This is a genomic window from Seonamhaeicola sp. NFXS20, assembly GCF_049132085.1.
Classification (GTDB): domain Bacteria; phylum Bacteroidota; class Bacteroidia; order Flavobacteriales; family Flavobacteriaceae; genus Seonamhaeicola.
This window is the reverse complement of the sequence record NZ_JAFMPU010000006.1, coordinates 115,344-171,540: the sequence shown is the minus strand read 5'-3', so window position 1 is coordinate 171,540 and position 56,197 is coordinate 115,344. Positions and strand designations below refer to the sequence as shown.

Sequence of the window (56,197 nt, the reverse complement as noted above, 5' to 3'; positions counted from 1 at the left end):
CGAGTAAAAAAGTGGTTTTACCCATAATTGTATTATCTCAATTTTGTTGCACGTCATTATGGTTTGTAGGGAACGCCATTATTGGTGATTTGGTAATTAATTTTAATTTAAATCCATCGGCATTAGGCGATTTAACAGCAGCCATACAATTAGGTTTTATTATAGGTACTTTTATATTTGCTATGTTTACTATTGCAGATTGGTTTTCGCCATCAAAAGTATTTTTTGTTAGTGCAATTGTGGCTTCACTTTTTAATGTTTTAATTGTATATGGGTCTCAAACTTTATTGAGCTTAATAATACTTCGTTTTTTAACAGGTTTTTTTTTGGCGGGTATTTATCCTGTAGGTATGAAAATAGCATCTGATTATTTTGAGAAGGGTTTAGGTAAATCACTTAGTTTTTTGGTAGGAGCCTTAGTTTTAGGAACAGCTTTCCCACATATTTTAAAAGGAGCACCTGGTTTATTTTTTTGGAAGCATCTGCTGTATTTTACGTCTGTACTAGCTGTTTTGGGCGGTATATTAGTTGTTTTTTTTGTGCCAGATGGTCCGTTTAAAAAGACATTACAAAAATTTGATGTTGCTATTTGTTATAATGTTTTCAAAATCAAAAAATTTAGAAACGCGGCTTTTGGCTATTTTGGGCACATGTGGGAGTTATATGCATTTTGGGTATTTGTACCTGTGTTATTAAAGGCATATTCTAATTTTCATGATGCTACAAATATTAATGTATCATTGTATAGTTTTTATGTAATTGCTATTGGTAGTTTAGGTTGTGTAGTTTCGGGGTATTTATCTCAGCGTTATTCTAATAAAAAAGTTGCAGGTATGGCGCTTGCTTTATCTTGTATGTGTTGTGTGGTGTCTCCCTTATTTTTTATATTAAATTCAGAAATTACCTTTGTTATATTTTTAATGTTTTGGGGTATGGTTGTTATTGCAGACTCTCCATTGTTTTCAACCTTAATAGCTCAAAGTGTTGTATCCGAATCTAAAGGTACAGCGTTAACCATTGTAAATTCTATAGGTTTTGCTATTACCATTGTAAGTATTCAACTTTTAAATTATATGCAAACAGTGGTAGAGGTAAAGTACTTGTTTTTAGCATTGGCCATTGGACCTCTAATAGGATTGTATTCGCTTTACAAAAAAAACTAGTCTATTATATTTCCATCAACCATAGTTAGTTTTCTATCTGCCATATTAGCTAGTTCTTCGTTATGTGTAACAATAACAAAGGTTTGCCCAAATTCATCACGTAGTTTAAAAAATAAATTATGAAGGTTTTCGGCAGATTCACTATCTAAATTACCAGAAGGTTCATCTGCAAAAATTAAATCGGGTTTATTTATTAAAGCTCTTGCTACCGCAACACGTTGTTGTTCACCACCAGATAACTCACTAGGCTTATGGTTATAACGGTGAGATAAGCCTAAAAAATCTAATAATTCTTTGGCTCTAGTTTCGGCAACAGTTTTTTTAGTTCCTTTAATAAATGCTGGTAAACAAACATTTTCAAGTGCAGTAAATTCAGGTAACAATTGGTGAAACTGAAAAATGAAACCTATATGATTATTTCTAAATTTAGCTAATTCCCTATCAGAAAGTACAGATAAATTTATGTTGTTAATATTTAACTCAAAAGGATCATCTTTTGAAGCGTTATCTAAAGTGCCTAAAATTTGTAAAAGTGTGGTTTTACCAGCTCCAGAGGCTCCAACAATAGATACTACTTCACCCTTTTCAACCTTAATATCTACACCTTTTAATACGTGTAAATTATTGTAGTATTTATGAATGTTTTTTGCTTGAATCATTACTTGTGTTTCAAGTTATGAAAATACTACATTACGTGTTAATCAGCAAAATTAAACCCACTGGTTTTTTATAAGATTTTGTTATAATTGAGTCTGGTATTTTTTAACTATTTTTATTTAATAATAAAGAAATTATGCCGTACAAAAATTTAGAAGAATACCATGTTGAAATAACAGACCATATAAAAGAGCGTTATAAAAGCATTATTGAAGATTTGGGTGAAGATACCCAACGCGATGGTTTACTAAAAACACCCGAACGTGCTGCCAAAGCTATGCAATTTTTAACTCAAGGATATGAACAAGATCCGGTTGAAATTTTGAAAGCTGCCATGTTTGAAGAGTCTTATAATGAGATGGTTATTGTTAAAGATATAGAGTTGTATTCACTTTGTGAACACCATATTTTGCCTTTTTTTGGTAAGGTACATATTGCTTATATACCAAATGGAAAAATTGTTGGCTTAAGTAAATTACCAAGAGTTGTTGATGTTTTTGCAAGACGTTTGCAAGTGCAAGAACGCTTAACAGAACAAATTTTAGATTGTATTAATGATACATTGAAACCACAAGGCGTAGCTGTAGTAATTGAAGCTTCTCATATGTGTATGATGATGCGAGGCGTACAAAAACAGAATTCTACAACCACAACCTCTGGGTTTAGAGGTCAGTTTGAAAAAATTGAAACTAGAAATGAGTTTTTAAAACTTATAGGAAAGTAGAAATTGTACAATATTTTGGTATGTTTCTTGTTATCAATTTATTAAAAGTTAATTAATGAATAAATACAAAAAATTGTTTCTTAGTTTAATTTTAGATGCATTGGGATATGTATCTTTTATTATTCCGGGAATTGGAGAATTTTCAGATATTGTATGGGCACCGGTTTCTGCTTGGGTAATGACTAAAATGTATAAAGGAAAAGATGGAAAAATAGCAGGTGCTGTATCTTTTATAGAAGAGGCAATGCCTGGTCTTGATGTGGTGCCAACATTTACGTTAATGTGGTTATACACTTATGTGCTTAAATCCAAAAAAGGAAAAATTATAGAAGCATAAAAAAGAGGCTTGATTTAATCAAGCCTCTTTTTTGTTCTGTATTACAACAAATAAAAATATTCTAATTACTCTACTTCAATAGAAAAAGTTACTTCAACATCTGTACTACCTCCAGCACCAGTTGATGTACCATCATTTGGTTTTGTAGGCTCATGTTTTAATATAATTGTTAATGAACCTGAACCTGCTTCACCTGTTGTTAAGGTAGTTTCAATACCAATAGGATTTCCATCTTCATCTTCATCTTCTTTAGTAATTGTGATATCTGAAATGGTTGATGAATAGAAAAATTCGTGTTCGTCACCTTCTTCTTCAACTTCTTCAGTAATATCTTCAGCAGGATCTTCAGTTTCGTTTAATAATTTAATAGATCCAGTATAAGTTGTGTTTGCAGATAAGTTACCAGAAACAGTTGTCGTTCCATCTGCGCCACCTTCACCATCTAAATCTTCAAACTCTAAAGTAATCACGTCGTTACCGTTAGTTAAAGTGTAAGTTACTGTAGTGATAAGTTCTTCTTCGTGGTCGTGATCATCATTGTCGTCGTCGCTAGAACAGCTTACAAACACTAAACTTGATACGAAAAATAAGGCTAATAATTTTATAGTTTTCATGGTTTTTAATTTTAAATGTGTTATCATTTTTCTTTTTTTAATAATTTATTTTAATTTTTAAGTTAAAGTTTCTTCCTAACTCATCGGCAAAATATCGAAGCCTATTAAGGTATTCTCTATACGATGTATTGAATATATTTTCAATATTAAATTCTAGTTTTAATGTTCCTTTTTTAAAAGCTTTAAAGCTAGCGGAACTGTTAAAGCCAAACAATGAATAGGCAGATGGGGTAGAGCTAATATCAACATAAACGTAATCGTCAACAATAGCATCATAGGTGTAAAAATTATAATCAGGATATCTTTTTTGTTGTAATACAGTTTTATGATTTAAACTAATTGATAGTTTGTTTAAATTTTTATTGTAGTAAGATATACTATTTGTAAAATTAGTTGAAGGCATATGTATAAGCGGAATATCATCGGTTAAATTATCACCTTGTAATAAACTTATACTGCCTTGGTAATTTAATTTATTATTAATTTTCTTGTCAATATCAATATCTACACCAAAAATTCTGGCGTTAACTTGATTGTATTCCCAAACAGGGAAAGCGCCTCTTACTGTTGTAGTGATACCCACCGGAATAAGTTGAATGTAATCATTAATATAATTGAAATAAGGACTTATTGTAAAACCAAAGTTTTGATTGTTTCTTTCTAATGAAAGCATAAACTTATTAGCAATTTCTTTACCAATGGTTAATTTGCCGGTTTCAATTCTAGCAGCGCTATGGTGAAGACCGTCACTAAACAACTCTGAAGGATTTGGCATTCTAGAGGCTAAGCCGTAGTTAAAAAACAGCTCAAAGTCATTACTAAAATGCCTAGTGTAACCTAAGTTAGCAGAAAAATTATGGAATGTAAACTCTGGATAGGTTAATGTTTCAGAATTATCGGTGGTACCAGATTCAAATTCTGGGAACAGCTCATCGTAATTATAGGTTTCTTTCCAATCGGTTGTATTATACCATTTTGTAGCTTCAATTCTAGAAAAGTCATATCTAACACCTGCGCTTATTTCACTAAATAAATTGAGGTTATAATTGGCAGTGGTATAAATACCAGCATCATATTTTTCAAAATCTGGAATTAGTGGGCTTACACCTGTTCCAGAAACAGCATCGTTTTGTTGAAACCGTAAAAGAAAACCCGTGTTTATTTTTAGATTTTCAAAAGCATCTATTTGTAAATTAGGTTGTAAAGAAGTTGTAAATAGTCTAAGGTCTATTACAGGAGTGTCTGCTAAATCACCTCTTCTTAAATCGTATTCTTTACGTCTGTTAATTTGAAAATCATATTGTAAAGATAATTTTCCTAATTTTTTAAAACGCTTGTAAGCTTCAATTTTACCTAGATGATGTAAAACACTTTGTTTAGGATAACTTATATTGTATAAGAAATCTTCTACCACTCCAGGCTCTTTATTATTTATAGCTGTAACTAAATCGTTCGCATTACCAATATGCGACGCCTTTAATATGGCAAATTCGTTACTTACAATGCTGTAATAGGCATCAAAACCTTTTTCGAAACTATTAAAACCAATAGTTGCAGAGGCGTTTATACTTTCAATACCTGTATTGGTTAAATAATAATCTGGTGCTCTAAAATCTCCAAATCGTTTAAAACTTCCTTGTAATTTTGCGTAATAACCAGATTTGTAGGTTTTAATAATTTCAGAATTTACATTACCACCTAAACCATTAGTGTTAAATGATATTATAGAACTGCCAAATAAGCTGTCTTTAGCGGCATACTTTTTAGGTTTAACAAGTATTAAACCTCCAATAGCATCACTACCATATTTTAATGTATTGGCTCCTTTTATAACTTCTATTTTATTACCAGAATTTATGTCTATGTTTGGAGCATGTTCATCTCCCCATTCTTGGTCAAACAAGCGTACATTGTTATTAACAATTAAAAGTCTGCTGCTGTGTAATCCGTGAATCATGGGTTTAACAATGGTATTTCCAGTGTTTAAAGAAGACACACCACTAATAGTATTTAAGGCATCACCTAAAGATTTATCTGTAAAATTATCTATTGTTTCTTGTTTTACAGATTGCTCTATACTGGTTTTTTCTGTTCTAGAGGAGGTGTTTACTAAAACTTCCTTTAATTCCTCTAAATGATGTTCTAGAAAAATCTCTTTGTGGGTAGTACTATTAGTTATATTAATTTCAACACGTTTTGTTTCGCAACCAACATGAGATATAACCAATGTTAACGCACCACTACATAAGTTTTTAACAGAGAATTTTCCGTTAATATCTGCAGATGTATAAGTGTTAAGTGTTTCTACATGAATAGTTGCACCTGCTAAAGGTGTACCGTCATGAAAATCCTTAATTTCACCTAAAAGAGTATATGTACAGTCTTGAGCATGGGTAATGTTTATAAAACACAACACCACAATCAATAAATAATGTTTCATTGAAATTTTGTTTTAGTTTAAAAGAAGTGAAGCTTTAAACTATAACAGGAGGCCCACGTAATGAAAGGGATAGTGGTTGGTATTTATTTAAAAATTTGTAAGTAGCAATAGGAACTTGATATTGGTGAGAGATATTTAAACACTCATTAAATTCATCAGGAATTATGAAATGAGTATTTAGTTGAAATTTAAAAAACTCACATTCAAAATCTACTTGATGGAAATGAGTAGAGTTACCTCCTTTACAAACAACATGTTTATGGTGCTCAAAAATATGAGCAAATTTTATTATAGAAGGAGCCAGAAATGTTGCTATTATTGAAAGTGCAACTAACTTAAAAGCTATATGTTGTTTAAGTTTATGCATTATTCTATGAAGCGTTTTAACCCAAGTCTAGCTAACATTTTTTTTTCAAAATTCCAAAAGAAGTTGTATTGCCCAAAAAGCCAGCCTATTGCTATCAATAAAATTTGATAGAAAATAAACCCAATAAAAATATATAAAGTCCAATAAGCAAAACTAGGAAGGTTGTCTTTAGTAATGCCTATAAATTTTATAATTGGTTTTCCTATATAAACAGAGGATGATCCGGTAATTGCAAATACAAGAAAAATGCTAATAAACTCCCACCGGTATGAAACGTTCCATTTGCTTTCTAGTGACTTAAAAATGTATAAAACAAGTTTGAGAAGCAAAAAAAATAGGATAGCACTTAGTGCGATAATAAGAGCAAGGTGTTGTTCTTTTAGGAACACTAAAGATAACCTGAAAGAAGAATACGCTAAACCAATTATTCCTAAAAAAGGAAAAATTAGTTGGTAGTTTTTATTTATCTCCCAACGCTCTTTTAATCTTTTCACAAATGCAATTTAGTTGCAAAAGTATTAAAATTAAATTCTAGGAACAAATGGTCCTAGTCTTTGATTGTATTTAATTTGAAAATATATGAAGTAATTGTATAGTTTATAATTTACTTCGTAACCATAATCAATATTGGGGTCGTAATCAATTCTTAATTCATATAGATTAGGGTTAAACTTGTTAGGTTGTAATACTCTTTGGTTCCATTCAATAACGTAAATGTTATTTCTTGTTTCTAAAAACTGTTGCGAGTAGAAACCTTCTGGTTGGGCTCTAGACACCAACCAAGAGGCATAACCGGGGTCTATTATAATTATTTCATATTCTAATTCTTCATTAGCTATTTTAACAGTATCATTAACTGTAATGTTTTCTTTATGTTCATTATTTTTTGAAACTGGTTGTTTTGAAGTATTACAGCCAAAAACAAGGAATAAAGAGGTTATTGTTATGTAAATTAAATTTCTCATGATTCAAAGGTTTCAATAATATAACTCAAATGTAAATTGTAACCCCAATTTATAAAAGTATAAATGAGTTAACACTTATTTATAGTGAGTAATTATAACCAATGCTGTATTTAAATTTACAAAAATCATTCCGTAAAGTGTTGTTTTTTAATGATTTTAACAAAAAAAAGCCAAACTAAAATGTTTGGCTTCTTAATTTATATAGAAATTTTTATTTTCCACCAAAAAGCCCACCTAATAAACCTCCAAGTCCGCTTTTCTTTTTATCTCCTCCTAAAACCATGCCAGCAACATCATCAATAACACTGCCATCACCATCGGCATCTAAAATAGATTCTAAAAAGCTTTGTTCTTGTTGTGGTGAATTTCCTTTTAACAAACCACCAAGCAAACTTTCTATTCCACCTTGATTGCTAATGTTTTGTTGTTTTGATTGTTTACCTAAAACACCCATTAATATTGGAGCAGCTACTTTTAGAATTTGAGCTACAGAACCAGCATCCATTCCAGATTTAGCGCCCAGTGCATTTGTAACATTTTGTTCTTTATTACCTAATACATGCCCAAGAATTTTACTACCATCATTAAGTACATCATTATCAACGCCACCACTAAAAAGACCGCCTAAGTTATCTAATATACTACCGTCATGTTTGTTGCTTAAAGCATTCATTAAGCCTTGAGCTCCTTCAGGAGTTGAAGCATTACGTTTCATAGCTTGCATTAACACAGGTAAAGCCATTGTTAAGACATCTTGTGTTTTATTTTGAGGTTGATTGGTTTGACCCGCAACACCACTAACAATGGTTTTTCCTAGGTCACTGTTTAATAAATCTAAAATTCCAGACATAATATTATTTAATTTAAATTGAAAAAAATGGATTTAGAAGGTACAAAAAAAGTCCCAACTAATATAGTTAGGACTCAAATATAACGTTTAGGTCACATTAAAAAATATTAACCAAGAATATTAATGATTTGTGATGCCAATTCTGTACCAATTCTATCTTGTGCTTCGTTAGTAGCAGCGCCAGTATGAGGTGTTAGTGATAATGCAGGATTCATAAGTAATTGCACTTCTGGTTTTGGTTCTTTTTCAAAAACATCTAACGCAGCTCTGGCAACTTTTCCGCTTTCAATAGCTTTTACAAGTGCTACTTCGTTAACAACACCACCACGTGCAGCATTAACTAAAATAACACCATCTTTCATTATGTTAAATTCTGCTTCGTCAATAACGTAATCTTTTTGTGCAGGTACATGTAATGTAATAAAATCTGCTTGTTTTAAAACGTCTTCTTTAGAAATAGTTTCAATATCAAAATTTACTTTTTGACCATCAAAGAAGTCTAATTCAAGATTAACTTTATCAATAAACGGATCAAAAGCAACTACTTTCATACCTGCTCCTAAGGCAACTTTTGCTGTAGCTTGACCAATACGACCAAAACCTAAAACTCCTAAAGTTTTTCCTTTTAGCTCAGTTCCTTTGGCATATGCTTTCTTTAATCCTTTAAAGTTACTATCACCTTCTAAAGGCATTTCGCGGTTAGCATTATGTAAAAAACGTGCTAAACCATATAGGTGTCCAAATACTAATTCGGCTACAGAGTGAGATGATGCCGCTGGAGTATTTATAACATGTTTACCTTGTTCTCTGGCATATTCTACATCAATATTATCCATACCAACACCACCACGTCCAATAATTTTTAAGTTAGGACAAGCATCAATTAAATCTTTACGCACTGTTGTTGCACTACGTACTAGTAGTACAGTAATGTCGTTCTCATTAATGTAGTTTATTAATTGTTCTTGTGCTACGGTTGTGGTACTTACTTGATAACCTGCTTTTTCTAGGGCATCAATTCCGCTTTGTGAAATACCGTCGTTTGCTAATACTTTCATTTTTTTAAGTTAAAAGTTTTAAGTTAAAAGTTAAAAGTTTATAAACTTTTTATTTTCAACTAAAAGTTAATTTTATTTTTAAGTCTTAATAGGTTAAAATAAAAGAACCTATTAATAAACTGTTTATGCTTTTCTTTCTAGCTCACTCATAACTTCTACTACTACTTTAACGCTATCTAGAGTTAAGGCATTGTACATTGAAGCTCTATAACCTCCTACACTTCTATGACCATTTAAGCCAACAACACCTGCTTCTTTAAGCATAGTGTCAAATGTTTCTTTAAGGTTTTCATTTTCTAAAGTGAAGGTTGCATTCATTAAAGAGCGGTCTTCTTTTGTAGCAAACCCTTTAAATAATGGGTTTAAATCTATTTCAGAATACATTAAACGCGCTTTTTTTTCGTTTTCTTTTTCTATAGCAGCAATTCCTCCTTGGTTTTTTAACCACTCTAAATTTAGCATTGAGGTGTAAACAGCAAATACAGGAGGTGTATTAAACATACTTCCTTTACTAATATGTGTTTTATAATCCATCATTGATGGGATTTTTCGAGACACCTTGCCTAAACAATCTTCTTTAATAACCACTAGAGTTGTGCCTGCTGGCCCCATATTTTTTTGTGCTCCAGCGTATATAATATCAAATTGGGTAAAATCTAAAGTTCTTGAAAAAATATCACTACTCATATCACAAACCATTGGGATTGGAGAGTTAGGAAACTCTTTCATTTGTGTACCAAAAATGGTGTTGTTTGAAGTACAGTGAAAATAATCATAATCTTCAGGGATGTCATATCCTTTTGGTATATAATTGTAGTTAGCATCTTTAGAAGAGGCTACTTTATAAACGTCATCAAAAATTTCTGCTTCTTTTATGGCCTTAGCCGCCCATGAACCAGAATCTAAATAACCAGCTCTTTTTTCTAGCAAGTTAAGAGCTACCATTAAAAATTGAGTGCTTGCACCACCTTGTAAAAATAAAGCTTTATAACCTTTACCTTCTAAACCAAGTAATTCTAACGCTAAAGCTCTAGCGTTTTCCATGATGTCAACAAAAGCTTTGCTTCTGTGAGATATTTCAATTAATGATAAACCGCTGTTATCTAAATCTAAAACAGCTTGTGATGCTTTTTGTAATACTTCTTGTGGTAAAACGCAGGGTCCTGCATTAAAGATATGTTTTCTCATTTTGTGTGGTAAAATTTAAAGATGCAAAGTTGGTAATTAATTCAATAAAACATACTGAAAAATCAATAATTTTTTCATTAAATTGATAATAAAAATTCAACAGAATTGACACTATCTGCATAATCCCAAAGTTGAGGTTTCTGGGTTTGTCCAAAAGATACTTCATTTTCAATAAATCCATTAGAAACAATACATTGAATATGTTGTTCATCAGATTTTAGTTTTTCTTTAAGGTTGTTGGTGTCATCATAAAATTCATAAAACACCGTAGCAATAGGAGAGGCGTAGCTTTTATCTTCTTTTAGCATAAGAAAACCATTCTCTAACATATCAAACTCACTCATTAAATAAACCGCTTTGTTATAATCATAATTATTAGCGTATTTGGTTTCTTCAATAATTGGGTGCCAATGGTATATAGCTTTAAAGAAAGCGTCAAAATTATAATTTTTAGGTACAAATAGTTTAGAAACATTTCTACATCCAAGACCATAGTATTTAAAAATATCTTCTGAAAGGTTTTTTAAATCATCTTCTGTTTCGTTACCTGTTAAAACTGCTACAGAGTTTCTGTTGTTTCTAATAATAGATGGTTTGTCCTTAAAGTAATATTCAAAATAGCGAGCTGTATTATTGCTTCCAGTGGCAATTACGGCATCAAAATTTGCAATCTTTTCTTCTGTAAAAGAAATGTTGCCTTTAAAATTTGGTTCAACATACTCTAAATATTTTGCTAAATAAGGGAGCAATTGTTTGTCATTAGAAGATTGTTTAACCAAAACATGATGTCCGGAAATTAAAACAGAAAGAAAGTCATGAAACCCAACTAACGGAATATTTCCGGCCATTATAATTGCTACTTTTTTAGGAGATATTTCATTAAAATTGTACTTAGAAAGCCACTTAGAAAGATTGGTTTGTGTTAAAGCATTACTCCAGTTCTTTAAGGCAAAAGCAATGTTTTCTTTGGTAAACCACCCGTTGTGTTCTTCGGCTAATTTTAGTTGGTGTTTAAAACCATCAAAAAATAAATCATTTAATTCAACATTATTTTGTTTAGTAATAACTTTGTTAGAAAATTGTCCTAAAAAATCTCCTAATTTTACAAAAGCATTAATTCTTTCTTGTAAATGCATGCTTAATTTGGTTATGAATGGTTTTGGCGTTATTTTTGCGTCTGCAAATTTAAGCAAACTCAAGAGAAAAAACGGTATGGCAATTATAATAACAGACGAATGTATAAATTGTGGGGCTTGTGAACCAGAGTGTCCAAACACTGCAATTTACGAAGGTGCCGATGATTGGCGCTATAAAGATGGTACTAGTTTAGAAGGTACTGTAGTGTTAACCAATGGAGCAGAGGTTGATGCAGACGAAGCTCAAGAGCCAATAAGTGATGAGTTTTATTACATTGTTCCAGATAAATGTACAGAATGTAAAGGATTTCATGATGAGCCACAGTGTGCTGCGGTTTGTCCTGTAGATTGTTGTGTGCCAGACGAAGATCATGAAGAAACAGAGGAGGAATTGTTGGCAAAACAACGTTTTATGCACCCTGAAGATTAGTATATAACTAATAAAGTATATTTTAAATCCCAAGTTAAAGCTTGGGATTTTTTGTTTTCAATCTAAATAATTAAATCATCTAATAATCAAATCCATCTAAATAACTACATTTGCACTCGCAAAAAACCTAAATTATAGGTTATTGTCTCTTTTAATAAAAAAGTCTAAAGAAAATGAAAGCAGGAATTGTAGGATTACCAAACGTAGGTAAATCAACCTTATTTAATTGTTTATCTAATGCCAAAGCACAAAGTGCAAATTTTCCGTTTTGTACCATAGAACCTAATATAGGAGTTGTAAACGTACCAGACCCTAGGTTAGAAAAATTAGAGAGTTTGGTTAATCCAGAACGCGTTTTACCTGCAACTGTAGAAATTGTAGATATTGCAGGATTAGTAAAAGGAGCTAGTAAAGGCGAAGGTTTAGGAAATCAGTTTCTTGCAAATATTAGAGAAACAGACGCTATTTTACATGTGTTACGTTGCTTTAAAAATGATAATATTGTACATGTAGATGGTAGTGTAGATCCTATAAGAGATAAAGAAACCATTGATATGGAGTTACAGCTTAAAGACCTTGAAACTGCCGAAAAAAAGTTAGATAAGGTTAAAAGAGCAGCCAAAACAGGTAATAAAGAAGCACAAGCAGAAGAAGCAGTACTATTAAAAATAAAAGAAGGTTTAGAAAGTGGAACATCTGTTAGAGCCTTAGAGTTTAGTGATGATGATTATGCAGATTACGTAAAACCCTTACAATTTATAACAGACAAACCTGTTATGTATGTATGTAATGTAGATGAAGGAGCCGCTGTTTCTGGTAATGATTTTGTAGAACAAGTAAAAGAAGCTGTTAAAGATGAAAATGCCGAAGTTTTAGTTTTAGCAGTAGGAACCGAAGCAGATATAAATGAATTAGAAGATTATGAAGAGCGTAAAATGTTTTTAGAAGATATAGGATTAGAAGAACCCGGTTCTGCTAAATTAATTAGAGGTGCTTATAAACTATTAAATCAGCAAACCTACTTTACCGCAGGTGTAAAAGAAGTGCGTGCTTGGACCATTGATATTGGAGCAACAGCACCACAAGCAGCAGGTGTTATTCACACCGATTTTGAAAAAGGTTTCATTAGAGCCGAAGTTATTAGTTATGATGATTACGTTTCTTACGGAAGCGAAGCTAAAGTAAAAGAAGCCGGAAAAATGCGTGTAGAAGGAAAGAATTATGTTGTTAAAGATGGCGACATTATGCATTTCTTGTTTAATGTTTAAAAAGATATTTTAACATAATATTTGCTGTAATTTTTTTTCAGAAGTGACTTTAGCATACATTTTGTGTCAAAATCTATGAAGGATTTTTATTAAAATCCTTGTATTAAGAATATATGTAATTAAAAAAACAATGTATGCCAGTTATAGAGGTAGAAACAGAAATTAATGCAGATATAAAAACGTGTTTTGATTTAGCTAGAGATGTTGATTTTTATAAAAAATCTATAAAAAACACCAATGAAATTCCAGTTGATGGAAAAATGGTGGGGTTAGTAGAAAAGGGAGATTACATAACATGGGAAACTACCCATCTTAATTTTACACAACACTTAACCCTAAAAGTTACAGAATTTAAAGAACCGTTTTTGTTTGTAGACGAAATGGTAAAAGGGAAATTTAAATCGTACAAACACGAACATATATTTAAAAACCATCAAAATAAAACATTAATGATAGATAGGTTTTATTTTGAATCTGCTAACGGAATTTTTGGTAAAATAATAGATGTATTATTTTTAAAAAGACATATGAAAAAACTTTTAATTGAGAGAAACATAAAATTAAAAGCAAAAGCAGAAACTTTATAAAAACACTTTAAATTATTGCACTTTGCTTAAAAATAAGAGTAAGGTAAAAATTAATTCACATTAAAATTAACTGTTGTTAATGTGTGTTTTTTTATTTCTAATTGTTTCTTTTTTTTTTTTTTTGAATCTATAAAACTAACTACTTAGTAGGTGTAAAAAGAATGTTTATCTATTTTATACTTTATTAATCTAATGAATTTTTAATTTTGAAGCTAAATAATTTTAGTTTCAACCATAAAATTTCATGAGTTCTAAAAGCAAGAAAACAAAACTAAAAAAGGGTTATAAAATAATTTTTATCGTTTTAGGGGGGCTTTTATTGCTAATATCAATAACCCTTATTGCTGCGCCTAGTATTGTAAAAAATCAATTAGAAAAACATGGAAAAACTTGGGTGGGACGTAGTTTAAAAATAAAAGATTTATCGGTTAATTATTTCACATCTACCATAAAAATAAATGAAGCAGCAATGTTAGAGGCTAATGATAAAGATGTTTTTGTTTCATTTGATAGTTTAAAACTAGATGTAGATTTACTTAAATATTTTTCTTCAGAAGTTGTTGTAGAAGCATTAGATATAAAAAACCTAAAGGTAAATATTACTCAAAATGATACCGTTTTTAATTTTGATGATTTGGTAGCTTTTTACAATACACCTAGTAAAGATACATTAAACATAAAAGATGAAGATACATTATTTTTTAACTTATCTAATTTAAAGCTAGACGGCGGTACCCTTATTTATAACGATAAAAAAATGGGAGTTACACAAAAATTAGATAAGCTTTCATTTTTTTTACCACATATAGAGTGGGGACACGGCTCTAGTAACATGGACGCTTCATTTAAATTAAGTAAAGGTGGTGAGTTTGGAATTAACTCTAATTTTAATTCTAAAAACGGAAATTATAAATTCAATATAAATATTAATGATTTAGATGTTTCTCAATTTAAACCCTATACAGAAGAATATTTAATTGTTAGCCAAATAAAAGGTTTAGCTTCTGGAAATATAAATATTACAGGAAACCTTAATGTTTTAGATAGTTTAGCTATAAATGGAACTACAACTGTTAATGATTTTGAAATGTTAGATTCTTTAGGAAAAACATTTTTAGGTGCTAAAACAATAATTTTTCCGTTAGAAAAACTTTTGCCAATGCAATCAAAGTATTATTTAGGAGATGTTTCTTTGTTGCATCCTAAAGTGTCATTCGATTTATATAAAGATTCTAATAATTTTTATAAATCTTTTGGTTTAGATGAATCTGAAAAATTTGACAATTCAGAAAATGAAGAAAATGAAAATGAAGACCCTATTATTTATTCAGTAAACTCCATTCATTTAGAAAATGGGGAATTTTATTTTACAGATTATACAACACAGAGACGTCCGTTTACTTATGGTTTTTCTGAAATGGAAATGGATATTGCTACTATAAAAAATGATTCTAAATGGGTTAGTGGCACTACATCAATGGTTTTAAATAAAAGAGGCCAGCTTAATTCTAGCTTTGGGTTTAATCCTAATGATGCAGCAATGAATATGAAAGTTGATTATGTGATTTCAAATTTTCAACTAAGTGATTTAAATATCTATTCTATGGAATATACAGGTTACCCAATTCTTTATGGTGATATGTATTATAAAGGAAAAATGGATATTGATGCAGGTAAACTTAATCTAGAAAACAAACTAATTGTACATAATGCCGAAATAGGAAACAAACGCAAAAGTGCATTTTACAAATTGCCTTTAAAAATAGCATTGTATATTTTAAAAGACAAAGATGGCGTTATTAATATGGATATACCTGTACAGGGCGATTTAAACGACCCTAAAATTAATTTTAATAAAATTGTATGGAAAACCTTAGGTAACTTTCTTATAAAAACAACTACATCGCCTTTTAGAGCATTATCTAATTTAGTTAATGTAGATCCTAGTGATATTAAAGAAATAAATTACACATATTTAGATACATCTTTAACCGCAACAAGAGAACGCCAATTAAAATTATTAAGAAAAATAGAAACTAGTAAGCCCGATCTAGATATTGAATTAGTTTATTTTAATGATAAGAGAAAACAAAAAGAAGAAATTTTAAAAAACCTTAAAGATATAGATACTCTTAAATTAGATTCTATATCTAATGCTTTTGATGCTAAACGAGCAAACAGTATCTCTAAATTTTTATTTAATAACTATGGAGATAGTACAAGAATAAAAGTTTCTACTCCAATAAAATTTAATCCTAAAAACAGAGGTTCTCAGCCTGTTTTTGAAATAAAGTATAAAGTGCAAGATTCTACTGCATATAAATGATTTACTTAATAATGATGATTAACATGCTATCTAACAGTTTTCTTGCATTACTATTATCTTAAAAGCTATGTGTTTTAGGTATAAGTTTGTATAAAACATTCCGTTTATCGAATTTTGTAATTATTACAAAAAAAAGTTCATTTTCTAAAATTGTTTTAGCTTCAGTTTACTAAATAAAAACTAGATTCTTACAACTAATTGAAAATTTGAGTGTTATGTTTTATTTATTTGAAAACATAAAAAATAACTAACGGTAGTTCTCAACAATATAATTGTTGTATTGTTAATTACTTTGTGTAAATGCTATTTTATTTTTTGAGGCGTTGTCTTATATTAGCGTTCCATCATTAAATTTCACTCTTTTTTATGGCAGTACAATCTAATTATACCGAAGATAATATACGTTCATTAGACTGGAAAGAACATATTCGTATGCGCCCAGGAATGTATATAGGTAAATTAGGTGATGGGTCATCGCCAGATGATGGAATATATATTCTGCTAAAAGAAGTAATAGACAACTCTATAGATGAGTTTGTAATGGGGGCAGGAAAAACTATTGAAATTTCTGTTCATGGAACTAAAGTTACTGTTAGAGATTATGGTCGTGGAATTCCCTTAGGAAAGGTAGTTGATGTAGTCTCTAAAATGAACACCGGAGGTAAATATGATTCTAAAGCCTTTAAAAAATCGGTAGGGTTAAACGGTGTAGGTACCAAAGCGGTTAATGCACTTTCAAATTATTTTAGAGTAGAATCTACAAGAGATGGTAAATCTGCTTCGGCAGAGTTTGAAAAAGGAGAGTTAACCAACCAAGAACTTCTTGATAATACCACACGCAGAAAAGGAACTAAAGTATCTTTTGTTCCAGATGAAAGCATTTTTAAAAATTACAAATTTAGAAGTGAATACATTGTGAAAATGCTTAAAAACTATGTGTACCTTAATCCTGGGTTAACCATAGTTTTTAATGGAGAAAAGTATTTTAGTGAAAATGGTTTAAAAGATTTATTAACAGAAAGTACCAAAGAAACAGATTTATTATACCCAATTATACATTTAAGAGGTGATGATATTGAGGTAGCTATAACCCACAGTAAAACACAATATAGTGAAGAATATCACTCCTTTGTTAATGGTCAAAATACTACCCAAGGCGGTACTCATTTAAATGCTTTTAGAGAAGCTGTTGTAAAAACAGTAAGGGAGTTTTATGGTAAAAATTTTGATGCTTCAGATATTAGAAAATCTATTATAAGTGCCATTGCCATTAAAGTTATGGAACCAGTTTTTGAGAGCCAAACCAAAACAAAATTAGGCTCTACAGATATGGGAGGCGATTATCCAACGGTTCGTACATACGTTAATGATTTTGTAAAAACCAATCTAGATAACTATTTACATAAAAATCCAGATACAGCCGAAAAAATACTTAAAAAGATTCTTCAAGCAGAACGTGAACGTAAAGAATTATCAGGAATAAGAAAATTAGCTAGAGATAGAGCTAAAAAAGCAAGTCTTCATAATAAAAAATTACGCGATTGTAGAGTGCATTTTGGAGATACCAAAAATGAAAGAAATTTAGAAACCACACTGTTTATTACAGAGGGCGATTCGGCTTCTGGTAGTATTACAAAGTCTCGAGATGTTAATACACAAGCGGTATTTAGTTTAAAAGGAAAACCACTCAATTGCTACGGGTTAAGTAAAAAAATAGTTTATGAAAACGAAGAATTTAATCTGTTACAAGCAGCCTTAAATATAGAAGAATCTCTGGAAGATTTACGTTATAATAATGTTGTAATAGCAACAGATGCCGATGTAGATGGAATGCATATTAGATTACTATTAATTACGTTTTTTTTACAATTTTTCCCAGAAATAATAAAAGAAGGGCATTTATACATTTTGCAAACACCACTCTTTAGAGTTCGCAATAAAAAAGAAACCATTTATTGTTATACAGAAGAAGAGCGTATAGAAGCTATAGAAAAACTTAAACCAAAACCAGAAATTACTCGGTTTAAAGGGCTAGGAGAAATTTCACCAGATGAATTTAAACATTTCATAGGAAGAGATATACGTTTAGACCCTGTAATGCTTGATGATAATATGTCTATAGATGAATTGTTATCATTTTACATGGGAAAAAACACACCAACAAGACAAGAGTTTATAATAGATAATTTAAAAGTAGAATTAGATATTATTGAATAAACAAGGGGTCTAATTGTTAAATTAAGATTATTTGTTTGTTAAAATGAGAATTTAATATAAAAATAAGTTAAAATACGATTGTAATATCTTAGTTTAAACGTAAATTTGCATTAGAAATAATGTTTAATACCTGTTTTTTTAACAGGACAAAATGAAATTAAGATGTTATACACAAAAGAAAAAAAAGAAGAAAAAAAGAGAAGTTACAAATATTTGTACCAAAATAATAGTAGTGAAGAATTACACTTTTTAAACGCTAAAAAGCTTAAAAAAATTCTTAAAAGTAAACCCCATTTAAATTAAAATAATTAATGATTGAGGAAGGCGAAGATTTAAATAACAAACCAGAAGAGTCAAAAGAAACAATTACCCGGGTAACGGGTATGTATAAAGATTGGTTTTTAGATTACGCCTCATACGTTATACTAGAGCGTGCAGTACCAGCCATTGAAGATGGTTTTAAACCAGTACAGCGCCGTATAATGCATTCTATGAAAGATCTTGACGATGGGCGCTATAACAAAGTAGCAAACATTGTTGGGCATACTATGCAGTATCATCCACATGGAGATGCAAGTATAGCCGATGCCATGGTTCAAATAGGTCAGAAAGATCTACTCATAGATACCCAAGGTAACTGGGGAAATATACTAACAGGAGATAGTGCTGCAGCCTCTAGGTATATAGAGGCGCGCCTCTCTAAATTTGCTCTAGATGTAATATTTAGTCCTAAAATTACAGAATGGCAAGCTAGTTATGATGGCCGAAGAAAAGAGCCTGTTAATTTACCTGTTAAGTTTCCGTTGCTACTAGCACAAGGAGGTGAGGGAATTGCTGTAGGACTTTCAACCAAAATATTACCACATAATTTTATAGAGTTAATAGATGCTTCAATTAAGCATTTACAAGGTAAACGTTTTACTTTACTTCCAGATTTTCCAACTGCTGGAATAGCAGATTTTTCAAATTATAATGATGGTAACAGAGGAGGTAAAGTACGTGTTCGTGCCAAAATATCTCAATTAGATAAAAATACACTTGTAATAACTGAAATACCTTACGGAACTACCACATCATCTTTAATAGATTCTATTTTAAAAGCCAACGATAAAGGTAAAATTAAAATAAAAAAGATAGAAGATAACACCGCTGCAGAGGTTGAAATCTTAGTACATTTACCATCAGGATTGTCGCCAGATAAAACTATAGATGCATTGTATGCCTTTACAAGTTGTGAATCTTCAATTTCGCCATTAGGCTGTATCATAGAAGACAATAAACCACTTTTTATAGGGGTTTCAGAAATGTTGCGTCGTTCAACAGACAACACCGTTCAACTTTTAAAACAAGAACTAGAAATAAAACTAGGAGAGTTAGAAGAACAGTGGCATTTTGCTTCGCTTGAACGTATTTTTATTGAAAACAGAATTTATCGTGATATTGAAGAAGAAGAAACTTGGGACGGTGTAATAAGTGCTATTGACAAAGGACTAAAACCTCATATTAAACATTTAAAACGCGCTATAACAGAAGATGATATTGTACGTTTAACAGAAATTAGGATTAAAAGAATTTCAAAATTTGATATTGATAAAGCACAACAAAAAATTGATGCTTTAGAAGAACAAATTGCAGAGGTAAAACACCATTTAGCTAATATAATAGATTACACCATAACTTATTTTAAAAGGCTTAAAAAAGAATATGGAGAAGGAAGAGAGCGTAAAACTGAGATTAGAACTTTTGATGATGTAGATGCCACAAAAGTAGTTATTAGAAACACAAAACTATACGTAAATAGAGACGAAGGTTTTATAGGAACATCATTAAGAAGAGACGAGTATGTTTGTGATTGTAGTGATATAGATGACATTATTGTTTTTACCAAAGCCGGTAAAATGATGGTTACAAAAGTTGACACCAAAACTTTTGTTGGTAAAGATATTATTCATGTAGCTGTATTTAAAAAGAAAGATAAACGCACCATTTATAACTTAATTTATAGAGATGGTAAAAAAGGACCTTCATACATTAAGCGTTTTGCAGTTACAGCAATGACAAGAGATAGAGAGTACGATTTAACCAACGGAAACAAAGGCTCACAAATACTTTACTTTACTGCAAATCCTAACGGAGAAGCAGAGGTTGTTACAGTTCATTTAAGACAAGCAGGAAGTATAAAAAAACTTAAATGGGATATTGATTTTGCCGATATTTTAATAAAAGGACGAGCATCAAAAGGTAACTTAGTAACTAAATATACCGTAAAACGTATAGAGTTAAAAGAAAAAGGTGTTTCTACCTTAAAACCTAGAAAAATTTGGTTTGATGAAACCGTGCAACGTTTAAATGTTGATGGTAGAGGTGAATTAATTGGTGAATTTAGAGGTGAAGATAAACTACTAATAATAAATCAAAAAGGCATAGTTAAAACAGTTACACCAGAGGTTACTATGCATTTTGATGATGATATGGTAGTGTTAGAAAAATGGATTCCCAAAAAACCCATATCTGTAATATATTTTCATGGTGAAAAAGAAATCTATTACGTAAAAAGATTTTTGATTGAAAATGAAAATAAAGAGGAAAGTTTTATTCCAGATGTTCCTAATTCTCAATTAGAAATTGTTTCTACAGATTGGAAACCAATGGCAGAAATAGTTTTTGCTAAAGAAAGGGGTAAAGACAGAAAAGATAATCTAGAAATTAATTTAGAAGAATTTATAGCCATTAAAGGTATAAATGCAATTGGTAATCAATTAACAAAAGATAAGGTAAATCAAATTAATTTATTAGATCCTTTACCTTATGACGCTCCAGAAGAAGTACATGCCGATGAATTAGAAGTTGTAGATGAAAAAGAAGTATCATCAGAAGATTCAAATGTAGATAATGAAGGAACAGATGATGGACAAACGGCTTTATTTTAATTAGGTTTAACTTTTATCTAATTTTTTCATTATAAAAATGTAAAAATAATTACGTTTTCTTTAACTGCTTTCTAATTTTAGAAATGGCATTTTCAATAGATTTTTCGGGTTCTATAATATTGTATTCACCCCAAAATTCAGGATCAGAAAAACCAGAAGCTTCATCGGCCAATATAGTAGTTGGTCTTAACATTTGGTTTTTAAGTTTTACAAATTTTGAATCATGTATTTCCCAATCGGTTACAGCCATTTCGCTATTTAAGGTATATGTGCTATTAAATAGCTTACCTTTCCAATTAACTTTAAAAGATAGCAATATGTTGCTATAGGCATAATGCCATTTACCATTTTTAATACGGTAATTTATTCTATAATCTGCTTTCATTGGGTGTACATCAACCTGTCTAGGTTTTTTGCGCACAAATATTTGGCTAGAAAGGTCTTTATTCTCTACATTTAAACTGTAAACAGCATTTGTTAAAGCCAAAGTTTCTGCATCTATATAAAGCTTTCCGTAATACAATGGCACTTTTATAGAAGGGTTTTGTTTAAAGTTAACTACATAAATAAGTTTTTTATTAATGTTGGTAGCTTCTCCAAAGCTAAAGTTATAATCATCAATATCTTCTTTGGTAAAAATAAATTCTGGATACTTAACTAAATCTGTATACAGGTTACTAAATGGACCGCCTTGAAGTTTTAAAGCCAAAGTATCTAGTCTAGAATAATCTGTGTTTTTTCTGGCCCTAACTAACTCAATATTATCTTTTCTTAAATTAGTATAAGGTTGTTTATGAATTTTAACAACAGCTTCAGATAACGATGCGTTTTTTCGTCTTTTCTTAATGGTTTCTCTGTAAAATGCAGTCATTAATGTATTATCATTATTGTATAATTTACCTTTTTTCTGCAAGGTTTCTAATACCAAGGCTTTAGCATTATTAGGTCTAGAAACTAGGGTAACTGCATCTAGCGTAGTAATAGCAGAATTTAAAATAATCTTTACCTTTCCTTTTAATGAACTAATAGAGATTTCTTTTTTTTCATAACCTAAATGAGAAATAACAATAACACCATCAGCATGTTTTGTTGGTACCTTTAAAAGAAATTCGCCATCAATATTTGTAACAGTACTTATGTTTGTGTTTTTTATAACTAAATCTGTAAAAACTAAACGGTCTTTAGTGTTTTCATCAGTAACAGTTCCTTTAACTTCAATATAATTAGATGTGTTTTGTGCTATTAAAAAACTAGTACCACAAATAACAAAAAAACAAACTACCATAAACGTGCGGTAAAAAAGATGCTTATTATTCATGACTTTAGGAAGGTTAAATAATTAATTGCTAATAAGATACGAAAAAAAAGCAATAAATAACTAGTTAACTAAGAGGACTTTAGTGTAAATTTAATTCATTTAACTTTTTCAATAAAAGCATAGTTGGAGTTTTATTAAGATAAACGTGTTCAGATGCTCAAAAAACTCTTAACTTATTTTTTAGAAATTCAAAATGTAATAATATAATCGTGAAATCAAATTGTACATAATCTGAAATCAAATTGTACACAAAAATACACATTTAATCCATTTTAAAGACCATTTAAAATAGCTTTAAATGGTCTTGTGGATTACTTAAATCATAATTAGCTGTTAAGACCTCTATCTTCTTCTTACCAGGCTTACCTGTACCATTAGCCACACTGACAGACTGCTCCAATTGCTTCACATACCATCCATTAGACTTTATGTAATCAGTCAATATATCACTTGGATAACTGCTCAACAAGAACTTACCCTCAACCTGCTCGAGAGTCTTCAGAAGATCCTCAAAATCATCCTTCGTATAACCATCATAATGACCACAATCGCTATTAAAATATGGAGGATCACAATAATGAAACGCATCTTTATAATCGCGCGACCTAATCACTCGAATAGCATCTGTGTTCTCCAACTGAACATTCTGCATACGAATAGACAAATCTATTGTAAAATCATGACGCTTATTCGTAATCTTCTGACTCGTAGTGCCTCGAAGCTTATCATAACCAAATGAACCATCAAGCATAGAACTGAAACTTTGAGCCGCCAGAACCCAAACAGCCCAGGCGCGCTTAAGCTTATCAAACATATGCGGATTATTATACACAACACTAGCATCTGAATGCAACGAACGGCTATGCAAACTTATACGTATCATCTTCTCAAGCCCCACAAATTCATTCTGAACACATTCATAGAAATTAATCAACTCCCTATTGTAATCATTAATCACTTCAACTTCGCTTTTGGGCTTAGACCAAAATATAGCTCCGCCGCCAACAAATGTCTCTGTGTAGGTCGTATGATTAGGTATTAGAGGCAATATAGTGCTCACTAAGTTCTGTTTACCTCCATAATAACTTATAGGTGTCTTCATACATTATACATTTAAATTAAACCTCACTGATTTCCCCTTAAGTAACTGTTTAGTCAACTTCACATTATTCTCATATATATGCACATTACCTAAGAATAGCGTGATAGACTTCAATGGCAAATCTATCTGACGACTTATTAAATACAAATGATAGATATCGGCCGGAAGTCCTAAATTAGCATCACTACTCCTCTGATATGCCGTCAGAACCAATTCGCCTCGAGAAATCTGAAATTGTATCAAACTCAAACACGGTTGTTGATTACTCTCTGCATCTGTACTTCCTAAGAACATCACATAATTCTTACTACTTCGACGCTCCCTATTTATCTTGGATATCAATCCAGGTAATTTCTCAAAATAAGTTGGGTAGCTATTGACTAATATTGGCCCGCAATAATCCCACCACGTAATTCCAGCATCTCTATAGCTCTCTGTCAATCGCTCCCCCTTCTGGAATAGCTCCAACTCTTTCCTTAATTTATTACGCGCCAAAGCATGAGACTCGAATATATCAAGCAAATCACGAGGGCGCAATTCCAATACTTCATTCAGAAGATAGATGATATTTCCCTTCTTATTCTCCTGACGTTTCCCTTTCTTTAAAATCCTTCTCAATTCTTTGTGATACTTATTCATCATAATTGCTTTAAAATAGTTTATTCCTTATATTTGCAACCTCTCACAGTTAAACACAACAAGCCCAACAAGCACCTGAAAGACATTATGTCCTCCAGTAGCCTGTTGGGCTCGTGTTTAAATTACTGTGAGAGGTTTTTTAAAACTGGAGGGCATTTCCCCTCCAAAGTATGATTATCTATTACACCCCTACATACGTAATGTATGCCATAGTATAATATGGTGGTCTGTTTTCGTGGGGTTGGCTACCTCCTTTGCTATTTGTTGTGAAGGTATGGCTATGGTTGCCAGCAGAACCAGTTTGGGTATTTTGAAAATATCCAGCTTTTTCCCCTCCAGAACCATCGTTTGAACCTGATTGAATATAGGCGGTAATGCTATGGCTGTGTGAACCTGTGTAATTAGTATTACCACTATGGTTATGAGCAGGCATTTGCTGTTCTGTAAGCGTAACTTCTTTTGCACCACCTGGGTTGCCAATAGCATCGTAATCTTCATCATTGGGGTCGTAGCCTACAATAAACATTCCCGATAGGTCTGGGGTTCCATTAGTACCGTCACATAATTGCCAGCCTGAAGGAATATCATTAATAGACCCCCAATAAGGAATGGCTGATTGTTTAGGCACTAAACATCTTTGCAACTCTAATAGCGGATTTAAACGTTCTAAATCGGCCCAATTATAAGTTGCTACACCATCGTTTCCAAAACGGGCAAAACGAGTAAAGTAAGCATTCTTTTCGTCGCCTTGACCATCTGTTGGGTTAAGGTCTTCTAAATAGGTGACGGCTTCAATTGATTCGTCTATGGTTATTTCTGATCCAACGGCACCGCCTTGAAATGGGAGCAATTCACCATCTAACACAATAAAGCCATCGGCTATAACACCGTTATCGTCTTCACAGCCTTTAAGGATGTAATTATCGCCACCAATGGCAGCTAGTTCATGTACGGTATTTATCATATCTCGTACAAATCGCCATGTTCTATTATCGGCAGGAAAACCACTGCCTTGTACTTCTAATTTATTCATCGTTATATCTTATTTCGTAAGTTTTATCGGGGCTACGGTAAAAATCTACCAAAGCTCGTAAGCGTATCATTTCGGCATCTGTTAAGTTTATATCTTGGGGCAAAAGCACTACAAAATCTACATCTAACAGCTCTAGCTCTTCGGGTTCGTAGAAGTAAATTGGCTTTTCTTCTGCAGGTTCGTAGAAATGCACTGGAGCAGTTTCTTCGGGTTCGTAGAAATACACCGGGCTTTTATAAACACCATCTGCTATTCTAATTCTGCGCTGTCCTACGTCAAAAGCATCATTAAGCACGTTTACCATGCTGTAAACCTGTGGGGTGTGTTCTATTTTGTAAAGTGCTTCGGCACGTAAGGCCATAAACTTAGTGTACAACTCTTGTAAGGGTTTAATTTGGCATAATAACCAATGCACCATACGTGTTTTGCGCAAAACAGTTGGGAGCAAATGCACCACGTATTCGTTTAGTTTTATGTTGAATACTTTATCCATTACAAAGTTTCAGGTTTTGGTATGAAATTGATGTTCAGGTTTTCGTCGGTTACAACCATATAACCGCTATTGGCCACGTAGCTATCGTTAATAATTTGGAATGCTGGAGGTGTTAAATAATTAGCTTCACAAAGCCTTATGTAAGCCTCACGATTACTACAACCATCAACATCTTGCAAAAGGTCTTCAAGTTTTGCAATATTGAACTCACCATTAAACTTGAGATTTTTTAAGTAATCACGAACCACATCCTGTACAGGCGTGTTTGCTGTACCATCTATACGTGAGCCATTTTCATCCAACACCAAGGGGTTGTAAAAGAAATCGATATTCAGCTTTAAATCATCTGCTTGAGCAGTAAAAATGATAATTTTAGTTCCAGCAGCTTTTATACCGTTTTCGGGGTCTGAAAAATACACTTCTAAGGCTTCTTTAACTTCATCTGGTACTGGTGCTAGATTACCATTTTCATCTTCGGTAGCCACTTTAATGTATAAGTGTTTACGATTGTTTACCTCTAGCTCAATTACAGCAGCTCTTTTTACTACTTTCATGGCTTCTATTTCTTCTTCGGTATAGCCATCATCGGTATATTCATCATTAATGATTTGCTGGCCATAACGGAACTCTAACGCCTTATTCCTGTACCAAAGCAAAGAGTACTTTTTTTGCTCCTTTATTTTGGTGTTTATTTCATCTGTAAAGAGGTCGAAAAACACATACAACGTCCAGATTACCGTGGCCACAATACCAGCCCATATGCCATATATGGATACTTTACTGGTACTATTTAAAGTATCTAAACTGCTGTAATTGGCTTTTTCTGCCAATATTTGCTCTTTTATTTCTTGTTGTGTTGGGGTTGGCATTGTTTTACTTTTTATTGCTTTCTTTGGCTTTTGCTGCTTTTAATTGTTCATAATCTTGCAACTTAGCCGCTAAGGCGTCTAGGCAATTTGCTGCCATACGGCTTTCTTTTACTGTTAATGCTCCATTTCCTTTGTTAAGGGCTTGTTCTAAAAAATTTAATTCTTCCATGTGTGTATTTATTGTGTTATTAATTGTGTTTTTATGCCGGACATCCAATAATCTTGAGCTCCGTCATCCCCTGAAGCTATGAACATATAAAGCCAACCATTCTTTACTATTGGAGATATATATCCTCCAAAATGGTCCCATGCGAAATTGAATTGAGGATATTTATTGTGAAGCTGCATAGGGTTGACAATCATAGGGCTTCTAACATCATGTACCCATGAGTTACCAACTAATTTTGCTAAGCCATACTCACGGTTATTTGAGGTTGCCCAACCGCCTACATTTTCTTCTTCACTACCAATAATTAAAAACAGTGAATTTTCATTTTGTATGTATTCGGCATCGTCCATTTTTCCATTCAAATAGCCACTATCTACATTAGCATCTTGTATTTTGGTTGCTGATGGTGCAGATGATGTAGCGTTTAATAGAGACAGTAAATTAGCATCGGTATTAGATGCTGTTAATACATACTCCCAACATTCTTTATTTATATCAGTACCATTATCTCTATTATGAATAATAATTCTAAATTTCCCATCGTGATACACTAATGATAAAGGATAATGATTCGTGAAATTGAAATTAGATGAATTAATATTTATTTCTGTTGGTGATGTAGTAATGTTTAGATCTTCATCCATTATCATATAAGCAGATGTATAATTGTTATCAGGCTTTTGAACAGCTAATAAAACCAAATATTTTCCATCGTTCATTTTAAATGGATTAGATGTACTGAAGACATTTCCTGTTGTTTTTGCAAAAGAAATAGAACTTGTTTGTAGCAACAATGTATCTGTAAAAGTCCAATTCTCTAAATCTGGAGAGGTAGCATAGTATATTTTTCGTTCTACATGTGCACCATAAACCACAGGACATAACATTACATACGTGCCGTTTGTTTTCTGATAAATACCACCTGGTTGAATGTAATGAAAACTGCCACCACTTACCGTGCTTGGGTAAGGGTTAAATAATGGATTGTTATTGGGGATGTACTGATAATTTATAAATGGATTGAACAATTCTACTTTTTGACCTACCGAGAAATTTGGAGACCCTAAATAGGTTGCTCCATAATAAAGTCTATTAGTTCCTAATGAACTGATACTAGTAACTTCAACCAATATAGATGCTTCGCCACCTTGACATATAAACCAACTTTCACCTCCTGTTCCTGTAGGGTTAGCTGCCATTGCAGCATGAGCTTCAGGGCTGTTTATTTCAATATACTTATTAACCGCATCGTGAGCGGTGATAAGTATATTATTGGCTCTTGTAATGTTATTATACCTGTCACTTATCAATGCGTTTTTAAATGAATTTTCTAAATCAAAACTCACTGGCCATACTAAATCATTACCTTTATAAACTTTAGTTACCTGAGTATTACCAAGTTTTAAATTGTTAATTGCGTTATTTCCTAAATTAAGTCCCATTACACGATTATATATAAAGTTGAAGCATTCTTAGTGCCAATAGCATCATACTCTGCTTGCGTTAATGTTATTATTTTTGCAGCCTTATCAGTGCCAGTATAAGTGTCTGTTTCGTTGGTGATGATGTTGGGGGCGGTTATATTGCCTGTGAATCTACCATCTCCGCTCACATCTAAGGTGTAAGAAGGAGATACTGTATTTACACCTACTCTTTTATTAGCGCCATCAAACAACATCGCTGTATATGGAACTGTTGTATTTCTAATTTGAATATTGTTACCTAAGGGAATTAAGCTCCAATCATTACTTCCTCCTGTAAAAAATAAATTACTGGTAATAGTTAAACTACCATTCATCGTGTCACTTGTATCACTCCTTAGAAATTGAGAACTATCTAAACCATCAAGAGTAGCTGCATTTCCGCCGTCAGGAGAGGTGATATATCCTGCACCGTTGGTTAAAGAAGCATTATCTGTTGGTATTAAGGCATTTACTTCTGTTTTGGTATAAGCGTTGGTAATACCGTAACCAGCTAATGTAGTTGGCGTATTTGTAATGTCACTCCAATTATGGTTATGTCCTAACTGCGAGTAACGAGTGTCTAAATTCACAGTATTTCCGCCTGTAATACCTAAATTTCCACCGGTTAAAGATAAATCTAGAGTTAACGAACCATTTAAACCATTAACAGAAGATACGCCTCCTGTTGGGCTTAATAGCTCTTGCCAATTACTTGACACAGTTGGGTCTGGGCCTTGTAAAATATAACTTTTACTTTCATCGGTACGCACACACACATCTCCTATTTGAGCTGTTAATGCTAGCATAGATGCTTCACTTCCTTCAACAAAAGTTTCTGTAATTGTTACAGCAGGTAAATATGCTTGCGGTATTTTCCCATCACTATCTAAGGGCGTGTATCCGTTGTTAGCACCTTTATTGCTTAAAGATTCATATATGTTGGGTAAATTATCTAAAGTAGATTGCAACCCTTGAATATCACTAATTTGGTGAAATTGGGGGTGCACATAATTCTGCAAGCCATCAAGTTTGTTTTTTAAAGCCGTTGTGAAGTCTTGAGTACTTAAGCCTTTTCCTGGCACTTTATCTACTTTTTCATCTAAAGCAGATTGCAACCCTTGAATATAACTTATGGGCTGGCTATTTGGTAAGGTTGGGATGTTGATATCATGAGAGGTTTCATTGCCATCGCCATCTACAACGGTGAATCTATACCCTCCAGATACCGTAGTAATAGACTTTAAGAGCCAGCCTGAATCTTTATGCCAAAAACTATGAAGCAGGTTTAGCCATTTATTTTGTATAACAGGGTCTGTACAGGTTAGGTATGCTATTAATATGTTAAGTGCTTGTTTCATTTTATCTATTTAAAGAGTTCACATAAATTACAATCGTCGGTGTTTTCAATAAGGGTTAAATCTTCATCAGATAATGCTGTTGCCGGTTTAAGTTGCTTTTTTTTATAGTACAATTGAACATCTGGTTCTAACACGGTGATATCTGGTATTCTAAGTACAGTACCTGCAGGTATAACATCTGTACGACTCATGTTGTTTTCAAGTTCTAAAACATCTACCTCGTTAATACTACCATATTCTTGAATGGCAATGTCTAAAAGGCTTTGCTTGTATTTAACTCGAATTTCTGCCATTACTTTTCGTGTTTTTTCTTGTACTCATCAAATTCTTGCTTCAAGCTCCTGTATTTGTTTTTCCAGAGGTTTAAATTCTGTTTTAAGGACTTAATTTCGCTTTCTAAGTCTGTAAACTTCTCATCATAGCGGCTTTTTAAATCGTCTAGAGCTTCCTGGTATAGATCTACAACCGATTGATTAGTTTCAGTTTCTTGCCTTTTTAATTCCTGTTTGCGTTTAGAACGCTCAAAGCCCCAAGCCCCTAGGCCTGCAATAGCTGTTATTATCTCACCGATGTGGTTATTAATAATGTCCATCATTGTATATTTCGGTTTAATTTGATGTAATTTTTTAAGGCTTCATAGTCTTTTCCATCTCGTTGTAGATGTAACTTCACTCTAGTTTGAAGTTCATCGTCATCTACATTGCTTTTTACCATTTGAATTAAATTAGCACCCAATAATGGGTCTTCTTTTAATTCGCCTTGGTTCATTCTTAAAATCAGGCCAACGTCTTGAGTGAGGCTTTCACCTATTTTGAAATCGCCATTCTCAATGATTAAATCGTCTGTATCGTCTAATAATATGTCCTGTTCCATTAGGGCGTTCCTTTTATAATTCCTGTTCCGGTAACCGCTCCTCCAGTTGCTGATGTTCCGGTAACCGTGGTCTCTCTACCAATGGTAAATTGCGCAATAGCTTCAGCCAGCTCATTGGCAAAATGTTTACGAGCTTGAGGGATGTCAACTTCGGGATCATCACTATTATACTTCAAGGCAGCTTCAATCTTATCTGCTAATTGTGCTTGACTAATTGGCATAATTATTATTCTATTAAAACGGTGTTTAAACGCTGTTTAATAGCTGTGGTAGCAGCTACATTTATCGTGTTACCGTATATTACTTTTATCTTGTTCACTTCGTCTATATAATCGTTAAGTATCTCTTTAAGGCTCTCATTTCCTACCTTTACGGAAAAGCCCTGGTCTTTTATTTTTAGTTCGGCATCTTCGGTTGTCCATACCGCTTCTTCAAAGGCTTCACAGTCTATTAAGAAGGTGGATGCCTCTTGATTAAGAATGACACCTATTAAGCATTTGGCTCCTACTTTTGGTTTTCTGTAGAAAGAACTTAAACCTAAAAGCACATCATAGAACTCTAAATCGTCAACCATTCCCTTAACCGTCATGGTTTTGCTTTCCCAATCCACCTCAGTAACCGTTGCCCAATGGGTTTGTACTTTGGTTTTTCTGTCTAAGGTTTTGGACAGTAATTGTCCAAATTGCTCTATTTCTCTTCCTTCCTTTTTCATAATAAAGCACCTCCCAAAGTAATTTCCTGCCTGTAACCAGATTTACCAAAGTTTTTTTTAACCGCTTCTACATAGTAGGTTCCCGAACGCTCTGGATATAATCCGCTTTCAAGATTCACCTTCATGCCGTGGGCTATGGATGGCGTTCCAAAACTGGTAAAGCTGCCATCAAAACCGCCACGTTTTTTGGTTTCATAATCTTTCTCAAGCAGTTTTTGCACTTCAGCTTTAACAGCAATGTTGTAATAGGTTAATTGGTAGGTGTCGCCACCGTCTTCACCAATTTCAACTTCAATTTTTTTACCATCCTTTAGTACCGATACACCTTTTACTTTTAAAATGATGTCTTCAGCATTTCGGTAGTTCAAATCGTTGCTTACGGCATTGCGCTCTAAATGAAAGTTTACCGTATCCTCATTACTATCATCACTGTAATATTTACCACAAACCAACTGTTTGCCTTTCATGTAACTAAACAGATTGTACGGGTCTTTTTGTAGCTTATCCAAAACCGCTGCCACATTGGTTTTAGCAAAACGCACACCACCCAGTTCCACACCTTCTAAAGCATCAACCGAATAGTTTGGTGCAATATCCTCCAACAGCTTTTTAAGCGTTACCGATTTGTAACTCACGTTTACAGGCAATTGCTTGAGTTTCCACATCTCATCCTCACAAGTGATTTGAATGGGAATATTTGCCGAAACCTGAGTAACATAACCTTGAAACTCGGTAATATATTCGCCATTGTAGCCTAAAGCTATAATTACTGGAGCTCCACGACGAAACACTTCACGAACTTTATTTTTATCAAAGAACTTTACATTCCTAGGCAGTGTAATTACCGCCTTATCTGTTAACAGTTTAAAACTGCTTTCAATCTCTACTGAAGAGACTTTTTTTATAATTAACTCCTTCCGTCCATTATATTCAGGGAAGGTGATATGAGCGTTCATGGCTAGCGTCATTTCTTACGGTTTTTTGGTTTGACACGCCAAGAGATTTCATCATTAATAACATGCTTACAGATTACAGGAAATCCCAACACATCAACGCCTGTTTGGAATTCTACTATTCTGAAATTATCTTTAATTATCACGCTCATAACACTAATTCTAAAGGTTCATCACTACTGGCTGTAATCTCAAATGGAATCACGTTTTGTTTCCCTTGAGCTAGCTTAAAGTCAAAATCATCAGCTGTAATTCTGTATATGCTTTTGTCTTTAAATAACGTACCAATTACTTCAATGCTATCGGCAATTTCTTCCCACTTCAACAACTGCAAATGCTGCTCATAAGCTGACATTTCTGGTGTATCTAAACACAGCCCTCTAATGCGTATTTGCCAATCATCAAAACCATATATTTCCTTAACCGTTCCATTGCTGCCCAACACATTGGTTTTGGTAATGTTCTTGGCACGTCTAAAATCTGCTACACTAGCAAAAGGCAATTCAAAATCATTCAATCTCTTTTGTTGCAATTGTCCTACAGGAGTATAATATTGATACGAACCGCCTTTAAACTTCATGGGGAACATAACCGGCGTTCCCAGCCAACTCATTTTCTTAATCTCTTCAATTGGTTTGGTTGGAATAGATTGGTAGTTTACATCGGCACTTGGTTGTACAGAAAGATCACTAGCATACCTCACAGGAATGAAACCGAAAGCAATATTAAAAAGTTGCGATATGTCTGGTTTAAATGTGCTCATTATAAACTTATAAGTGAATCTCTTAATCTATCGTTAATTTTACCTGTCACAGCATCGGCTATTTTGTCTATGTCATTACGCCAGTTACCATCTATGTTGAAATAGTTTTTTATATCTAAGTTCATGGTCACTGTTTTGCCTGCTTCCTTACCTACTCCTTGTAATGCACTGCCTGAAGACGAACCGCTACCAGAACCAGTAACATTGCCGTCAAGAGTATTGGTAAAGTTTGCTAAACCTGTTGATGTAGTTGCTGTTTCTTCATCTTCTTCATCTTCCTTCAGTTTTAAAGATCCGCCTGCTTTTGTAAATTCAACACCTGCCTCAAGAGCTGTTTTGGCAACTTCCTTATAACCATCAACTATTGATTTTTTACGAGCTTCAGTATCGGCATTAATCTGGTCTAGCATTTTTTGGTTTTCGGCTTCATCGCCAATCCCCATAGCTATCTTAAACTTATACCACCCCTCTTTAATCATGTTAATGCCTACCATAAGACCGTTAATCATGGTGTTAAAGTTTGCTTTCACGGTAAGAACAAAAGCACTGAATAACAATTTTGCTCCGTTCCAAGTGTGTTGCCATGCATCGCCCCAACCTTCTACAGATGTACTTAACCAAACAATAGCACCTACTAAAGCTGCAACAGCAGCAATTACTAATCCAATAGGATTAGCCGTAAGAGCAGCATTCCATAACCATTGTGCTGCGGTCGCTACTTTTGTGGCTGTGGTTTGTACCCATGTAACTTTTGATAAAGATGACATTAAAGGAATAATGGAAGCAATACCAGTTACTACTGGAGACAGTTCTACAACCGAAGCTCCAATGCTACCAAAGGTTGCACTGAAGGATGTTTTTAAGTCGGCCAACCAACCTCGAATACCACTTGAAGCCGACTTTACTGAAGGTATCTTATTTATATCTAAATCAATACTACCAAGACCTTCAATCCACGCAAGACCAGCGTCTTCGCCTGCTCCCTTAAAAATATCCGCTAAAACCAATTGTTTGGCTTGAGTGGTTGCTCCTTCCATAGACTTGCTAATCATCTGCACCGCTTCAAAAGTGGTTTTATTGGCTAAATCTTCAGCTTCTAAACCTATACCTCTCAACGCATCTATTTGAGGTTGCCCAATCTCTCTTAGCGATATATCAGCCTCTTTTATAGAGTCCATAGCTTTATCGCTAAAAATCCCATCTTTACCAGCCTGTGCCATTAAAGCTATAGCTTGAGATTGGCTTAAACCTAATTGTTTTATGAATGTTGGATATTCCTTTAGCTGATCTATAAAGTCTCCATTGATGTTGGCACCCTTTTCAAATCCTGCCTCTATTAAGGCCATATTCTCCTCGTAGGTGCCGCCTACCAACTTAGTCATAGCGTTGGCAGCTTTAGCGATTTCGTCTGGAGACTCTTTAAATACAGCACCTAACTTATACGCTTTGGCTGTCAGTTCGTCTAACTGATCACCTGAAGTTCCAGAAAAGCGTTCAATATTAACCCGTAAGTCTTCAATTTCAGTAGTAAATCGCAAACCATCAATCGCCTTATTGACAAGTTCAACCGTTTGGTTGGCCACTACTACAGCGGCTCCCCAGTTGGCTTTCATTTTTTCCTGGTCTGGAGCTTTCTCTATTTCTTCAAGCTCGTTTTGCACCTCAATAAGTTGCTCTTTATAACGACGTACTTTGGTTTCGGCTTGCTTGATATCGAAATCTATTTGCCCCTTAGTTAAAGGGTCAACGGCATCTCCTAAACTGTCTAAATGGGTTTTGAGTTTTTTGATTTGATCTTCTTCTCTTTTAATTTCTGAAGACAAATCGTTGAAGCTTTTTATAGCTTGTTTTGCAGTAGCTTTGGTGGCATCGTCCATGTCATCTAAAGAAGCCGTCACACTAGCTAGTGTATCATCAACAGATTTTGTTGACTTTTCAACACCACGCATAGGAGCAGATACTTTGTCTATAAGCTCTAAAATCCATTGTGTTGTGGTACTGCTTCCTGCCATGTTATTTACTGAACATTTGGCCGAGGATGTCGGCCAATGCTTTTTTGTTTGCTAATTCTACTACCTTGAAAATGTTTTTATACTCAACCGCTTTTACATAGGCATATTCCTGGTATAGTTTTGCCCATTCATCATCTGATAATGTATTGGGGTCTATCTGGTAATGACTACGTAAAAGCGCATTGATTTTACTTATTTCATGATGATCTTCTGCTTGGTCATCGGCCTCTAAAGCATAGAGGCCTAACGCTTTTTTACGGTACTTTTCGCCTTATTTTTAAGCGCATTAAGCTGTTCTAACACTTCAATATATACTTCACCGTCTTTCTCTAATGCTTCCATATCACCGCCTAACACACAGTTAGAAATCAAAACTTTGTTGATGGCCGACACATTTTTAGCAGCGGCATATTTACCCATAGCTTCTAATACTTGACGATCTGGTTTGCGAATTACAAACTTTGCCACGTCACCATCTGACGTTTCAATCTCTAAGTCTGAAATGCGTTTCTTGCCGTATTTAGCTTCCCACTCCAGATTCATATCTGGAGTGATGTCGCTATGTTTTTGATATTCTTTTGCCATAATTTTAAATTACATTCCATTCAATGTGTGACACAATTAAATCGAATTTTATTGAAATGGTGCCGTCGTTATTCTTTACTTCAACACCATTATTGGTAAACTCACAGTTACGAATGCGATCTTTTTGAATAGAACCGTCTTTCTTTTCATACTGTACATTAATATCAAATGGTAAGATGTCTTGAAGTCTTTGACCTGTAGCTAAAGCACCTTGTAAACCATCTACTTCTTCTTTGTAGAGAGTAATAGAAGCATTAGCTTCATAATTACCTTCTCCACGGCCCACAGGATATTTCCCAGCTCCATATGCATGTTCTTTTGATACTGAATCATCGTATGATAGCTCAGTAATACCTTCAACGTCTCTGGATAACAAGTTTACAACTATGTTATTCCAACCGGTCATTTGACCGAATCTGTTTATTATTGTTGCGTCTGTAGTCATAATTATAATTCGTTAGTTAAACCAAGATCTACCTCAAACTCAAACACAATACCATCTACTAGTATTTGACCTTTAACTTTTAATGGCGAATCTTCAGCCAATACTTGTTTAGGATTTATATAGAAATCAAAACCACTAATCTCGTTATCGGTAATCATCGTTTCTAAAGCTTTGTTGAGTCTTGAGTTCCAATCTGCTATGGTAGATGATTTTATAAAACCAGTTGTAGGATCTTTTTTCACAATACCTCGTACTTTTGGCAGCAACGTATTACGTATAAGTCTAGTGGCTTTATTCCACACACGATTGTTTTCTATGTATGCAAAATCGTCTGCTTTTTCAACACAGGTAGGTGCATTATTGAAAAATACACCGCCATAGCCGTTAAAGCTTCCGGCATAGATATAGCCCGAATCGGTTAATGACTTTTGGTCGGCATTAGATAAAGTTTCAAAAGGATTACCATCTGATAGTTGAGCAGCTTCCCATGATGTTGAGCCGTCAATAGTCAATGGGTAATCTTCACGACCTTTAAAATCATCTGGCTTATTTAAAATGTCAACCGATCCTAAATTCTCATTTACTTGACGTACGGCTAGCATGCCTAAAACAGATCCTACAGCTGCATATTTAGTATAAGCTGCATCTATTGACGCTACCGATGGGTCTTGAGCTATACTTACTGATACATTAGGTGCATTTTTAGCACGTAGGTCTGGATAATTGGCTATAGGTGTTATAGCAGCATCTTCTCCTTTACCTTCTAATATTACCGCATCTATGTATCTAAACTCTGACTTAAAGTTATTCACAAAGGTTTGCACCGGTTCTACTTCGTCATCTATATCAGGTACAGTTGTAGTGGTATTCATGATACCAATTACTTTGCCTTCAGGAATATTGCGAACAGCTGTTTTAAAATCATCTAAAGCTACCAAAGCCGATGGTGTTAAATCTTCTGCACATGGTATGAGATGTAATATACCATCTGGACAATAAGTGAAGAATTCTTTAATCTCATTATACACCAGCACTTTTTCATTAGCATCGAATGCCGCATTCACTCCCAAAGCTTCAGCATCTGAAACTTGTAATAGTTCTTGAGATTTATAAGCAACCAAAGAGGTACCTGTAAGAGGCATACAAGCTGCTAAAATGAAGATATTATCTTCACTAGCATTTCTGCGTCCTAAACCACCGTTCAGTTTATTTATTATTACGCCTTTAAAACTCATTATTCAGCAGATTTTAGTTCATCAATTCGGGCATCGTAAGCAGCTATTACAGTGCTTCTATTTTTGCCTTTTGTCTCAACTTCTTTGGCAGCTTCAACTGCTTCAATAGTTTCAATGCTTTTTGCTTCGTTAATTAAAGCTTCTGCCGATTTTGGTTTGATAGATGTATCTTCTGTTTCTTCTTCAATGACATCATTAATTTCAATTACTTTGCCTTTAGCTCCGGCATGAAGGTTGGCTCTATTTTGGTCTAAAAAGAATTGGCCGTCGGTAGTGGCAAATACTTTTTTGGCTTTTGGGTAGTTTTTAAATACCGCTTGAGCCTTTTTTTCTAATTCAGCTTTGCTGTATGTTTTTTTCATGATTAAAAAGGTTTTGTTTTTATAATTATAAGTGCCACAAATAGTATTATAGCTGCTACACCTAACAAGGCTAAAGCTTTCATATACCAGGGCGATTTTGTTACTTCTACCGTATTTACGGTATCGTTATTTTCTGTTATTTTTAAAAGGGTTTCAATGATTTTATTTTGACTTTCAATAATGGCCTCGTACTTTTCTGTGAAACATTGCACTTCTATTTGGCCGTTTATCTGCCTAACCGAAGCTTTTGTTCTACCACTCTCAGAGGTTTTTGTAACGGGAGTTTCTGTCAAATCTTTTGTCGACACATATAGCTTTAGGCTATCGGCTTCAATACTTATCGTGTCTTTTTTTGGTTCAAAAGTGATTTTGGTGATAGAATCCCGTTTGACATCTTTAACCGTATTGGAACTGATGAGTTTGCCACTGCCACAACTGGTTAATAGTAATAGAATAGCTATAAAGTTCATTAATCGCATAAGTTCTTATATTCCAATGAAGCGTTAAACGATGGGCAGGCTTTGCTAAATTCAAAAGGTTCTATAATACCGTTGCCATTCAGGTCTTTTGAAAATTCTCTATGACCTAGTATTTCGGCTTTTGGGTATTTATCCTTTAACTCGCAAAGCAAATTATAAAGTGCCGTTTTTTGTTTTGGAGTCCTGGTGTCCTTTGGTGCTAAAGATTTAGACAGACCTCCAATGTAGCATACGCCAATACTCTTTGAGTTATAACCTTTTACATGTGCTCCTATGACATTTTCAGGGCGACCAACCTCTATTGTACCATCAAGCTTTACCACATAATGGTAACCAATACCTTTCCAGCCTCGTTGTTTATGCCACCGATCAATATCTCTAGCATTAAAGTCTTTACCTTCAACAGTGGCCGAACAGTGCACTACGATGTATTTGATTGTTCTCATATTGAATCCTCAAAGAGGAGCAGGCTACTTGCGGTAAGTTAGCCTGCCATATTGAATTGACTAATCTTGACTTTTACCAGAGATAATAGCTGCAGAACCTTCAATACCGTAGGCCACTATAATATGCCATACACGGAAACCAATAGTATTTTCTCTATTTTCAGGATCTTCAGATGCTGATCTAGCGAAACGCTTAACTGTTCCTACAGCTTTAGCAGTACTGCCTTTGTGAAATACCACAGATGACTTACGACCTACAGTTGCAGAACCATAAGGTAATTTCTCTAATGTAGTATCATCATACTCAGGAGTTGTTGAATCTTCATATATTTTGAATCCGTAATATTTGCTTGAGATCACACCTTCACTTTGGTTATGGTATTGGGTGTAGAACTTTCTGTCTTCTTCCAGTAAGTCAGAAACGTGGTCATCACACAAGATTAAGATTCTACCTTTTTTATTGATACCAGCTTTGTTCATTTTAGCCTGTAAGGTTCTTAAATCTTTAGTGGTTAATTTTAAACGACCTGTACCATCATTTTCTCCAGTACTTTCTAATACAAATTGATTTTCGGCTTCGTCATTTTCTTGAGGTGCCAATCCCCAGAGACCATACTCCATGGTTTCATCCTCCAAAGTCTCACGATGTTGCATTTGCACGTCGTTTACTTTCTCGTATGGCAATGCGTATAGTTCGTCTTCTGTAACAATAGTATTTTCGGTATCGAACTTATTTAACGCTACCACTACGTGGCTATCGTCTCTTTCATTTTTGATTATAGGATAATTAGTGTTATTGATCAATACCGCAGGAGCTGCACCACGTTTAGGTATTTTAATGGTGTCATTATTTACCCAGCTTTGTTTTGAGCGAATTTCACTAGCCCATGTATGTTCATAGCGCAATTGCTTTATCATCTCTTTTTCGGCTAGCTGATTTTTAACAGGCAAAGCTACAGTAGTAACTGCCATGGCAATACCTTCACTGGCAGAACCTGTAAAGGCTTGACCAATACAAGTGATTGATAATATGGCTACGATGGCCAATAAGAATTTTGAAATGTTTTTCATGATTTTAAATAGGTTTTAAATAGTGTTTAAAGTGGTTAAGCGATACATTTGGGGTGTATCTTAATTGTTCAATTTATTGTTTAGCAAAGTAGGCAGCCTCTAAAGCTTCAGCTTCTTTTGGTTTTTCTACTTTTAATTTTTCGTACGCTTCAGGGTCTTTTTCCAAGTAATCCTCTAAAGTCCATTTTGCTCTTGAAGCATCATTTGATCCATCGGCAGGCGTTAAATTGGCGCTTAATTTTTCTTTGTTTGGTAAAGCTTTTAATGCTTTTTCAGTACCTTCAAAATCGGCTTTGGCTAAACCTAACCAAGTTTCTTTTTGATCTGCCGTTAATTTTTTAGCAGTAATAGCATCGTCAACTAACTTTTCGGCTTTTGCTTCAGCTTCTTGTTTAGTTTTTTGATTGTCCGCTTCTTCTTGAGAGCGTTGTTTAAGAGCATCTACTTTCATAGCTCTTTTTGCAGACTCGATTTGCTCATCGGTTGCATCAGGTGATAGCCCTAAAAAGGCAATCAATTCTTCTTTGTCCATAATTTGAGTTTTTGATTTATTATCGGTTTTCCCTTGATTTTCGGAATTGGGTTTAGGTATAATGGGCGCACCACAGGCTTCAAGTACAGATATATCTTCTGCCGTCATAACTGCTTCAGCTTCATCATCTATAAAATCAATAAAACCATCGGCTTTTGCTTCGGTAGCACTCATCCAGTAATCACCAGATTTCCATAATTCTTCTATTTCGGCTGTGGTTTTACCTGTTTTTTTACTGTATTTTGCTAGGTAATCTTTGGTAACGTTTTTAAGTAGTTTTAAATCGGCCTGAATCTGATCTTCATTACCACTGGTGGAAATAGATGGTTTATGAATCATGATTTGGCTATTTAATGATGCTGTGGTAGGATAGCATGCAATAAAGTATGTAGCTGCACTTGCTGCTAAAGAACCAACTCTAACAGACACATTCTTAAATCTCTTTAACTGGTTATTAATTTCTGCAGCTTCAAAAACAGAACCGCCCTGACTATTGATGTATATTTCACAGTCATCATGCACCTTTACTAGCTCATCTACTTGTTTTTGAAAGTCTTTAGAATTATTGGAGTTCCAGTTTGCTATACGCCCAATAATTCTAACATACGCTTTGCCTGATTTAGACTCAGCCGTTACAATCAACTTTCTACCGTTTTCATTGCCTTGGGCAAATACTGGTTTTATCAAATTCATACCGCAAAAGTGTACACAAAAACGAGCTTGAAAAAATCGGTATTCTGAATCGGTAACTATGGGTTACCGAATTAGTAACCGTATGTTACCAATTCAGAATAGCAAATTCATAAAACCGCCCTGCTATTGGATATTTGCCTTGTAATTAAGCAGTAACCTATGGCAAAAGATAAAGAGAGAGGCATTGCTCGTATTTGGTACACAGAGCAAAACAAAACAGCTAAAGAAATAGCTGAAAAATTAAAGCTTACCGAAAAAACGGTTGGCGAATGGGTTAAGAAATACGGATGGAAAGAAGAGCGAAATGCCCGTGAAAATGCAGTTGATAAACGGATTGATAACATTAAGAGTGTTATTGATGATATTACCGAAGACCGCTCATCGGCCAGAACCCGATTGAATGAGCTGAAAAAAGACCTTAAGGAAGCCATTGCCAACAAAGACACCGATGAAGCTGCCTTGATTAGAACCATGATTTCAGATATTAAAAAGGAAATTGTGGGCTACGACGATGCCATTAGTAAATGGAATAAAACGCTGGAGAATTTCGATAAGGAAAACAAGGTATCCTTGTCTAATTACTTACATGTTATGGACGAAATCTTTAAGGATTTACAGGCCTATGACCAATCCATTTACATGTCCACACTCGATTTTCAAGAGCAGCATATTAACAAAGTAAGCGTACAAATAGGATGATATTAAAACGATTATTGAGCCTGCTAAAACACAGAGCTCCAAAACAGCAGTATTACTTAGAAATTGGCTCGTACTTCATTAGAAAAGGAACAGGATATAAAGTAGGTGATGCTTTTGAATATCAAGGCAAAAAAGGCAGTAAACAACTGCGTATAGCCAACTTGTATTACAATTTCAAACTGAACAAAATCACTTATAAACTAGACAAAAACCCCATTTTAAACCGAAGTGAAAAGAAGTGATAAAATAGCATTAGAACGCTATAAAAGGCGTTTGGAATTTGCCCGTAGTGCTGGTGAAGTCAATCCTTTTGAAACCAAGGCGGAACAAACCGAAAGGATTAATAGAGCTAAAAAGGATGTAAAATTCATGGTTGAATATTACTTCCCTCATTATGCTACTAGTGAATGTGCAGATTTTCAAATAAAATGGGCTAACAAAGTTAAAGACAATAAAGAGTTTATTGGATTTGCTAAATGGGGTCGTGGGCAGGCTAAATCAGTTTGGAACAACGTACTTATACCTTTTTGGCTTTGGATGAATGAGGGGAAAAAATACTTCGTTTTAATCGGTCAGAATGAAAAAAGGGCGCAACAACTTCTTGAGGACATTAGAGCCGAATTTGAAGGTAACCCAAGAATTATACATGATTTTGGTGAGCAGCGACAAATAGGTAGCTGGGAAGATGGTTTCTTTATAACTAAAGGCGGTTTTATTGGACAAGCTTTAGGACTTGGACAAAGTTGTAGGGGTTTGCGGGTTAAGGAAAAAAGACCTGATCATATCAATTGTGATGATTTAGAGACAAAAAAAACCATAAAAAACGAAACCATACAAACAGAGCATGTAGAGTGGTTTGAAAGTGAATTATTACCAGCCATGGATGGTGAGTTTGAACGTGCTACTATTTCTAACAACTGGTTTGCCGACAAGATGTTCATTAAAAAACTTGCTGAACGTCACGATGATTGGTTTGTACATGAAGTTGTTGCGTACGATTCCGTTACTTACGAACCTAAGTGGCATCAAAAATATAGCCCTGACTATTTCCGTAAAAAGGAAAAGAAAATGGGTAGAGCATCTGCCTTAGCAGAATACTGTCACGAGGTTGTTAAAAAGGGGACAATATTCCTTCCTGAAGATGTTCAGTATAGGATTATCCCAAAACTAAACAGCTACAAAGCTATAGTAGGTCATTGGGATGTGGCTTATTCTGGAAAACCTAAATCGGATTATAATGCTGTTAGAATTTGGGGTCTTAAAGATAAAGACTTTCAATACATTAATGGGTTTGTAAAGCAATGTAAAATGCGAGCTGCACTAGATTTTATGTGCTATATAAACAAACATCTACCAGACTCGGTTATCATTCACTGGCAGTACGAATCACAGTTTTGGAACGATGAAGTTGAAAGAACCATTGAAGAAGCTGAAGAAGCTGCTGGAACAAACCTTTTGTTATATCAAATAGACACGCCTAAATCCAAGAAATATGACAGAATAGAGTCTTTACAATCTTATTGGCAAAACGGTCGTATTTGGTGGAATGAGAAGTTAAAAGGGAATACTAGCCATTTAATTGGTTTAGATCAATATTTCGGTTTTGGACCTGGTTACAAAACCAAGGACGATGCACCTGATGCCGACCACCAAGCCATTACCAGATTAAGTAAATACATTCCAAAAGGTTCAGGAAAAGGTAAGTTGAAATCAGGCCGAATGAAGCCTAAAAACGAACGTATATGATTTACATTACTGATAACGATTTAAAAACCGAAAGTTTTGAGCGGTTTATTACCGAAAGTACCAGCGACTTTCCCACAGTGAAAGACGAAGTAGAACTCAAGACTATTGGACTCGTCAAAACATTTCTTAGCGGCCGCTACAATGTAGAGGCTATCTTCAGAGAAACAGAGCCTTTGCGAGATGAATTTCTGGCAGACATTGTTGCTAAAATAACAATGTATAAAATAATCAGCAGGAATGCAGCTCGCAAAGTGCCGAGTGATTTTAAAGACGATTACGACTGGGCCATGCAGCAATTAGAGAAGATAAATGCTGGCAAAATAAGTCTAGATTTACCTGCACCAACAGATGAAGAAGGTAATTCTAATATTAACCCAATGTGGGGAAACAACACAAATAAAAACTTTTACATATAATGAAATACCTACCAAACTTCATATATAAGCCTTTAGCAAAATATGTTCTAAAGAATACCGATGAACGTGTTTTGAGAGTGGTGGCAGCCACAAAGTCAGGAACTGGCAACAATTTATCGGACAAAACCACTCAAGAAGCCATAAGCATGCAAGCCCAAACGCTTGAAGAGTGGAAAATGGCTTTATTGTTGGCCAGCGACCCCGAAGAACCAAGCCGTGTTGCTTTAGGTGAGCTTTATAGGAATTTGAAGTTGGACAATCATTTGGTGTCTCAGTTTGAAAACCGTACCGAACCTGTACAAGGAGCAGATTTTAAGCTTGTAGATAAAAATAGCGGTGAAGAAAACGAAGAAGCCAAAAGCTTGTTTGAAACGCAATGGTACATCGATTTTATAGGTATATGCATGGCTTCAAAATGGGAAGGCACTAAAGTAATAGAGCTTTACGAGCTTGATGAAAACATGCTCTTAACTGATGTGGTTGAAATACCAATGAGCCATATCATTCCGCAAAAAGGTTTAATCCTTAAAGAAGCTGGAGGTACTCAAGGTTGGAATTACAAAGAAGGAGCTTATGCCGACCAGTACATTCAAGTGGGGAAGGACAACTTCTTAGGTATATTAGCACAATTAGCACCTATTGTATTGGCTAAAAAATTAGGGGTAGGTAGTTGGCTAGATTATATTGAAAAATATGGCGTTCCGTCCATTTTTGCAATTACCGATAGAGAAGACCAGGAACGTTTAGACCAACTCTATGAAGCGCTTTTAAACTTTAAGTCTAACAACTTTATGGTTGGGCGAGGTCAGGAAAAATTCGAGATTGGTAAAGACACTGGTAGTGGTAACTATGAAGTATTTGACAACCTTATTGAACGTGCCAATAGCGAAATGAGTAAACGCATAGTTGGAGCTACCGGCACTAGCGACGAAAAAAGTTACACAGGAGCTGCACAAGTACATGCTGCAATATTGGCCACCAAGCATAAATTGGATAAATTTTTTATTAAGGTGATCATCAACAATCACCTCATTCCAAGGTTGGTAAAACTATCTCCAGCTTATGCGGTTTTAGCGAACTTAAAATTTGAATGGGATGAAAGTGAAAGCTTAACACTTAAAGAATTGCTCGAAGCCATTAAAGACTTGAGCCAATATTACGAATTTGATATTGATGAATTAGTGAATCGTACCGGGTTGCCAATTACGGCCATTAAGCAAAGTATAGGCTTAACCACCGAAACAACTCAAGAGACTGAGACTAAAAAAAAAAGTCTGAAGTAAACGCTTTTAATAAAATAGAAGCGTATTACAATGCGCCTCGTTGTACCCATGCGCTACCAGAACCCGAGGCCATCAATTTGAAGCCCTGGAATAAAATTATTGAGCGCATTGCTAAAGAACTTCATACAGGTAAACTAAAGCCTTCAGATTTAGACCAGGAACTGATTCAAAAAACATACGACACCTTAAACAAAGGGGTGTCTGAAGGCTATGGCGCTAAGTACCACCAATACAATGCGCAAAATTCGGCTACTGTTCAGCGTATTCAGCAAAACATTTATCAGTTTTCGGCAGCTAAAACCTATCAACAATTAGCTGAATATAACGGTTATTTGGTTGATGAAAATGGTAAGGAACGTTCCTTTAACGACTTCAAGAAGTTGGTACTGGAAAAGCATCCTAAATACAATAAAAACTACTTACAGGCCGAATACCAAACTGCTAAAGCTTCAGGGCAAATGGCAGCCAAATGGGAAGGATTTCAAAGAAACAAAGCTCGTTACCCATACTTAAAGTACATGACAGTTGGCGATGAGCATGTACGTGATGACCACAAAGAGCTTCATGGTTTTATTGCGCATATTGACGATGCGATTTGGGATAGAATTTACCCACCAAACGATTGGCGTTGCCGTTGCTATGTGGTACAGACCAACCAAGAACCGACTGGAGAGGCCCCCGATTTAAGCTTTATGAAACCCGAATTTAGCGTTAATGTGGGCAAAACAGGTACGGTGTTTAACGAACAGGCGCATCCGTATTTTATCATTCCAAAAAAAGATAAAGAGCGTATGAAACTGGCTTTTGAAAGTATGAAGCTGCGTTTGGCTTATGGCAAAGCTAAATACACGGCCAATAATGGTGCTAAAGTTTATGTACATCCTTTTGCAGACCCTTCAGATTTAATTGGAAATTATCGTGCGGCTGTTAAAATTGCAAACAAGGGCATTTCTTCAAAGTTACGCCCTCACTCAAATATCAAGGGCGATAAAAATCCTGAGTTTTACATCGCAAAAGTTAAGGGTGATAGAGTGGCGCCAATATCCACTAATTTGAAGAGAGCAATATCAAATGCATTTGATTCTAAATTTGGAAAGAAAAAAGGAGTATCTGGACAGCTTAGGGATTTAAAAGATACGTTTGTGATTATTGATTTGAGTTTTTACGAGCTTACAAATAAAAAAATTGGTGATGTGACATCACAATCTTGGCAGAGATTCAATCATTATAACAACCTAAACTATTTGATTTTCATATACAAAGACAATGTAGTAAAAGTTAATAGAAGTGTTTTGAAAAAGGGATATGATGCCTATGCTAAAGAAATTTTTAAAATAAGAAAAGGAGACTAAAAAAATAGTCTCCTTTTCCTGGATCGGAGTTGGTGTAATACCGCCTCCGGAGCACAAATATACAAAAAAATGAGCAAAATTAACAAAGCACCCAATTTTATGGCTATGGCTGAGCAACTTAAAGCCGATTTACAGAGCGATGCAGAAATACAGGGCATGGACTTTATTCATAACAATTTTTATGAAGAAGGCTTTACTGATGCTGCTTTTGAAGCATGGGAGCCTAAAAAACAAAGCGACACCTACAATATACTACGGGTTACCAACTACTTGTTTAAAAGTGTTCATGTGGCCTCCAGCAGTAAAGACAAAGTAGTTTTTGAAGCCGATGCGCCTTATGCACAAATACACAATGAAGGTGGCATTTTAAACATACCAATTACCGAACGCTCCCGAAAGTTTTTCTGGGTTATGTTCAAAGCTACTGGAGACGAAAAATGGAAGTGGATGGCTCTTACCAAAAAAGACCGATTTACCGTAAAAATAGACAAACGCCAATTTATGGGCGATTCTATAACCTTTGCCAACAATTGGGATAAACACGTAATAAACGAAATTATAACACGATTTAAACAACTTTAAAACACCGTTAAAATGCAAAACTGGAAAGACCTTTACCAAGAACACGCCACTAAAATAGCCGATAACATACCCGATATTCGTTGGGTTGATTTGTGGCACAACCAAGTTAATTTTTTAACTGAAGAACATCCATTTCCAACGCCTGCCACGTTTTTAAGCTACAGAACGTTACGTACTGAAGACGCAGGTAACAAAGTGCAAAAAGTAACCTTGCAGGTTGATATTTACCTATACTACGAAACCTTTGCCGATACTTACAACGATGCTTTTAACCAAGAGAGCGCTCTGAGTTTTATTGATTTAATGGATCACATAAATACTTTATTTCACGGCAGTGAAGGCGAAAACTACAGCAGTATGAGGCGTTTGGGTTTTGCTCCTGTAGATACTGGAAACGCTGGTAATTTATACCGTATGAGTTACGAGTGCCAGCTTATGGATTACTCAGCACAAAAAGAGTTTGCAGAGCATGAAATTGATGATATTAGTATTGAACATGATACCATGCCTTATGAGATTGATTAATACCCTAATAGTTTTTTATAAACTCTTATAGCGGCTTCTTGTTTTCTAAAGAAAGTGTGCAAGCTATTGGGGTTTTCGTGCCTAGTTTTAATATGATAATTCCATCCTCTTATATCTAATAAGATGCAAAACCATAATTTAATGTAATCTATAATTAACATTAAAACTATTTTACTTTTAGAGGGAGTCATGCTAAACTCTTTCAAATATAATATCTTCTATTGTTTTAACTTCTCTAAAGAATACGCTGGCTAGTTTGCGTCTTATCCATTCATCGCTATACTTTTGCACACCATACTCAGTGACTTTAGTAAGGCGTTCATGCTCTTTACGAACAGCAGCGTAAAATTGATTTGTAGTATTTTTAGCAGCCATATTACAAAGTAAATACAAACTGCTCAATTTTGCAAAATGGGTTTTTAGTAGGCTTTCTGTGTATCTGATTCAAATTGAAGCTTACTGTTTAACATGATGTTTTTCTGTGATTCTGAAAAGCTTTCAATAGCCATAAGACTATTGGCTTTAGCATATAGGTCTTGGGCTTTATCTAAAATAGGATTTGCAAGTTCTGGATCTACCTGATACACTTGGTATGCTGCAGCATAATAATCATCGCACAACAAATATAAAGCTGAAGCTTTTGCTTTGTTACATTTTTCATGTGGTGTAACTTTACATAGGGCTTCTACTTTTTTTAAGCCTTCTCTTAATTCTTCAGTTGATGACGTTGGCTGTATGTATTGCGAAAAAATTTCTGTTAATGATTGAGCTTGAGTAGTTGTGATACTTAACCAAAAAACCGTTAATATTAGTAGTTTTTTCATGATAATTGTTTATTATGTAATTGTAAATATAAAAAACCCTACAAATTGCAGGGTTTTATTTTACAACAAATCGATTAACTACATATTTTTTTACCGTTTATCGGCTTTTTTTATTAGTAATTTAAATTAGTCCAGTGTATTATCTTACCAGTGAAACCTTTATTGAACCATGTAAAAAAATCATCAACAGAATCAAAACCATCATTAATTGCTAGCGTTTTAATTTCTGAAGCTTTAAGACTTCTGTTATCTACTATTACAGGACTTTGTATCAATTCTGTCCCTTCATATTCTACAAATCTACAATCAGGTTTTATAACTATTTTTTGTATAGACTTAACTTTAATAATTGGAGCAAACTGAAGTCTGTTTTTTGTTCTATTATTAATTACAAAATGGATCTGTTTTCCTGGTTGCCATCTGTTATTTTTATCTTCTCTAATGGTATGATATTTAGGCTTCACGTCAAGTATGCTTTTACCTGTAGAATATGGAGAATTTAGGTAATTTGATAATTCTACACTAACTTCATGATCTTTAATACCTGCCCAAATTTTTTCAGGAAAGTATGTTGATTTCCCGTTTATATATTGTGAAAATCCTAATGTCATATTACCCAATTTTAAAAGTTCCTGGTGCTACATCATAGCTCCTAAATATTTCAATTCCTCTGTAAGGGAGTGGACGTTTACCTGAAGTTGTAGCGGGATTTAAATGCTCTATAATATTGTAATCATCAGGATGCATAACTATCAGGTGAGGTAAAGAACCTCTATTGCTTTTTCTATATATAAATATTTGTTCTTCAAGTTTATCTATACGTTTTAGCTGATTCATGGTATTATATGATATTTTAAATTATTCCAAGTTTATGGAATATTAGTTTTTATTCCGTGTTTTGTTAAAAATTCTTCGTAATGTATAACTGCGTAATATACTTATAATGGTAAAGTAAATAGTTACCATTAGGTTGGTGCTTGCGGTGGTGCTCACACCAACCAATGGAAATATTAAAAAAGTACTAGCATAGCTTATAAAAAAACCAATAGCGGTATTAGTAAGGGCTTCTATGAATGATTGTTTTTTTGTTTGCATGCGTTTATTTTTTTGATTTTAAAAGCTGTAACATTTGAATTTCTGTTTTCTGCACACTGACTATTTGAGACACTACATTGCACACTGCTTGAGCTTGAGGTATATAGTCAGCATTAGTTTTCACCTTCTCTAATGTTTCAAGCAACGTTGCCTTAACGGTATCATTTTCTTTTGTAGGTTCAAATACTTTTACTTTTTCATGTGGTATTGCTATTTGCAGAGGTTTTTCTGTTGGTGGATTTAGATTTTCTAAAAAATCTGGAATTTCACTTATAAGTAAATTTTTTGGTCTGGGTATAAAAATTACCACGTTAGATACTCCAACTATTTTGTAACGCTCTATTGTGATATTAGAGCCTTGGTAATTAAATGTTTTACCAACTAAATTATCTAATTGTTCTTTAATTTTTTCTTTCATGGTTTGAGTGTTTATTAATTTGTCTTGTAATAGCAGATTTTAAATGTATTAGTTCTTTAATTGATGGTGGTAAATCATGATAACTGTTCATTTGCATAAGTTTTTTATTACTTACGCATTTAAGATTTTCTATACTGCAATTAGAAGTATCACCATCTTTAAATATTATGTTGTGTCCAGGAGGTATATTACCAAAGTGAGACTGCCAAACTACACGATGCTTGTACTGAAGTTTTCTGGTTCCTGGCACTTTAATTAAAGTGTAGTATCTTCCTCTACTATCTTTTCGTTGCACCTCAGTTCCTTCAGGTATTGCATTATGAGGTACATTTCCTTTTTTAAACTGATTAGCTTTAAACTTAGCCAATGTTTCTGGACTCATAAATTCCTCTGCTTTTTTTCCTTTGCTGTGGGGTATACACCCTGGTTTGTATCTAGATGCATGTTTTTTTTGTTCTATTATTTCTGAAAGCCCTAGACGATGACATTCTTCTCTGCAGGTTGTAGAGCTTCTTCCTAGTTCTAAAGCTATTTTCTTAATACTTTTAGTAGCAATGTATTTAATGATATAGCTCTGTTCTTTTTTTGTATAAGGCTTTTTTTTATTTGAATTTTGCCATTTCATTCTAATCTCTAAAGGAACTACCAAATTATTCCTTTTTAGAAAGTTTAAAACAGCTGATTTACTTATACCTAATGTGTTTGCTATTTTTCGGCTAGATTGTTTTAAATAGTTTTGCCGAATGTATTGTTCTATTTTTGGTGTTATTACTTTTTTTGACATGATTAATTATTAAAAATTAAACGTTTCACAACAGTTAATAAACCCCATTAAAACGGGGGTTTATTTTTGTGTTGTAAAACAATAAAACTACCCCGCACTTATCAAAGCAATTTTAAGTATTATACTTTCTATTAAGTTTAGTAGTATATTGTACATCATTGCCACTGCGAAACCTACTACTAATGGAGTCCAGTTCTTTTTTATATATTCTTTCATAATTTATCCTTTTTATCTACTATTCATACCAAACTATTTCCTACAATAGCTCTGGTATTAAACTTTAGAGAAAAACTCAAGTGTACTTCTACTATTTAAGTGATAAGCTAAATGCAGCGTATAATTATCACATTCTTTCCATTCATTATTTACTTTATGATGAGTTACGGTTATTAACCATTTATTATAATCATCTTCTATTCTTCCTGTGTCAAAAAATGTCACTATACCTTTAACTTCATCTGTATTTGAACTGCCTATTATTTCATCACCAATATCTAAAGCTTTTTGATTTTTATCTAAAAACGGACACCTCATAATTTTATCTGTATTGTGCACGTTAAAGTTCATCTAGCCAGCGTTTTTGCCTTAAATAAGTATCTGGTAAAGCCTTAGCAGTTCCTTTTAACCGCAACCAATTATCGTAACGCTTAATAAAGGCTATAGCATTGAAGCGGTCGTTTTTAGATAGTTTTTTCCATAGCTCTTGAGCTTTTATTTTCTTGGCTTTGTTGTTGTATGTATTCCAGAAGTTTTCAAAGCTTAGATCTGGATCGCCTTTTGTAACGGTAAACTCTTTAATTGCCGTCCACATTCCCATTTTATTTTCCTGTGTAGGTATGCGTGGGTAGAGCCATTTGCGTTGTCTTTCTGTTAGTGGTTCTCCTTCGTATTTAAACAGTATTAAATCACCGTTTAAATCGAACTTAAATGTTATTTGTCCGGTCTTTTTTCCTGTGACTATATATGTTGTTTCTAATGCCATTTTATGCTAATTTTTGGTCTAATTGATTAAACATTTTTTGGCCTTCATGATTGCAGCCTGTAACTTTTAAAGTTTCGTGAATGCAGTTGGCTTCATAGTATTGCAGACTCAGCTTAAAAGGCTTTGTTTTATTGGCATGACTTAATAGTTTTTTTGCCAGCTTTAATCTTACCACATCTAATAGGCTGTAGTAGTTTTTTAGTTTTCTAACTTTATTTCTGTCTTCAAAAGTTAGAATAGGCTTTATAAAATCTAAAGCATTACAAACATCTGTTAGTTGAGATGCTGTGATTTTTAGTTCTATTTTGGGTATTTGTGTCATTAGCAGTTTGTTTCAATTTTTAATACTTTTTTACAGTCGTTGCATATAGTATGCACAGTTTCACAGGTTACAACGCTATTAACAACTACAAGGCTTTTATTTTTGTGAGGGCATTCCTTTTTTTTAGCATTGTTTTTGCTGAAACCTTTCATAGCTCTTTAGGTATTTGAACGTTCATAGCAGCTTCATAACCACGCTCAAAGGCTTCTTTTTCAAGTTTTATTAAAAAATGTTTTAATTCTGAAGCTAAATTCATAGCGTCATTGCCATTATGTATTGGACGTGCTGATATATCTATGAGCGTGTTTAGTTCTAGCTCTACATTGAAATTTTTTGCCATAGAATGAAGTTTTTAACCCATTACCAGAGCTTGTTTTAAACACAATAGGCCAAGTATTAATATTAATGCTAGTATTATATTTCTAATTATTTTCATGATTAAAGTATTTTGATTGTTATATGTTGCTTTTGTTTGCGTCTTTTTTAAACATTTGTTTTAGAGCATGTATGGTTTTGCTAACCTCATAAGGTTCCATATCTACTAAAGGCTTCTTTACTGGAGCTTTAGTTTGCAACCAGCCACCAAATGCATTCATATCGGCGTAATAACGTTGGTGCTCTTTATGGTAAAACTGCCAACCGTTTTGCATTAGTAGGCTCAATATATTTCTGTGAGAACCTTTGTTTCCATCAAAACGAGTCCATTTGTTGGGTACTGGCGACCCACCCAACTGCTTTATAATGGCGTTTGCCTGAGCAAAGGTGAGGTCGCTGGTACTGCTTTTTAGAGAATCGCCTGTCATGTTTACCACTAATTGTGCTTTAAACTCTTTATCGCCACGTGTTAAAATAGCTATGATTTGCTTTTGTTTAGCATCTGCTTTTATCATGACATTAGGGTTTTTAAATGTTTTTGAAAGGCTTTGTTTTCCGCTTGAGTAAGTTCTACTCTGGCAATCCAGTTGCCGTTAGAGTCTCGCTCTACGATCTTATTATTTACAAACATCTGATCGTCATTAAGTGTATTTATAATTACTGCCATATTATAAGCTTGAAAATTGAATGTCTATGTTTTGGTACTTGCCGTTTTCGTCTTTTTTCCAAACTCGATAGTAGATTGAGCTACTGGAGTATCTGGCAGCTGTAGAAAGTAAATCGCAGGCATCTTGAAATAACTTTATTTTGCTGCGATTTTTGTATGAAATAAGCTTGTTTATCTTGGCTTTATCCAACTGCTTGTTTTTGCTTTCAAAAGCCTCGTTAATCATATCTTTGGTGAAATCTTCTTTACTGGTAACATTTTCTTCCATGTACTGGTCAAACTTGATTTTTGCAGCTTCAATTGTTGCTTCATCATAGGTTGGATTTCCATGAACAGAACGCTCCACCTTAATATTTCGGTTAAAGCAATACATGGTGTAATTGCCTTTTTTGTCTGATGGATCAACTCCTTTACTTTTCATATCGGCTTGATAGCATTGTTCACAAAGTTCTGCTACCATTTTTTTGAGCTCTTTAAGTCTAGAGGCTTCGGTTGTCCATGCTTTGAAAATTTTAGCAACTGAACGTTCTATTAGGCGTTCTGTTTTTGTAATTCTATTGTATGGTATTTGCATACCGCTTTCGTCTTCCCAAATCTTGTCTTTAGCTGTTTGAATTGTTTTCATAAATGATTTTGTATTAGATGTTATTAATTCAGGTTCTATTACTTCAATGTTTTTACACATAATCTTCAGGTTTAAAAGGTTTCCATGCGTCAGTATTCTCATCGTAAACCTCTAGCTCTCTAGCATGATTGTATTTAAGCTGTGGTCGTTGCCACTTATTTTCTACTATACGCTCTGATATTTTTAAAATATAGCCTTGAGTTTCATTCACAGTTGCAGGCTCTGTACTATTCCCATGATTTAAAATAATCTCCCTATGTAGCCAGTACCTGTCTGCTATAGATAACACTTCTACTATACTGTCATAACACAATATAGATCTTAGGTGTTCTGAGTATTCGCCTCTATTCATGCGTTAATAGTTTTTATATTAGGAGATTCATCCATCTCAACTAACTTACCGGTATAGTATTTAATGCCAGATTCTATACGTAACTTTTCTGATTTTGATAAAAATGGATTATGAAGCTCTTCATTAAGTGATTTCACTTTGGCTTCAAGTTCAGTTTTAGTATATTTTCTCATTGTTTTTTTCAGGTGTTAATTGTTTTTGTATCATTTCAAATATGACTGAGGGGTAATAATTCTCGATACTCTTTGGATATGTAGCTAGTAATTCTAAATAACGATTAGGTTCATTGATGCCAGCTTCTAAGTAGTTTTTAAAATCATTTTTAAAAGCTTCTTCTACAACACCTGCCCATTGTTGGCAATACCAATCATATAATGGTTTTGAGGTTGTTAAAGATTGTAATGGCAAACCAAGCTCTGTGTAAAAGCTGCACCAACTGAAAAAGCAACTAAACCTGTAATCATCATAAGACCTATAGTCTATTTTTAATATGTCTTGAATGGTTTTCATTTTAAATTTTTATGTCGTTCCAATATTTATCTGCTCCTTCTGGCCATATTACATACGGCTTAGTCAATTGACCTCTCGATGCACGGCTCCTGGAGAATGCCTTAAAACCTTCAACATCTATCTTCACATCGGCATCATACTCGATGGTTCGGGCTAAGGCTCCAACAGCCTTCTTACCTTCAACATGACTGTTTATTATGAACACTTTCTTGGGGTTCTCAGCCTGCAATTCTTTATATTCCTTAAGTGTCATAAATGCATACTGAATAGAATCTATGACGACGAAATGAATGCCTCGAGAACGTTGCAACCTCTTACGCATTAAGTCTATTGGTTCGCGATGCAAGAAATTGATTCGTTTAGCTTCAAGAGTGCTAAGGTTTTGTTCCTTAACTGCTTCCTGCATACTTAATCGAGCGCCCTCTTCGAGAGAGTTGTACAGCACTTTGCCATACTTTGTCAGCTCCTTGACTAATTGCAACATAAAGGTTGTTTTCCCGTGTCCAGATGGCCCTTTCAGGAACCATGTTCCACTTTGTTCTGGACGACCAATAAGGTCTTTCCATCGGCCTGTGAGAGGTATTTCAATGAACTTAGTACTGAGAAGCGTATCTACAGATATTGCCTTTCTTAACTTTGCCAATTTTGAGGGATTTTAATTCTTGTTAAACCGCTGTTTTTAACTTGTATATATCTATATCTCTACGTACGCGCCTTAAATCATCCTCACTATTATTGTATATGTATGTAATCTCCTGCTCATCATTCACGCCATTGGCATTGCATATAAGTCGAACATCATTGATTGTGATAGGATCGAGTTCTATAAACTTGCGCCCTATACGCGAGTAGAACTCTTCGTAACCTATTCGCTTTTGATGTACACCTTTTAATATTCTCTTTTCCAAAGCCTTTACTCCAGATATCATAAATCCGCAGTGACCGTTAAGGTCGTTGTAGAAGTCCATGAATAGATCAAGCTGCGGGTCCTTAAGTTTATCAGCCTGATCTAATATCACTATAGGTTTATCAAGGCTCATAAGGTGTTTAATGAATCGGTTCAACAGCTCTTCGGTCTTTCCATAATTGTCTTGACCGGCAGCTGTTAACAAGGCTTTTAAATAAGTCTTTTTTGTCCAGCTCGTTTTACATTGCACATATATGGTGTTGTTAATGTTCTGCTTCCAGTAGTGCTTAAACGTCTCGCTCTTGCTCTTACCAGCTGTATCTGATATTGCCACACTTATTCCCAAGTCATTGGTAGAGTTTAGCAGTTGTGTGATGAGCTGGAAATTTGAAATTTCAACGGTATTCCAGCCAAAATCGATAAATAGCCTTTTTTGAATAATGCGCCACATCTCGTTACTAATGAGCTTCCAGTTGTTATTCAACACTTGACTAATCAATGCGGTTGATACTTCTAATAGCTTAGCCATGTGTGCCTGACTTGTTTTGTTGCACAGTTCTGTCAGTTCTTCTGCGATTAATTGTTTGTTTTCTGTTGTCATTTTGAATTGCTTTATAATTAATATGAACTACATTCTATGATAGAAGCTAGCCGCCTCGGCTTCGCTTCGTTGTTGTTTAGGGAGCTTTCCTCCAAACTTAATTTTAAGCTCCTGGTCTTTTATCAATTGTTCTGGAGTAATGCCAGTTTCTTTCTGTATTTTCTCGATTTTCTTCTTCGCGGCTGCCTCTTCAATCTTACGCACTTCATAGTCTTTCTTCCATTGCTCTTTGTCACCTTCTTTCATTAGTACAGGCACTTGTTGCTGTTT

Annotated in this window: 72 protein-coding genes (2 of these 72 only partly in view); 17 read left to right on the top strand and 55 right to left on the bottom strand. The window is 34.0% G+C overall.

What is annotated here, in order from left to right; translation table 11 throughout:
* Positions 1–1,163: the 3' portion of an MFS transporter gene (locus tag J1D01_RS10870; protein WP_421150832.1), read on the top strand. The gene continues 4 nt to the left of window position 1, outside the view; only the last 1,163 of its 1,167 coding nucleotides appear in the window; its start codon lies beyond the left edge, outside the window; the stop codon is at positions 1,161–1,163.
* Here the strand turns inward: J1D01_RS10870 and J1D01_RS10865 are convergent.
* Entirely contained in the window at positions 1,160–1,822 is a 663-nt protein-coding gene (locus J1D01_RS10865; RefSeq protein WP_372938286.1) for an ABC transporter ATP-binding protein, read from the bottom strand. The two genes, J1D01_RS10870 and J1D01_RS10865, sit on opposite strands and share 4 nt — an antisense overlap.
* Positions 1,823–1,956: 134 nt before the next feature.
* Between J1D01_RS10865 and folE the strand changes: the two genes are divergently transcribed.
* Entirely contained in the window at positions 1,957–2,544 is a 588-nt protein-coding gene (gene folE / locus J1D01_RS10860; RefSeq protein ID WP_372938285.1) for a GTP cyclohydrolase I FolE, read from the top strand.
* Positions 2,545–2,599: 55 nt separating this feature from the next.
* Positions 2,600–2,881 (top strand): hypothetical protein, encoded by a 282-nt coding sequence (locus J1D01_RS10855; RefSeq protein ID WP_421150831.1) that lies wholly within the window; start codon positions 2,600–2,602, stop codon positions 2,879–2,881.
* Between the two features lie 65 nt (positions 2,882–2,946).
* Here the strand turns inward: J1D01_RS10855 and J1D01_RS10850 are convergent, their stop codons facing one another.
* The 9 genes from J1D01_RS10850 to J1D01_RS10810 all read right to left on the bottom strand — a co-directional run bounded on the left by J1D01_RS10850 (position 2,947) and on the right by J1D01_RS10810 (position 11,499).
* Complete coding sequence (locus J1D01_RS10850) at positions 2,947–3,495, bottom strand: type 1 periplasmic binding fold superfamily protein (protein WP_421150830.1); 549 nt, start codon at positions 3,493–3,495, stop codon at positions 2,947–2,949.
* 37 nt (positions 3,496–3,532) lie between these two features.
* Entirely contained in the window at positions 3,533–5,935 is a 2,403-nt protein-coding gene (locus J1D01_RS10845; RefSeq protein WP_421150829.1) for a TonB-dependent receptor, read from the bottom strand.
* A gap of 34 nt (positions 5,936–5,969) precedes the next feature.
* Entirely contained in the window at positions 5,970–6,302 is a 333-nt protein-coding gene (locus J1D01_RS10840; protein WP_421150828.1) for a hypothetical protein, read from the bottom strand.
* Positions 6,302–6,796, bottom strand: a complete 495-nt coding sequence (locus J1D01_RS10835; protein ID WP_372938125.1) for a DUF6787 family protein — start codon at positions 6,794–6,796, stop codon at positions 6,302–6,304. Before J1D01_RS10835 ends, J1D01_RS10840 begins: the two co-directional genes overlap by 1 nt.
* 30 nt (positions 6,797–6,826) lie before the next feature.
* Positions 6,827–7,267 (bottom strand): DUF6146 family protein, encoded by a 441-nt coding sequence (locus J1D01_RS10830; RefSeq protein ID WP_421150827.1) that lies wholly within the window; start codon positions 7,265–7,267, stop codon positions 6,827–6,829.
* A 211-nt stretch (positions 7,268–7,478) separates the two neighbouring features.
* On the bottom strand, positions 7,479–8,117 hold the full coding sequence (locus J1D01_RS10825; RefSeq protein WP_372938123.1) for a DUF937 domain-containing protein: 639 nt from the start codon (positions 8,115–8,117) through the stop codon (positions 7,479–7,481).
* Positions 8,118–8,224: 107 nt separating this feature from the next.
* Positions 8,225–9,175 (bottom strand): D-2-hydroxyacid dehydrogenase, encoded by a 951-nt coding sequence (locus tag J1D01_RS10820; protein WP_372938122.1) that lies wholly within the window; start codon positions 9,173–9,175, stop codon positions 8,225–8,227.
* 123 nt (positions 9,176–9,298) lie between these two features.
* Entirely contained in the window at positions 9,299–10,363 is a 1,065-nt protein-coding gene (gene serC, locus J1D01_RS10815; RefSeq protein ID WP_372938671.1) for a 3-phosphoserine/phosphohydroxythreonine transaminase, read from the bottom strand.
* A gap of 77 nt (positions 10,364–10,440) precedes the next feature.
* Positions 10,441–11,499 carry an acyl-CoA reductase gene (locus J1D01_RS10810; protein ID WP_421150826.1) on the bottom strand — a complete coding sequence of 353 codons (1,059 nt, stop codon included), beginning with the start codon at positions 11,497–11,499 and terminating at the stop codon, positions 10,441–10,443.
* Positions 11,500–11,575: 76 nt separating this feature from the next.
* Between J1D01_RS10810 and J1D01_RS10805 the strand changes: the two genes are divergently transcribed.
* The 6 genes from J1D01_RS10805 to J1D01_RS10780 all read left to right on the top strand — a co-directional run bounded on the left by J1D01_RS10805 (position 11,576) and on the right by J1D01_RS10780 (position 21,257).
* Entirely contained in the window at positions 11,576–11,929 is a 354-nt protein-coding gene (locus J1D01_RS10805; protein WP_076702196.1) for a 4Fe-4S dicluster domain-containing protein, read from the top strand.
* A 173-nt stretch (positions 11,930–12,102) separates the two neighbouring features.
* Positions 12,103–13,197: a redox-regulated ATPase YchF gene (gene ychF / locus J1D01_RS10800; protein WP_372938785.1), complete on the top strand. Its 1,095-nt coding sequence runs from the start codon at positions 12,103–12,105 to the stop codon at positions 13,195–13,197.
* 134 nt (positions 13,198–13,331) lie between these two features.
* Positions 13,332–13,784 carry an SRPBCC family protein gene (locus tag J1D01_RS10795; RefSeq protein ID WP_372938784.1) on the top strand — a complete coding sequence of 151 codons (453 nt, stop codon included), beginning with the start codon at positions 13,332–13,334 and terminating at the stop codon, positions 13,782–13,784.
* A 244-nt stretch (positions 13,785–14,028) separates the two neighbouring features.
* On the top strand, positions 14,029–16,110 hold the full coding sequence (locus J1D01_RS10790; protein WP_421150825.1) for a DUF748 domain-containing protein: 2,082 nt from the start codon (positions 14,029–14,031) through the stop codon (positions 16,108–16,110).
* A 366-nt stretch (positions 16,111–16,476) separates the two neighbouring features.
* On the top strand, positions 16,477–18,327 hold the full coding sequence (locus J1D01_RS10785; RefSeq protein ID WP_421150824.1) for a DNA topoisomerase IV subunit B: 1,851 nt from the start codon (positions 16,477–16,479) through the stop codon (positions 18,325–18,327).
* Positions 18,328–18,638: 311 nt separating this feature from the next.
* Positions 18,639–21,257, top strand: coding sequence for a DNA gyrase/topoisomerase IV subunit A (locus J1D01_RS10780; RefSeq protein ID WP_421150823.1), 2,619 nt, complete (start codon positions 18,639–18,641; stop codon positions 21,255–21,257).
* Between the two features lie 49 nt (positions 21,258–21,306).
* On the opposite strand, the gene J1D01_RS10775 is transcribed toward J1D01_RS10780, so the two are convergent.
* The 25 genes from J1D01_RS10775 to J1D01_RS10655 form a co-directional block, all read right to left on the bottom strand.
* Positions 21,307–22,575, bottom strand: coding sequence for a carboxypeptidase-like regulatory domain-containing protein (locus tag J1D01_RS10775; RefSeq protein ID WP_421150822.1), 1,269 nt, complete (start codon positions 22,573–22,575; stop codon positions 21,307–21,309).
* Between the two features lie 283 nt (positions 22,576–22,858).
* Positions 22,859–23,677: a DNA adenine methylase gene (locus tag J1D01_RS10770; protein WP_421150821.1), complete on the bottom strand. Its 819-nt coding sequence runs from the start codon at positions 23,675–23,677 to the stop codon at positions 22,859–22,861.
* Between the two features lie 3 nt (positions 23,678–23,680).
* Positions 23,681–24,316, bottom strand: coding sequence for a thymidylate synthase (locus tag J1D01_RS10765; RefSeq protein ID WP_421150820.1), 636 nt, complete (start codon positions 24,314–24,316; stop codon positions 23,681–23,683).
* A 181-nt stretch (positions 24,317–24,497) separates the two neighbouring features.
* Positions 24,498–25,349: a phage baseplate protein gene (locus J1D01_RS10760; RefSeq protein WP_421150819.1), complete on the bottom strand. Its 852-nt coding sequence runs from the start codon at positions 25,347–25,349 to the stop codon at positions 24,498–24,500.
* Positions 25,342–25,842, bottom strand: a complete 501-nt coding sequence (locus tag J1D01_RS10755; protein ID WP_421150818.1) for a hypothetical protein — start codon at positions 25,840–25,842, stop codon at positions 25,342–25,344. The genes J1D01_RS10760 and J1D01_RS10755 overlap by 8 nt, the downstream gene beginning before the upstream one ends.
* Positions 25,842–26,711: a hypothetical protein gene (locus J1D01_RS10750; protein WP_421150817.1), complete on the bottom strand. Its 870-nt coding sequence runs from the start codon at positions 26,709–26,711 to the stop codon at positions 25,842–25,844. Before J1D01_RS10750 ends, J1D01_RS10755 begins: the two co-directional genes overlap by 1 nt.
* Before the next feature lie 4 nt (positions 26,712–26,715).
* On the bottom strand, positions 26,716–26,880 hold the full coding sequence (locus J1D01_RS10745) for a hypothetical protein (protein ID WP_421150816.1): 165 nt from the start codon (positions 26,878–26,880) through the stop codon (positions 26,716–26,718).
* 8 nt (positions 26,881–26,888) lie between these two features.
* Complete coding sequence (locus tag J1D01_RS10740) at positions 26,889–28,322, bottom strand: hypothetical protein (RefSeq protein ID WP_421150815.1); 1,434 nt, start codon at positions 28,320–28,322, stop codon at positions 26,889–26,891.
* Positions 28,322–29,701, bottom strand: coding sequence for a phage upper tail fiber protein (locus J1D01_RS10735; RefSeq protein ID WP_421150814.1), 1,380 nt, complete (start codon positions 29,699–29,701; stop codon positions 28,322–28,324). Before J1D01_RS10735 ends, J1D01_RS10740 begins: the two co-directional genes overlap by 1 nt.
* A 5-nt stretch (positions 29,702–29,706) precedes the next feature.
* Positions 29,707–29,994: a hypothetical protein gene (locus tag J1D01_RS10730; protein WP_421150813.1), complete on the bottom strand. Its 288-nt coding sequence runs from the start codon at positions 29,992–29,994 to the stop codon at positions 29,707–29,709.
* Positions 29,994–30,296 carry a hypothetical protein gene (locus J1D01_RS10725; RefSeq protein WP_421150812.1) on the bottom strand — a complete coding sequence of 101 codons (303 nt, stop codon included), beginning with the start codon at positions 30,294–30,296 and terminating at the stop codon, positions 29,994–29,996. Before J1D01_RS10725 ends, J1D01_RS10730 begins: the two co-directional genes overlap by 1 nt.
* Positions 30,293–30,574, bottom strand: a complete 282-nt coding sequence (locus J1D01_RS10720) for a hypothetical protein (protein ID WP_421150811.1) — start codon at positions 30,572–30,574, stop codon at positions 30,293–30,295. The genes J1D01_RS10725 and J1D01_RS10720 overlap by 4 nt, the downstream gene beginning before the upstream one ends.
* A complete protein-coding gene (locus J1D01_RS10715) occupies positions 30,574–30,795 on the bottom strand; it encodes a hypothetical protein (RefSeq protein WP_421150810.1) in 222 nt (73 codons plus the stop codon). Before J1D01_RS10715 ends, J1D01_RS10720 begins: the two co-directional genes overlap by 1 nt.
* A gap of 5 nt (positions 30,796–30,800) precedes the next feature.
* Entirely contained in the window at positions 30,801–31,286 is a 486-nt protein-coding gene (locus J1D01_RS10710; RefSeq protein ID WP_421150809.1) for a hypothetical protein, read from the bottom strand.
* Positions 31,283–32,254, bottom strand: coding sequence for a hypothetical protein (locus tag J1D01_RS10705; RefSeq protein ID WP_421150808.1), 972 nt, complete (start codon positions 32,252–32,254; stop codon positions 31,283–31,285). The genes J1D01_RS10710 and J1D01_RS10705 overlap by 4 nt, the downstream gene beginning before the upstream one ends.
* Positions 32,255–32,387: 133 nt before the next feature.
* Positions 32,388–33,002 carry a DUF6046 domain-containing protein gene (locus tag J1D01_RS10700; protein WP_421150807.1) on the bottom strand — a complete coding sequence of 205 codons (615 nt, stop codon included), beginning with the start codon at positions 33,000–33,002 and terminating at the stop codon, positions 32,388–32,390.
* A complete protein-coding gene (locus J1D01_RS10695; protein WP_421150806.1) occupies positions 33,002–35,014 on the bottom strand; it encodes a phage tail tape measure protein in 2,013 nt (670 codons plus the stop codon). The genes J1D01_RS10700 and J1D01_RS10695 overlap by 1 nt, the downstream gene beginning before the upstream one ends.
* A gap of 243 nt (positions 35,015–35,257) precedes the next feature.
* A complete protein-coding gene (locus J1D01_RS10690) occupies positions 35,258–35,599 on the bottom strand; it encodes a hypothetical protein (protein ID WP_421150805.1) in 342 nt (113 codons plus the stop codon).
* A 4-nt stretch (positions 35,600–35,603) separates the two neighbouring features.
* A complete protein-coding gene (locus J1D01_RS10685; protein WP_421150804.1) occupies positions 35,604–36,044 on the bottom strand; it encodes a hypothetical protein in 441 nt (146 codons plus the stop codon).
* A gap of 2 nt (positions 36,045–36,046) precedes the next feature.
* A complete protein-coding gene (locus tag J1D01_RS10680; protein WP_421150803.1) occupies positions 36,047–37,279 on the bottom strand; it encodes a DUF2586 family protein in 1,233 nt (410 codons plus the stop codon).
* Positions 37,279–37,641 carry a hypothetical protein gene (locus J1D01_RS10675; RefSeq protein WP_421150802.1) on the bottom strand — a complete coding sequence of 121 codons (363 nt, stop codon included), beginning with the start codon at positions 37,639–37,641 and terminating at the stop codon, positions 37,279–37,281. Before J1D01_RS10675 ends, J1D01_RS10680 begins: the two co-directional genes overlap by 1 nt.
* Positions 37,642–37,643: 2 nt before the next feature.
* Positions 37,644–38,111 (bottom strand): hypothetical protein, encoded by a 468-nt coding sequence (locus J1D01_RS10670; RefSeq protein WP_421150801.1) that lies wholly within the window; start codon positions 38,109–38,111, stop codon positions 37,644–37,646.
* Entirely contained in the window at positions 38,111–38,566 is a 456-nt protein-coding gene (locus J1D01_RS10665; RefSeq protein ID WP_421150800.1) for an N-acetylmuramoyl-L-alanine amidase, read from the bottom strand. The genes J1D01_RS10670 and J1D01_RS10665 overlap by 1 nt, the downstream gene beginning before the upstream one ends.
* A gap of 60 nt (positions 38,567–38,626) precedes the next feature.
* On the bottom strand, positions 38,627–39,637 hold the full coding sequence (locus J1D01_RS10660) for a hypothetical protein (RefSeq protein WP_421150799.1): 1,011 nt from the start codon (positions 39,635–39,637) through the stop codon (positions 38,627–38,629).
* 73 nt (positions 39,638–39,710) lie between these two features.
* Positions 39,711–40,862, bottom strand: coding sequence for an ATP-dependent Clp protease proteolytic subunit (locus tag J1D01_RS10655; protein WP_421150798.1), 1,152 nt, complete (start codon positions 40,860–40,862; stop codon positions 39,711–39,713).
* Between the two features lie 159 nt (positions 40,863–41,021).
* Between J1D01_RS10655 and J1D01_RS10650 the strand changes: the two genes are divergently transcribed.
* The 8 genes from J1D01_RS10650 to J1D01_RS10615 all read left to right on the top strand — a co-directional run bounded on the left by J1D01_RS10650 (position 41,022) and on the right by J1D01_RS10615 (position 47,465).
* Complete coding sequence (locus J1D01_RS10650) at positions 41,022–41,561, top strand: terminase gpP N-terminus-related DNA-binding protein (protein ID WP_421150797.1); 540 nt, start codon at positions 41,022–41,024, stop codon at positions 41,559–41,561.
* A gap of 14 nt (positions 41,562–41,575) precedes the next feature.
* Positions 41,576–41,803 carry a hypothetical protein gene (locus tag J1D01_RS10645; RefSeq protein ID WP_421150796.1) on the top strand — a complete coding sequence of 76 codons (228 nt, stop codon included), beginning with the start codon at positions 41,576–41,578 and terminating at the stop codon, positions 41,801–41,803.
* Positions 41,790–43,307: a hypothetical protein gene (locus tag J1D01_RS10640; RefSeq protein WP_421150795.1), complete on the top strand. Its 1,518-nt coding sequence runs from the start codon at positions 41,790–41,792 to the stop codon at positions 43,305–43,307. The genes J1D01_RS10645 and J1D01_RS10640 overlap by 14 nt, the downstream gene beginning before the upstream one ends.
* Positions 43,304–43,723, top strand: a complete 420-nt coding sequence (locus J1D01_RS10635; RefSeq protein ID WP_421150794.1) for a phage protein Gp36 family protein — start codon at positions 43,304–43,306, stop codon at positions 43,721–43,723. Before J1D01_RS10640 ends, J1D01_RS10635 begins: the two co-directional genes overlap by 4 nt.
* On the top strand, positions 43,723–45,006 hold the full coding sequence (locus J1D01_RS10630) for a phage portal protein family protein (RefSeq protein WP_421150793.1): 1,284 nt from the start codon (positions 43,723–43,725) through the stop codon (positions 45,004–45,006). The genes J1D01_RS10635 and J1D01_RS10630 overlap by 1 nt, the downstream gene beginning before the upstream one ends.
* Before the next feature lie 77 nt (positions 45,007–45,083).
* Positions 45,084–46,358, top strand: coding sequence for a phage minor head protein (locus tag J1D01_RS10625; protein ID WP_421150792.1), 1,275 nt, complete (start codon positions 45,084–45,086; stop codon positions 46,356–46,358).
* A 69-nt stretch (positions 46,359–46,427) separates the two neighbouring features.
* Positions 46,428–46,940, top strand: a complete 513-nt coding sequence (locus tag J1D01_RS10620; RefSeq protein ID WP_421150791.1) for a hypothetical protein — start codon at positions 46,428–46,430, stop codon at positions 46,938–46,940.
* A gap of 12 nt (positions 46,941–46,952) precedes the next feature.
* Complete coding sequence (locus tag J1D01_RS10615; RefSeq protein WP_421150790.1) at positions 46,953–47,465, top strand: hypothetical protein; 513 nt, start codon at positions 46,953–46,955, stop codon at positions 47,463–47,465.
* Here the strand turns inward: J1D01_RS10615 and J1D01_RS10610 are convergent.
* From J1D01_RS10610 to J1D01_RS10515, 20 genes are all read right to left on the bottom strand, one after another.
* Positions 47,462–47,656 (bottom strand): hypothetical protein, encoded by a 195-nt coding sequence (locus J1D01_RS10610; RefSeq protein ID WP_421150789.1) that lies wholly within the window; start codon positions 47,654–47,656, stop codon positions 47,462–47,464. The genes J1D01_RS10615 and J1D01_RS10610 overlap by 4 nt on opposite strands.
* A 1-nt stretch (position 47,657) precedes the next feature.
* Positions 47,658–47,840, bottom strand: a complete 183-nt coding sequence (locus J1D01_RS10605) for a hypothetical protein (RefSeq protein WP_421150788.1) — start codon at positions 47,838–47,840, stop codon at positions 47,658–47,660.
* Between the two features lie 44 nt (positions 47,841–47,884).
* Positions 47,885–48,289 carry a hypothetical protein gene (locus tag J1D01_RS10600; RefSeq protein WP_421150787.1) on the bottom strand — a complete coding sequence of 135 codons (405 nt, stop codon included), beginning with the start codon at positions 48,287–48,289 and terminating at the stop codon, positions 47,885–47,887.
* A 113-nt stretch (positions 48,290–48,402) separates the two neighbouring features.
* A complete protein-coding gene (locus J1D01_RS10595) occupies positions 48,403–48,900 on the bottom strand; it encodes a hypothetical protein (protein ID WP_421150786.1) in 498 nt (165 codons plus the stop codon).
* Position 48,901: 1 nt separating this feature from the next.
* Positions 48,902–49,126: a hypothetical protein gene (locus J1D01_RS10590; RefSeq protein ID WP_421150785.1), complete on the bottom strand. Its 225-nt coding sequence runs from the start codon at positions 49,124–49,126 to the stop codon at positions 48,902–48,904.
* A 42-nt stretch (positions 49,127–49,168) separates the two neighbouring features.
* Positions 49,169–49,384: a DUF7220 family protein gene (locus tag J1D01_RS10585; RefSeq protein WP_421150784.1), complete on the bottom strand. Its 216-nt coding sequence runs from the start codon at positions 49,382–49,384 to the stop codon at positions 49,169–49,171.
* Between the two features lie 4 nt (positions 49,385–49,388).
* A complete protein-coding gene (locus J1D01_RS10580; RefSeq protein ID WP_421150783.1) occupies positions 49,389–49,802 on the bottom strand; it encodes a hypothetical protein in 414 nt (137 codons plus the stop codon).
* Entirely contained in the window at positions 49,786–50,586 is an 801-nt protein-coding gene (locus J1D01_RS10575) for an HNH endonuclease signature motif containing protein (protein ID WP_421150782.1), read from the bottom strand. Before J1D01_RS10575 ends, J1D01_RS10580 begins: the two co-directional genes overlap by 17 nt.
* Positions 50,587–50,859: 273 nt before the next feature.
* Positions 50,860–51,153, bottom strand: coding sequence for a hypothetical protein (locus tag J1D01_RS10570; RefSeq protein ID WP_421150781.1), 294 nt, complete (start codon positions 51,151–51,153; stop codon positions 50,860–50,862).
* Positions 51,143–51,568 carry a hypothetical protein gene (locus tag J1D01_RS10565; RefSeq protein WP_421150780.1) on the bottom strand — a complete coding sequence of 142 codons (426 nt, stop codon included), beginning with the start codon at positions 51,566–51,568 and terminating at the stop codon, positions 51,143–51,145. The genes J1D01_RS10570 and J1D01_RS10565 overlap by 11 nt, the downstream gene beginning before the upstream one ends.
* A 1-nt stretch (position 51,569) precedes the next feature.
* Complete coding sequence (locus J1D01_RS10560) at positions 51,570–51,890, bottom strand: hypothetical protein (protein ID WP_421150779.1); 321 nt, start codon at positions 51,888–51,890, stop codon at positions 51,570–51,572.
* 148 nt (positions 51,891–52,038) lie between these two features.
* A complete protein-coding gene (locus tag J1D01_RS10555; RefSeq protein ID WP_421150778.1) occupies positions 52,039–52,230 on the bottom strand; it encodes a hypothetical protein in 192 nt (63 codons plus the stop codon).
* 115 nt (positions 52,231–52,345) lie between these two features.
* On the bottom strand, positions 52,346–52,780 hold the full coding sequence (locus tag J1D01_RS10550; protein WP_421150777.1) for a hypothetical protein: 435 nt from the start codon (positions 52,778–52,780) through the stop codon (positions 52,346–52,348).
* A gap of 153 nt (positions 52,781–52,933) precedes the next feature.
* Positions 52,934–53,617, bottom strand: a complete 684-nt coding sequence (locus tag J1D01_RS10545; protein ID WP_421150776.1) for a DUF3164 family protein — start codon at positions 53,615–53,617, stop codon at positions 52,934–52,936.
* The gene (locus J1D01_RS10540; protein WP_421150775.1) at positions 53,610–53,909 is read right to left on the bottom strand and encodes a hypothetical protein; all 300 of its coding nucleotides are present in this window, start codon (positions 53,907–53,909) and stop codon (positions 53,610–53,612) included. The genes J1D01_RS10545 and J1D01_RS10540 overlap by 8 nt, the downstream gene beginning before the upstream one ends.
* The gene (locus J1D01_RS10535; protein ID WP_421150774.1) at positions 53,906–54,082 is read right to left on the bottom strand and encodes a hypothetical protein; all 177 of its coding nucleotides are present in this window, start codon (positions 54,080–54,082) and stop codon (positions 53,906–53,908) included. Before J1D01_RS10535 ends, J1D01_RS10540 begins: the two co-directional genes overlap by 4 nt.
* Entirely contained in the window at positions 54,066–54,419 is a 354-nt protein-coding gene (locus tag J1D01_RS10530) for a hypothetical protein (RefSeq protein ID WP_421150773.1), read from the bottom strand. Before J1D01_RS10530 ends, J1D01_RS10535 begins: the two co-directional genes overlap by 17 nt.
* Position 54,420: 1 nt before the next feature.
* Positions 54,421–55,062, bottom strand: coding sequence for an AAA family ATPase (locus J1D01_RS10525; protein WP_421150772.1), 642 nt, complete (start codon positions 55,060–55,062; stop codon positions 54,421–54,423).
* A 22-nt stretch (positions 55,063–55,084) separates the two neighbouring features.
* A complete protein-coding gene (locus tag J1D01_RS10520; RefSeq protein WP_421150771.1) occupies positions 55,085–55,927 on the bottom strand; it encodes an AAA family ATPase in 843 nt (280 codons plus the stop codon).
* 27 nt (positions 55,928–55,954) lie between these two features.
* On the bottom strand, positions 55,955–56,197 hold the final stretch of the coding sequence (locus J1D01_RS10515) for a hypothetical protein (RefSeq protein ID WP_421150770.1). It continues 1,746 nt past the right edge of the window; the window shows 243 of its 1,989 coding nt (coding positions 1,747–1,989); the start codon falls outside the window, past its right edge — the gene reads right to left on this strand; its stop codon occupies positions 55,955–55,957.

Coding starts and splice junctions, on each gene's coding strand:
- J1D01_RS10865 (WP_372938286.1), bottom strand. CDS start 1,822: ATGATTCAAGCAAAAAACATTCATAAATACTACAATAATTTACACGTA.
- folE (WP_372938285.1), top strand. CDS start 1,957: ATGCCGTACAAAAATTTAGAAGAATACCATGTTGAAATAACAGACCAT.
- J1D01_RS10855 (WP_421150831.1), top strand. CDS start 2,600: ATGAATAAATACAAAAAATTGTTTCTTAGTTTAATTTTAGATGCATTG.
- J1D01_RS10850 (WP_421150830.1), bottom strand. CDS start 3,495: ATGAAAACTATAAAATTATTAGCCTTATTTTTCGTATCAAGTTTAGTG.
- J1D01_RS10845 (WP_421150829.1), bottom strand. CDS start 5,935: ATGAAACATTATTTATTGATTGTGGTGTTGTGTTTTATAAACATTACC.
- J1D01_RS10840 (WP_421150828.1), bottom strand. CDS start 6,302: ATGCATAAACTTAAACAACATATAGCTTTTAAGTTAGTTGCACTTTCA.
- J1D01_RS10830 (WP_421150827.1), bottom strand. CDS start 7,267: ATGAGAAATTTAATTTACATAACAATAACCTCTTTATTCCTTGTTTTT.
- J1D01_RS10825 (WP_372938123.1), bottom strand. CDS start 8,117: ATGTCTGGAATTTTAGATTTATTAAACAGTGACCTAGGAAAAACCATT.
- J1D01_RS10820 (WP_372938122.1), bottom strand. CDS start 9,175: ATGAAAGTATTAGCAAACGACGGTATTTCACAAAGCGGAATTGATGCC.
- serC (WP_372938671.1), bottom strand. CDS start 10,363: ATGAGAAAACATATCTTTAATGCAGGACCCTGCGTTTTACCACAAGAA.
- J1D01_RS10810 (WP_421150826.1), bottom strand. CDS start 11,499: ATGCATTTACAAGAAAGAATTAATGCTTTTGTAAAATTAGGAGATTTT.
- J1D01_RS10805 (WP_076702196.1), top strand. CDS start 11,576: ATGGCAATTATAATAACAGACGAATGTATAAATTGTGGGGCTTGTGAA.
- ychF (WP_372938785.1), top strand. CDS start 12,103: ATGAAAGCAGGAATTGTAGGATTACCAAACGTAGGTAAATCAACCTTA.
- J1D01_RS10795 (WP_372938784.1), top strand. CDS start 13,332: ATGCCAGTTATAGAGGTAGAAACAGAAATTAATGCAGATATAAAAACG.
- J1D01_RS10790 (WP_421150825.1), top strand. CDS start 14,029: ATGAGTTCTAAAAGCAAGAAAACAAAACTAAAAAAGGGTTATAAAATA.
- J1D01_RS10785 (WP_421150824.1), top strand. CDS start 16,477: ATGGCAGTACAATCTAATTATACCGAAGATAATATACGTTCATTAGAC.
- J1D01_RS10780 (WP_421150823.1), top strand. CDS start 18,639: ATGATTGAGGAAGGCGAAGATTTAAATAACAAACCAGAAGAGTCAAAA.
- J1D01_RS10775 (WP_421150822.1), bottom strand. CDS start 22,575: ATGAATAATAAGCATCTTTTTTACCGCACGTTTATGGTAGTTTGTTTT.
- J1D01_RS10770 (WP_421150821.1), bottom strand. CDS start 23,677: ATGAAGACACCTATAAGTTATTATGGAGGTAAACAGAACTTAGTGAGC.
- J1D01_RS10765 (WP_421150820.1), bottom strand. CDS start 24,316: ATGAATAAGTATCACAAAGAATTGAGAAGGATTTTAAAGAAAGGGAAA.
- J1D01_RS10760 (WP_421150819.1), bottom strand. CDS start 25,349: ATGAATAAATTAGAAGTACAAGGCAGTGGTTTTCCTGCCGATAATAGA.
- J1D01_RS10755 (WP_421150818.1), bottom strand. CDS start 25,842: ATGGATAAAGTATTCAACATAAAACTAAACGAATACGTGGTGCATTTG.
- J1D01_RS10750 (WP_421150817.1), bottom strand. CDS start 26,711: ATGCCAACCCCAACACAACAAGAAATAAAAGAGCAAATATTGGCAGAA.
- J1D01_RS10745 (WP_421150816.1), bottom strand. CDS start 26,880: ATGGAAGAATTAAATTTTTTAGAACAAGCCCTTAACAAAGGAAATGGA.
- J1D01_RS10740 (WP_421150815.1), bottom strand. CDS start 28,322: ATGGGACTTAATTTAGGAAATAACGCAATTAACAATTTAAAACTTGGT.
- J1D01_RS10735 (WP_421150814.1), bottom strand. CDS start 29,701: ATGAAACAAGCACTTAACATATTAATAGCATACCTAACCTGTACAGAC.
- J1D01_RS10730 (WP_421150813.1), bottom strand. CDS start 29,994: ATGGCAGAAATTCGAGTTAAATACAAGCAAAGCCTTTTAGACATTGCC.
- J1D01_RS10725 (WP_421150812.1), bottom strand. CDS start 30,296: ATGATGGACATTATTAATAACCACATCGGTGAGATAATAACAGCTATT.
- J1D01_RS10720 (WP_421150811.1), bottom strand. CDS start 30,574: ATGGAACAGGACATATTATTAGACGATACAGACGATTTAATCATTGAG.
- J1D01_RS10715 (WP_421150810.1), bottom strand. CDS start 30,795: ATGCCAATTAGTCAAGCACAATTAGCAGATAAGATTGAAGCTGCCTTG.
- J1D01_RS10710 (WP_421150809.1), bottom strand. CDS start 31,286: ATGAAAAAGGAAGGAAGAGAAATAGAGCAATTTGGACAATTACTGTCC.
- J1D01_RS10705 (WP_421150808.1), bottom strand. CDS start 32,254: ATGACGCTAGCCATGAACGCTCATATCACCTTCCCTGAATATAATGGA.
- J1D01_RS10700 (WP_421150807.1), bottom strand. CDS start 33,002: ATGAGCACATTTAAACCAGACATATCGCAACTTTTTAATATTGCTTTC.
- J1D01_RS10695 (WP_421150806.1), bottom strand. CDS start 35,014: ATGGCAGGAAGCAGTACCACAACACAATGGATTTTAGAGCTTATAGAC.
- J1D01_RS10690 (WP_421150805.1), bottom strand. CDS start 35,599: ATGGCAAAAGAATATCAAAAACATAGCGACATCACTCCAGATATGAAT.
- J1D01_RS10685 (WP_421150804.1), bottom strand. CDS start 36,044: ATGACTACAGACGCAACAATAATAAACAGATTCGGTCAAATGACCGGT.
- J1D01_RS10680 (WP_421150803.1), bottom strand. CDS start 37,279: ATGAGTTTTAAAGGCGTAATAATAAATAAACTGAACGGTGGTTTAGGA.
- J1D01_RS10675 (WP_421150802.1), bottom strand. CDS start 37,641: ATGAAAAAAACATACAGCAAAGCTGAATTAGAAAAAAAGGCTCAAGCG.
- J1D01_RS10670 (WP_421150801.1), bottom strand. CDS start 38,111: ATGAACTTTATAGCTATTCTATTACTATTAACCAGTTGTGGCAGTGGC.
- J1D01_RS10665 (WP_421150800.1), bottom strand. CDS start 38,566: ATGAGAACAATCAAATACATCGTAGTGCACTGTTCGGCCACTGTTGAA.
- J1D01_RS10660 (WP_421150799.1), bottom strand. CDS start 39,637: ATGAAAAACATTTCAAAATTCTTATTGGCCATCGTAGCCATATTATCA.
- J1D01_RS10655 (WP_421150798.1), bottom strand. CDS start 40,862: ATGAATTTGATAAAACCAGTATTTGCCCAAGGCAATGAAAACGGTAGA.
- J1D01_RS10650 (WP_421150797.1), top strand. CDS start 41,022: ATGGCAAAAGATAAAGAGAGAGGCATTGCTCGTATTTGGTACACAGAG.
- J1D01_RS10635 (WP_421150794.1), top strand. CDS start 43,304: ATGATTTACATTACTGATAACGATTTAAAAACCGAAAGTTTTGAGCGG.
- J1D01_RS10630 (WP_421150793.1), top strand. CDS start 43,723: ATGAAATACCTACCAAACTTCATATATAAGCCTTTAGCAAAATATGTT.
- J1D01_RS10620 (WP_421150791.1), top strand. CDS start 46,428: ATGAGCAAAATTAACAAAGCACCCAATTTTATGGCTATGGCTGAGCAA.
- J1D01_RS10615 (WP_421150790.1), top strand. CDS start 46,953: ATGCAAAACTGGAAAGACCTTTACCAAGAACACGCCACTAAAATAGCC.
- J1D01_RS10610 (WP_421150789.1), bottom strand. CDS start 47,656: ATGACTCCCTCTAAAAGTAAAATAGTTTTAATGTTAATTATAGATTAC.
- J1D01_RS10605 (WP_421150788.1), bottom strand. CDS start 47,840: ATGGCTGCTAAAAATACTACAAATCAATTTTACGCTGCTGTTCGTAAA.
- J1D01_RS10600 (WP_421150787.1), bottom strand. CDS start 48,289: ATGAAAAAACTACTAATATTAACGGTTTTTTGGTTAAGTATCACAACT.
- J1D01_RS10595 (WP_421150786.1), bottom strand. CDS start 48,900: ATGACATTAGGATTTTCACAATATATAAACGGGAAATCAACATACTTT.
- J1D01_RS10590 (WP_421150785.1), bottom strand. CDS start 49,126: ATGAATCAGCTAAAACGTATAGATAAACTTGAAGAACAAATATTTATA.
- J1D01_RS10585 (WP_421150784.1), bottom strand. CDS start 49,384: ATGCAAACAAAAAAACAATCATTCATAGAAGCCCTTACTAATACCGCT.
- J1D01_RS10580 (WP_421150783.1), bottom strand. CDS start 49,802: ATGAAAGAAAAAATTAAAGAACAATTAGATAATTTAGTTGGTAAAACA.
- J1D01_RS10575 (WP_421150782.1), bottom strand. CDS start 50,586: ATGTCAAAAAAAGTAATAACACCAAAAATAGAACAATACATTCGGCAA.
- J1D01_RS10570 (WP_421150781.1), bottom strand. CDS start 51,153: ATGAACTTTAACGTGCACAATACAGATAAAATTATGAGGTGTCCGTTT.
- J1D01_RS10565 (WP_421150780.1), bottom strand. CDS start 51,568: ATGGCATTAGAAACAACATATATAGTCACAGGAAAAAAGACCGGACAA.
- J1D01_RS10560 (WP_421150779.1), bottom strand. CDS start 51,890: ATGACACAAATACCCAAAATAGAACTAAAAATCACAGCATCTCAACTA.
- J1D01_RS10555 (WP_421150778.1), bottom strand. CDS start 52,230: ATGGCAAAAAATTTCAATGTAGAGCTAGAACTAAACACGCTCATAGAT.
- J1D01_RS10550 (WP_421150777.1), bottom strand. CDS start 52,780: ATGATAAAAGCAGATGCTAAACAAAAGCAAATCATAGCTATTTTAACA.
- J1D01_RS10545 (WP_421150776.1), bottom strand. CDS start 53,617: ATGTGTAAAAACATTGAAGTAATAGAACCTGAATTAATAACATCTAAT.
- J1D01_RS10540 (WP_421150775.1), bottom strand. CDS start 53,909: ATGAATAGAGGCGAATACTCAGAACACCTAAGATCTATATTGTGTTAT.
- J1D01_RS10535 (WP_421150774.1), bottom strand. CDS start 54,082: ATGAGAAAATATACTAAAACTGAACTTGAAGCCAAAGTGAAATCACTT.
- J1D01_RS10530 (WP_421150773.1), bottom strand. CDS start 54,419: ATGAAAACCATTCAAGACATATTAAAAATAGACTATAGGTCTTATGAT.
- J1D01_RS10520 (WP_421150771.1), bottom strand. CDS start 55,927: ATGACAACAGAAAACAAACAATTAATCGCAGAAGAACTGACAGAACTG.